Annotated in this window: 54 protein-coding genes (2 of these 54 cut by a window edge); 27 read left to right on the forward strand and 27 right to left on the reverse strand. The window is 66.6% G+C overall.

Going from position 1 to position 55,134, the window contains the following annotated elements:
• On the reverse strand, positions 1–807 hold the beginning of the coding sequence (locus ACYJP6_RS15595) for a methyl-accepting chemotaxis protein (RefSeq protein ID WP_459475943.1). It extends 1,212 nt beyond the left edge of the window; 807 of the gene's 2,019 nt are visible here — the first part of the coding sequence; it begins with the start codon at positions 805–807; the stop codon falls past the left edge of the window.
• Between the two features lie 195 nt (positions 808–1,002).
• Here ACYJP6_RS15595 and ACYJP6_RS15600 point away from each other — a divergent pair, with 195 nt between their 5' ends.
• From ACYJP6_RS15600 to ACYJP6_RS15635, 8 genes are all read left to right on the forward strand, one after another.
• Positions 1,003–2,463, forward strand: a complete 1,461-nt coding sequence (locus ACYJP6_RS15600; protein WP_459475944.1) for an N-acyl-D-amino-acid deacylase family protein — start codon at positions 1,003–1,005, stop codon at positions 2,461–2,463.
• A 212-nt stretch (positions 2,464–2,675) separates the two neighbouring features.
• Positions 2,676–3,512, forward strand: coding sequence for a transporter substrate-binding domain-containing protein (locus ACYJP6_RS15605; protein ID WP_459475945.1), 837 nt, complete (start codon positions 2,676–2,678; stop codon positions 3,510–3,512).
• A gap of 48 nt (positions 3,513–3,560) precedes the next feature.
• On the forward strand, positions 3,561–4,223 hold the full coding sequence (locus ACYJP6_RS15610) for an amino acid ABC transporter permease (protein ID WP_309756635.1): 663 nt from the start codon (positions 3,561–3,563) through the stop codon (positions 4,221–4,223).
• 10 nt (positions 4,224–4,233) lie between these two features.
• Positions 4,234–4,896 (forward strand): amino acid ABC transporter permease, encoded by a 663-nt coding sequence (locus tag ACYJP6_RS15615; RefSeq protein ID WP_309756637.1) that lies wholly within the window; start codon positions 4,234–4,236, stop codon positions 4,894–4,896.
• Positions 4,893–5,660, forward strand: a complete 768-nt coding sequence (locus tag ACYJP6_RS15620) for an amino acid ABC transporter ATP-binding protein (protein WP_459475946.1) — start codon at positions 4,893–4,895, stop codon at positions 5,658–5,660. Before ACYJP6_RS15615 ends, ACYJP6_RS15620 begins: the two co-directional genes overlap by 4 nt.
• A 28-nt stretch (positions 5,661–5,688) precedes the next feature.
• The gene (locus ACYJP6_RS15625) at positions 5,689–6,075 is read left to right on the forward strand and encodes a RidA family protein (protein ID WP_007161900.1); all 387 of its coding nucleotides are present in this window, start codon (positions 5,689–5,691) and stop codon (positions 6,073–6,075) included.
• Between the two features lie 14 nt (positions 6,076–6,089).
• On the forward strand, positions 6,090–6,863 hold the full coding sequence (locus tag ACYJP6_RS15630; RefSeq protein ID WP_459475947.1) for an IclR family transcriptional regulator: 774 nt from the start codon (positions 6,090–6,092) through the stop codon (positions 6,861–6,863).
• A complete protein-coding gene (locus tag ACYJP6_RS15635; protein WP_459475948.1) occupies positions 6,860–8,068 on the forward strand; it encodes an amino acid deaminase in 1,209 nt (402 codons plus the stop codon). Before ACYJP6_RS15630 ends, ACYJP6_RS15635 begins: the two co-directional genes overlap by 4 nt.
• A gap of 4 nt (positions 8,069–8,072) precedes the next feature.
• On the opposite strand, the gene ACYJP6_RS15640 is transcribed toward ACYJP6_RS15635, so the two are convergent.
• The 4 genes from ACYJP6_RS15640 to hrpB all read right to left on the reverse strand — a co-directional run bounded on the left by ACYJP6_RS15640 (position 8,073) and on the right by hrpB (position 13,010).
• Positions 8,073–8,501 carry a pyridoxamine 5'-phosphate oxidase family protein gene (locus ACYJP6_RS15640; RefSeq protein ID WP_459475949.1) on the reverse strand — a complete coding sequence of 143 codons (429 nt, stop codon included), beginning with the start codon at positions 8,499–8,501 and terminating at the stop codon, positions 8,073–8,075.
• Between the two features lie 111 nt (positions 8,502–8,612).
• The gene (locus tag ACYJP6_RS15645; protein WP_459475950.1) at positions 8,613–9,551 is read right to left on the reverse strand and encodes an AraC family transcriptional regulator; all 939 of its coding nucleotides are present in this window, start codon (positions 9,549–9,551) and stop codon (positions 8,613–8,615) included.
• Positions 9,552–9,563: 12 nt separating this feature from the next.
• Positions 9,564–10,394 carry an oxidoreductase gene (locus ACYJP6_RS15650; RefSeq protein WP_459475951.1) on the reverse strand — a complete coding sequence of 277 codons (831 nt, stop codon included), beginning with the start codon at positions 10,392–10,394 and terminating at the stop codon, positions 9,564–9,566.
• A gap of 111 nt (positions 10,395–10,505) precedes the next feature.
• Positions 10,506–13,010 (reverse strand): ATP-dependent helicase HrpB, encoded by a 2,505-nt coding sequence (hrpB, locus tag ACYJP6_RS15655; RefSeq protein ID WP_459475952.1) that lies wholly within the window; start codon positions 13,008–13,010, stop codon positions 10,506–10,508.
• A gap of 102 nt (positions 13,011–13,112) precedes the next feature.
• Here hrpB and ACYJP6_RS15660 point away from each other — a divergent pair, with 102 nt between their 5' ends.
• The 5 genes from ACYJP6_RS15660 to ACYJP6_RS15680 all read left to right on the forward strand — a co-directional run bounded on the left by ACYJP6_RS15660 (position 13,113) and on the right by ACYJP6_RS15680 (position 17,182).
• The gene (locus ACYJP6_RS15660) at positions 13,113–13,538 is read left to right on the forward strand and encodes a polyribonucleotide nucleotidyltransferase (RefSeq protein ID WP_459475953.1); all 426 of its coding nucleotides are present in this window, start codon (positions 13,113–13,115) and stop codon (positions 13,536–13,538) included.
• Complete coding sequence (locus ACYJP6_RS15665; protein ID WP_459475954.1) at positions 13,538–14,452, forward strand: cation diffusion facilitator family transporter; 915 nt, start codon at positions 13,538–13,540, stop codon at positions 14,450–14,452. The genes ACYJP6_RS15660 and ACYJP6_RS15665 overlap by 1 nt, the downstream gene beginning before the upstream one ends.
• A gap of 89 nt (positions 14,453–14,541) precedes the next feature.
• Positions 14,542–16,071, forward strand: a complete 1,530-nt coding sequence (locus ACYJP6_RS15670; RefSeq protein ID WP_459475955.1) for an FAD-dependent oxidoreductase — start codon at positions 14,542–14,544, stop codon at positions 16,069–16,071.
• A gap of 9 nt (positions 16,072–16,080) precedes the next feature.
• Positions 16,081–16,551: a metallophosphoesterase family protein gene (locus tag ACYJP6_RS15675; protein WP_459475956.1), complete on the forward strand. Its 471-nt coding sequence runs from the start codon at positions 16,081–16,083 to the stop codon at positions 16,549–16,551.
• A gap of 10 nt (positions 16,552–16,561) precedes the next feature.
• Positions 16,562–17,182: a flavin reductase family protein gene (locus tag ACYJP6_RS15680; protein WP_459475958.1), complete on the forward strand. Its 621-nt coding sequence runs from the start codon at positions 16,562–16,564 to the stop codon at positions 17,180–17,182.
• A 58-nt stretch (positions 17,183–17,240) separates the two neighbouring features.
• Here ACYJP6_RS15680 and ACYJP6_RS15685 read toward each other — a convergent pair whose 3' ends face one another.
• The 7 genes from ACYJP6_RS15685 to ACYJP6_RS15715 form a co-directional block, all read right to left on the reverse strand.
• Positions 17,241–18,179 carry a glutathione S-transferase family protein gene (locus ACYJP6_RS15685; protein WP_459475959.1) on the reverse strand — a complete coding sequence of 313 codons (939 nt, stop codon included), beginning with the start codon at positions 18,177–18,179 and terminating at the stop codon, positions 17,241–17,243.
• Positions 18,167–18,487 (reverse strand): GIY-YIG nuclease family protein, encoded by a 321-nt coding sequence (locus tag ACYJP6_RS15690; RefSeq protein ID WP_459475960.1) that lies wholly within the window; start codon positions 18,485–18,487, stop codon positions 18,167–18,169. The genes ACYJP6_RS15685 and ACYJP6_RS15690 overlap by 13 nt, the downstream gene beginning before the upstream one ends.
• A gap of 2 nt (positions 18,488–18,489) precedes the next feature.
• Positions 18,490–19,182 carry a phosphatidylcholine synthase gene (gene pcsA / locus ACYJP6_RS15695; RefSeq protein WP_145008042.1) on the reverse strand — a complete coding sequence of 231 codons (693 nt, stop codon included), beginning with the start codon at positions 19,180–19,182 and terminating at the stop codon, positions 18,490–18,492.
• A 265-nt stretch (positions 19,183–19,447) separates the two neighbouring features.
• Positions 19,448–20,215 (reverse strand): amino acid ABC transporter ATP-binding protein, encoded by a 768-nt coding sequence (locus tag ACYJP6_RS15700; protein ID WP_058763313.1) that lies wholly within the window; start codon positions 20,213–20,215, stop codon positions 19,448–19,450.
• A 10-nt stretch (positions 20,216–20,225) separates the two neighbouring features.
• Positions 20,226–21,326: an amino acid ABC transporter permease gene (locus ACYJP6_RS15705; protein WP_459475961.1), complete on the reverse strand. Its 1,101-nt coding sequence runs from the start codon at positions 21,324–21,326 to the stop codon at positions 20,226–20,228.
• A gap of 9 nt (positions 21,327–21,335) precedes the next feature.
• Positions 21,336–22,523: an amino acid ABC transporter permease gene (locus ACYJP6_RS15710; protein ID WP_459475962.1), complete on the reverse strand. Its 1,188-nt coding sequence runs from the start codon at positions 22,521–22,523 to the stop codon at positions 21,336–21,338.
• 96 nt (positions 22,524–22,619) lie between these two features.
• Positions 22,620–23,648 (reverse strand): amino acid ABC transporter substrate-binding protein, encoded by a 1,029-nt coding sequence (locus ACYJP6_RS15715; RefSeq protein WP_459475963.1) that lies wholly within the window; start codon positions 23,646–23,648, stop codon positions 22,620–22,622.
• Positions 23,649–24,010: 362 nt separating this feature from the next.
• Here ACYJP6_RS15715 and ACYJP6_RS15720 point away from each other — a divergent pair, with 362 nt between their 5' ends.
• From ACYJP6_RS15720 to rhlB, 3 genes are all read left to right on the forward strand, one after another.
• A complete protein-coding gene (locus tag ACYJP6_RS15720; RefSeq protein WP_459475964.1) occupies positions 24,011–24,673 on the forward strand; it encodes an alpha/beta hydrolase in 663 nt (220 codons plus the stop codon).
• Positions 24,674–24,871: 198 nt separating this feature from the next.
• Complete coding sequence (locus tag ACYJP6_RS15725; protein ID WP_459475965.1) at positions 24,872–25,822, forward strand: GGDEF domain-containing protein; 951 nt, start codon at positions 24,872–24,874, stop codon at positions 25,820–25,822.
• Between the two features lie 95 nt (positions 25,823–25,917).
• Positions 25,918–27,396 carry an ATP-dependent RNA helicase RhlB gene (gene rhlB, locus ACYJP6_RS15730; protein WP_459475966.1) on the forward strand — a complete coding sequence of 493 codons (1,479 nt, stop codon included), beginning with the start codon at positions 25,918–25,920 and terminating at the stop codon, positions 27,394–27,396.
• Positions 27,397–27,664: 268 nt separating this feature from the next.
• Here rhlB and moaE read toward each other — a convergent pair whose 3' ends face one another.
• The 4 genes from moaE to ACYJP6_RS15750 form a co-directional block, all read right to left on the reverse strand.
• The gene (moaE, locus tag ACYJP6_RS15735; RefSeq protein WP_459475967.1) at positions 27,665–28,120 is read right to left on the reverse strand and encodes a molybdopterin synthase catalytic subunit MoaE; all 456 of its coding nucleotides are present in this window, start codon (positions 28,118–28,120) and stop codon (positions 27,665–27,667) included.
• A 2-nt stretch (positions 28,121–28,122) separates the two neighbouring features.
• Entirely contained in the window at positions 28,123–28,374 is a 252-nt protein-coding gene (locus ACYJP6_RS15740) for a MoaD/ThiS family protein (RefSeq protein WP_459475968.1), read from the reverse strand.
• A complete protein-coding gene (gene moaC, locus ACYJP6_RS15745) occupies positions 28,371–28,850 on the reverse strand; it encodes a cyclic pyranopterin monophosphate synthase MoaC (protein ID WP_459475969.1) in 480 nt (159 codons plus the stop codon). Before moaC ends, ACYJP6_RS15740 begins: the two co-directional genes overlap by 4 nt.
• A gap of 86 nt (positions 28,851–28,936) precedes the next feature.
• A complete protein-coding gene (locus tag ACYJP6_RS15750; protein ID WP_459475970.1) occupies positions 28,937–30,328 on the reverse strand; it encodes a PhoH family protein in 1,392 nt (463 codons plus the stop codon).
• A 354-nt stretch (positions 30,329–30,682) separates the two neighbouring features.
• Here ACYJP6_RS15750 and yaaA point away from each other — a divergent pair, with 354 nt between their 5' ends.
• The 5 genes from yaaA to ACYJP6_RS15775 all read left to right on the forward strand — a co-directional run bounded on the left by yaaA (position 30,683) and on the right by ACYJP6_RS15775 (position 37,050).
• Entirely contained in the window at positions 30,683–31,462 is a 780-nt protein-coding gene (gene yaaA, locus ACYJP6_RS15755) for a peroxide stress protein YaaA (RefSeq protein ID WP_459475971.1), read from the forward strand.
• Positions 31,463–31,858: 396 nt separating this feature from the next.
• Entirely contained in the window at positions 31,859–33,319 is a 1,461-nt protein-coding gene (locus tag ACYJP6_RS15760) for a mannose-1-phosphate guanylyltransferase/mannose-6-phosphate isomerase (protein ID WP_459475972.1), read from the forward strand.
• Positions 33,320–33,436: 117 nt separating this feature from the next.
• Positions 33,437–34,300 (forward strand): TIGR01459 family HAD-type hydrolase, encoded by an 864-nt coding sequence (locus ACYJP6_RS15765; protein WP_459475973.1) that lies wholly within the window; start codon positions 33,437–33,439, stop codon positions 34,298–34,300.
• Positions 34,301–34,323: 23 nt separating this feature from the next.
• On the forward strand, positions 34,324–35,298 hold the full coding sequence (locus ACYJP6_RS15770; protein WP_459475974.1) for a 2-hydroxyacid dehydrogenase: 975 nt from the start codon (positions 34,324–34,326) through the stop codon (positions 35,296–35,298).
• A gap of 231 nt (positions 35,299–35,529) precedes the next feature.
• A complete protein-coding gene (locus tag ACYJP6_RS15775; protein WP_459475975.1) occupies positions 35,530–37,050 on the forward strand; it encodes a fumarate hydratase in 1,521 nt (506 codons plus the stop codon).
• Positions 37,051–37,098: 48 nt separating this feature from the next.
• Here the strand turns inward: ACYJP6_RS15775 and ACYJP6_RS15780 are convergent, their stop codons facing one another.
• Positions 37,099–37,983 (reverse strand): carbon-nitrogen hydrolase family protein, encoded by an 885-nt coding sequence (locus tag ACYJP6_RS15780; protein WP_459475976.1) that lies wholly within the window; start codon positions 37,981–37,983, stop codon positions 37,099–37,101.
• Positions 37,980–38,567 carry a GNAT family N-acetyltransferase gene (locus tag ACYJP6_RS15785; protein ID WP_459475978.1) on the reverse strand — a complete coding sequence of 196 codons (588 nt, stop codon included), beginning with the start codon at positions 38,565–38,567 and terminating at the stop codon, positions 37,980–37,982. Before ACYJP6_RS15785 ends, ACYJP6_RS15780 begins: the two co-directional genes overlap by 4 nt.
• Before the next feature lie 105 nt (positions 38,568–38,672).
• Between ACYJP6_RS15785 and ACYJP6_RS15790 the strand changes: the two genes are divergently transcribed.
• The gene (locus tag ACYJP6_RS15790; RefSeq protein ID WP_459475979.1) at positions 38,673–39,074 is read left to right on the forward strand and encodes a ketosteroid isomerase-related protein; all 402 of its coding nucleotides are present in this window, start codon (positions 38,673–38,675) and stop codon (positions 39,072–39,074) included.
• Positions 39,075–39,148: 74 nt separating this feature from the next.
• A complete protein-coding gene (locus ACYJP6_RS15795) occupies positions 39,149–39,517 on the forward strand; it encodes a putative quinol monooxygenase (protein WP_459475980.1) in 369 nt (122 codons plus the stop codon).
• On the opposite strand, the gene ACYJP6_RS15800 is transcribed toward ACYJP6_RS15795, so the two are convergent.
• The 4 genes from ACYJP6_RS15800 to ACYJP6_RS15815 form a co-directional block, all read right to left on the reverse strand.
• On the reverse strand, positions 39,492–40,796 hold the full coding sequence (locus ACYJP6_RS15800) for an acyltransferase family protein (RefSeq protein WP_459475981.1): 1,305 nt from the start codon (positions 40,794–40,796) through the stop codon (positions 39,492–39,494). The two genes, ACYJP6_RS15795 and ACYJP6_RS15800, sit on opposite strands and share 26 nt — an antisense overlap.
• 94 nt (positions 40,797–40,890) lie before the next feature.
• On the reverse strand, positions 40,891–42,045 hold the full coding sequence (locus ACYJP6_RS15805; RefSeq protein ID WP_459475982.1) for a phospholipase D-like domain-containing protein: 1,155 nt from the start codon (positions 42,043–42,045) through the stop codon (positions 40,891–40,893).
• 196 nt (positions 42,046–42,241) lie between these two features.
• On the reverse strand, positions 42,242–44,380 hold the full coding sequence (locus ACYJP6_RS15810) for a putative bifunctional diguanylate cyclase/phosphodiesterase (protein ID WP_186309212.1): 2,139 nt from the start codon (positions 44,378–44,380) through the stop codon (positions 42,242–42,244).
• A gap of 250 nt (positions 44,381–44,630) precedes the next feature.
• Positions 44,631–45,326, reverse strand: coding sequence for an OmpA family protein (locus ACYJP6_RS15815; protein WP_145007774.1), 696 nt, complete (start codon positions 45,324–45,326; stop codon positions 44,631–44,633).
• Between the two features lie 218 nt (positions 45,327–45,544).
• On the opposite strand from ACYJP6_RS15815, the gene ACYJP6_RS15820 reads away from it, so the two are divergent.
• From ACYJP6_RS15820 to ACYJP6_RS15830, 3 genes are read left to right on the forward strand one after another with little or no spacing between them, the layout of a single operon-like run.
• The gene (locus ACYJP6_RS15820; protein ID WP_459475983.1) at positions 45,545–45,835 is read left to right on the forward strand and encodes an ArsR/SmtB family transcription factor; all 291 of its coding nucleotides are present in this window, start codon (positions 45,545–45,547) and stop codon (positions 45,833–45,835) included.
• Positions 45,836–45,853: 18 nt separating this feature from the next.
• Positions 45,854–47,017 carry an MFS transporter gene (locus tag ACYJP6_RS15825; RefSeq protein WP_459475984.1) on the forward strand — a complete coding sequence of 388 codons (1,164 nt, stop codon included), beginning with the start codon at positions 45,854–45,856 and terminating at the stop codon, positions 47,015–47,017.
• 15 nt (positions 47,018–47,032) lie between these two features.
• A complete protein-coding gene (locus tag ACYJP6_RS15830) occupies positions 47,033–48,082 on the forward strand; it encodes an alkene reductase (RefSeq protein ID WP_459475985.1) in 1,050 nt (349 codons plus the stop codon).
• A gap of 377 nt (positions 48,083–48,459) precedes the next feature.
• On the opposite strand, the gene ACYJP6_RS15835 is transcribed toward ACYJP6_RS15830, so the two are convergent.
• From ACYJP6_RS15835 to secA, 4 genes are all read right to left on the reverse strand, one after another.
• Positions 48,460–49,407, reverse strand: coding sequence for a Nudix family hydrolase (locus ACYJP6_RS15835; protein ID WP_459475986.1), 948 nt, complete (start codon positions 49,405–49,407; stop codon positions 48,460–48,462).
• Positions 49,404–50,042 (reverse strand): glutathione S-transferase family protein, encoded by a 639-nt coding sequence (locus tag ACYJP6_RS15840; protein ID WP_459475987.1) that lies wholly within the window; start codon positions 50,040–50,042, stop codon positions 49,404–49,406. Before ACYJP6_RS15840 ends, ACYJP6_RS15835 begins: the two co-directional genes overlap by 4 nt.
• An 88-nt stretch (positions 50,043–50,130) precedes the next feature.
• Positions 50,131–51,348 carry a bifunctional glutamate N-acetyltransferase/amino-acid acetyltransferase ArgJ gene (gene argJ / locus ACYJP6_RS15845; protein ID WP_459475988.1) on the reverse strand — a complete coding sequence of 406 codons (1,218 nt, stop codon included), beginning with the start codon at positions 51,346–51,348 and terminating at the stop codon, positions 50,131–50,133.
• Between the two features lie 216 nt (positions 51,349–51,564).
• Positions 51,565–54,306, reverse strand: a complete 2,742-nt coding sequence (gene secA, locus ACYJP6_RS15850) for a preprotein translocase subunit SecA (protein ID WP_459475989.1) — start codon at positions 54,304–54,306, stop codon at positions 51,565–51,567.
• Between the two features lie 235 nt (positions 54,307–54,541).
• Here secA and ACYJP6_RS15855 point away from each other — a divergent pair, with 235 nt between their 5' ends.
• Positions 54,542–55,018 carry a DciA family protein gene (locus ACYJP6_RS15855; protein WP_459475990.1) on the forward strand — a complete coding sequence of 159 codons (477 nt, stop codon included), beginning with the start codon at positions 54,542–54,544 and terminating at the stop codon, positions 55,016–55,018.
• 42 nt (positions 55,019–55,060) lie between these two features.
• On the opposite strand, the gene ACYJP6_RS15860 is transcribed toward ACYJP6_RS15855, so the two are convergent.
• Positions 55,061–55,134: the 3' portion of a hypothetical protein gene (locus ACYJP6_RS15860; RefSeq protein WP_459475991.1), read on the reverse strand. Its footprint extends 106 nt past the window's final position; only the last 74 of its 180 coding nucleotides appear in the window; its start codon lies beyond the right edge, outside the window — the gene reads right to left on this strand; its stop codon occupies positions 55,061–55,063.

The raw sequence follows: 55,134 nt of genomic DNA on the forward strand, positions 1-55,134 counted from the left end.
GGCGACCATCATGCCTTGGCGGAAATTGGCATAGTCGTCCGCTGCCTGGGCGATGGACGCCTTGAGCCGCTGGGCCAGCTCCGGCGCCTGGCGGGCCAGCAGCCGGAGCGCCTGCTCCAGCTCGTCGGCGGTCTGCCGCTCCTGCCGTACCAGGCTGCGCGCGACCATCAGGCTGGCCGGGTCGAAGCGGTTGCTCGCGCTCAGGCCAAAGGCCAGGCCGCGCAGCTGGCCGATCAGGTTGATCTCGCGGGGCAGGCGCAGCGAGGTGATATCGACGAGAAAGAGGCTGGTGTAGTCGGATTCCAGCACTAGGCCCGAGGTGGCCGAGACGTAATAGAAGAAATTCAGGGTCTGCGTCAGTTGCTCGCTCCAGGCGTCGAACACCTCCAACGAGGTGCCGGGCACGCCTTGCAACAGCCGCTCGGCGTTCTGCCGCAGCTGGCTCAGGCGCGTCCCGGTTTCCAGTGGGCCACCGAGTTCGCGATCCAGCCGGCCGAGGTCATCATAGGCCTTGAGCAGGGCGTCGCGGTTGGCCTGCCAGTCCGACTGGGCGGAGCCGTCGCCATCCTGGAGACGCTTGGTCAGGGCGCGTTGCAGCATGCTCAGGCGGGCGATGGGAGTCAGCTGAGTCAGATAGCGCTGGCCAGCGATCTCCTGCACCAGCCCGACCCGCTGCTCCTGGATGTCCTGGTAAATGTAGAAGCTCAGGAACAGCAAGGGCACCAGGACGATGGCGGCCAGGCAGGCGAACTTGGCAGGAAACCTGAGGCGATTCATCAGCCGGACGGCGGGGGTCAACAGATTCATGGCAGACTCACAGGAAGGGGTAGCGTCGGTAGCCGTTTGGTCACGGTCTGGGCGGCGCATTGACCAGCCGTTTAATGATTAGTGCGTTATCCATATTTGCGATAATCAAAATTCAGGGCACTTTGCTACCGAACGGCCAAAAGCCCGGGCTCAACGGTCGGGGCTGCCAGGGCAAGCGGCCGGAAAGGCGACGTTATGCATGACCTCCTCATTCGCGGCGCCCTGATCCTGGATGGCCGCAACTACCCCGGCAGGGTGGCCGATCTGGCCGTCAGCGCCGGTCTTATCACTGCCGTGGGCGACCTCGCCGACCAACCGGCGCGGGAGGTCCGTGACGCTCGCGGCCTGGCCCTGGCGCCGGGCTTCATCGACGTCCATACCCATGACGACAGCATGGTCATCCGCCGCCCCGAGCAGTTGCCCAAGCTCAGCCAGGGCGTCACCACCGTGGTGGTGGGCAACTGCGGCATCAGCGCCGCCCCGGTGCGCCTGCACGGCGAGCCGCCGGATCCGCTGAATCTGCTCGGTCCGGCCGCGGCCTTCGTCTATCCCACCTTCGCCGCCTATCGCGCGGCGGTGGAACAGGCGCGCCCCGGGGTCAACGTGGCCGCCCTGGTGGGGCACACGGCGCTGCGCAGCAATCATCTGGACGACCTCGCGCGCGCCGCCACGCCCGCGGAGATCGCCGCCATGCGCGAGGAATTGCGCGAGAGCCTCGCGGCCGGTGCGCTGGGGCTCTCCACTGGCCTCGCCTATGCGTCCGCCGCGGCGGCGCCAACCGCGGAAGTGGCCGCGTTGGCCGCGGAGCTGGATGCGGTGGGCGGGCTCTATGCCACCCATTTGCGCAGTGAATTCGCCGCGGTACACGAGGCCCTGGACGAAGCCCTGGACATCGGCCGCCAGGCACGGGCGCCGGTGGTGGTCTCCCACCTCAAGTGCGCCGGGGTGGACAACTGGGGCCGCGCGCCGGAATTACTCGGCGCTCTGGCGCGGGCCGCCCAACGCCAGCCGGTCGGCTGCGACTGCTATCCCTACGCCGCCAGCTCCTCCACCCTGGATCTCAAGCAGGTCACCGACCGCCATCGCATCACCATCACCTGGTCCACCCCGCACCCAGAGTGTGGTGGCCGCGACCTGGATGCCATCGCCGCCGACTGGGGCCTGGATCTGCAGGCCACCGCCCGCCGCCTGCAGCCGGCTGGCGCCGTCTACTACGGCATGAGCGAGGCCGACGTGCGCCTCATCCTCGCTCATCCGCTGAGCATGATCGGCTCCGATGGCCTGCCCGAGGATCCCTTCCCCCATCCACGGCTCTGGGGCGCCTTCCCGCGGGTGCTCGGTCATTTCAGCCGCGACCTCGGCCTCTTCCCGCTGCACACCGCCGTGCACAAGATGACCGGTCTCTCCGCCGCCCGCTTCGGCCTGGTCGGGCGCGGCCTGCTCGAACCCGGCGCCCATGCCGACCTGGTGCTGTTCGATCCCGCGCGGATCCGCGACGTGGCCGACTTCAGCGCTCCGCAACGCCCTGCCGAAGGCATCGAAGCGGTCTGGGTGAATGGGCACCTGGCCTATGCACCGGAGCAGGCCATTGGCGAGCGCCATGGTCGCTTCCTGCCGCGTGCCGGCGATCTGCGCCTGACCTTCCCCGCCGCCTGAGCGCCGCTACCCGGTAACGCCTCGGCCTGGTGCAGCCTCGTTACCTTCCGCCACCTCTCGGTGCCATCCCCCTGAGCGATGGCCGCCCCTACGCCTGCGCGCCCAGGCCAAGCCCTTGATTTGCAAAGCCACACGAAGAGCTGGCACAGTCGCTGCAATCCATTCCGTTGTTACGAACATAGTTCCGCTATAACGGAAAAAGGAGCAGCGAGATGATGAGCAAGACGAAGGGGTGGAAAACACTGGTGCTGCTGATCGGCCTGGCGGCCGTGACCGGCGCCCAGGCGGCCAAGCTGGACGACGTGCTCAAGCGCGGTCACCTGGTGGTGGGCACCGGCAGCACCAATGCCCCCTGGCACTTCCAGGGCGCCGACGGCAAGTTGCAGGGCTTCGATATCGATATCTCCAAGGTCATCGCCAAGGGCCTGTTCAATGATCCGGAAAAGGTCGAATTCGTGGTCCAGGGCTCGGATGCGCGCATCCCCAACCTGCTCACCGACAAGGTCGACATCAGCTGCCAGTTCATCACCGTGACCGCCAGCCGCGCCCAGCAGGTGGCCTTTACCCTGCCCTACTACCGCGAAGGCGTGGCCCTGCTGTTGCCGGCCAACAGCCGCTACCAGCAGCTCGACGACCTCAAGGCGGCCAAGGGCGACCTGACCGTGGCGGTGCTGCAGAACGTCTATGCCGAGGAACTGGTGCACCAGGCGCTGCCCGGGGCCAAGGTCGACCAGTACGACAGCGTCGACCTGCTCTACCAGGCCCTCGGCACCGGCCGCGCCGATGCCGTGGCCACCGACCAGTCCTCGGTCAAGTACCTGATGACCCAGAATCCCGGCCGCTATCGCTCGCCCGACTACGCCTGGAGTCCCCAGACCTACGCCTGCGCGGTCAAGCGTGGCGACCAGGACTGGCTGAACTTCGTCAACACCGCCCTGCACGAGGCCATGACCGGCGTGGAATTCCCCACCTATCAGGCGTCCTTCAAGCAATGGTTCGGCGTCGAGCTGCCCTCCCCGGCGATCGGCTTCCCCGTCGAGTTCAAGTGACCCTGGCCCCGGCGCGGCCCGTCCGCGCCCTCTAGGTGGATGTCGTACATGGACTACACCCTCAACTTCGCCCCCGTATGGCAGAATCTGGACCACCTGCTGGCCGGACTCGCCCTCGGCCTGCAGCTGGCACTGATCGGCATCGCCATCGGCTGCCTGATCGGCCTGGCCACCGCCTTCGCCCTGCTCTCGCCGGTGCGGGCGCTGCGCTGGCTGGCGGCGGGCTATGTCACCCTGGTGCGCAACACCCCGATCCTGGTGCTCATCCTGCTGCTGTACTTCGCCCTGCCCAGCGTCGGCATCCGCCTGGACAAGCTCAGCTCCTTTCTCATCACCCTGGCGCTCTATGCCGGTGCCTACCTGGCCGAGGTCTTTCGCGGCGGACTCATGGCCATCCCCAAGGGCCAGCGCGAGGCGGGTCTGGCCATCGGCCTGCGCGAATGGCAGATCAAGGCCTACGTCATCATCCCGGTGATGCTGCGCAACGTGCTGCCGTCGCTCTCCAATAGCTTCATCTCGCTGTTCAAGGACACCTCCCTGGCGGCGGCCATCGCCGTGCCGGAGCTGACCTACCAGGCGCGCAAGATCAACCTGGAAAGCTACCGGGTGATCGAGACTTGGCTGGTGACCAGCGCCCTCTACATCCTCACCTGCTACGCCATCGCCCTGCTGCTGCGCCAGCTGGAGCGGCGGCTGAGCCTCGCCCGCTAGGAGCCCGATCTTGTACGAAGCCCCCTCCTGGTTCCTGGAATTGTGGAACGCCCGCCAGACCCTGGCGGCCGGTTTCGCCACCACCCTGGCCTGCTCGGTGCTGGCCGTGCTCGGCGGCACCCTGCTCGGCACCCTCGGCGGCCTGGCACTGACCTACGGCCGCTGGCCGCTGCGCCTGCCCTTCCGCGTCTATGCCGACCTGATCCGCGGCACCCCGGTGTTCGTGCTGGTGCTGGCCTGCTACTACATGGCCCCGGCGCTGGGTCTGCGGCCCACGCCCTTCCAGGCCGGTACCGTGGCGCTGCTGCTGTTCTGCGGCTCCCATGTGGCGGAGATCGTCCGCGGCGCCCTGCAGGCCATCCCGCGCGGCCAGCACGAGGCGGCCAAGGCCATCGGCCTGACCTTCACCCAGAGTCTCAAGGAGGTGCTGCTGCCCCAGGCGCTACGCCAGATCCTGCCGACCTGGGTCAACGCCTCCACCGAGATCGTCAAGGCCTCCACCCTGCTCTCGGTGATCGGCGTGGCCGAGTTGCTGCTGAGCAGCCAGCAGGTCATCGCCCGCACCTTCATGACCCTGCAGTTCTATCTGTTCGCCGGGCTGCTGTTCTTTCTCATCAACTTCGCCATCGAGCGGCTCGGCCGCTACCTGGAAAAACGGGTGACCCTGCCATGACCGATCCGCTATTGAGCATCAACGACCTGCACAAGAGCTTCGGCGCCACGGAGGTGCTCAAGGGCATCGACCTGACTCTGGACCGCGGCGACGTGGTCACCCTGATCGGCTCCAGCGGCTCGGGCAAGACCACCCTGCTGCGCTGCGTCAACCTACTGGAAGACTTCCAGGGTGGCAGCATCCAGCTGGCCGGCGAGGCCATCGGCTATCGCGAGGACGGCGGCCGCCGCCAGCGCCTGCCGGAACGGGAGATCGCCCGCCAGAGGTCCCTCACCGGCATGGCCTTCCAGCAATTCAACCTCTTTCCCCACCTCACCGCCCTGGAAAACGTCACCCTCGGCCTGCGCAAGGTGAAGAAAATGGGCAAGGACGAAGCCATCGCCCTCGGCGAGCAGTGGCTGCGCCGGGTCGGCCTGATCGAGCGGCGCGACCATCATCCCGGCCAGCTCTCCGGCGGCCAGCAGCAGCGCGTGGCCATCGCCCGCGCCATCGCCATGAATCCCAGCCTGATGCTGTTCGACGAACCCACCTCGGCGCTCGACCCGGAACTGGTCGGCGAGGTGCTGGCGGTGATCAAGGACCTGGCCCAGGACGGCATGACCATGCTGCTGGTGACCCACGAGATGAGATTCGCCTACGAGGTGTCCGATCGCATCGTCTTCATGAGCCAGGGCCGCATCGAGGAACAGGGCCCGCCACGGGAGCTGTTCGAGCAGCCGAAATCTACCCGTCTCGCCGAATTCCTCGGCCGGACCTCCTTTTGAATCCCATCCCCGTTACAGGAGCAAACCTATGAGCATCACCCGTTACGGCGCCGGCGAACGCGGCGCAGGTGGCCAACCCCTGCCCTTCGCCCGTGCGGTGGAAGCCGATGGCTGGCTGCACGTTTCCGGCCAGGTGGCCATGGAGAACGGCGAGATCATCGACGGCGGCATCGTCGCCCAGACCCACAAGACCATGCAGAATCTGATCGCTATTCTCCACGAAGCCGGCTACGGTCTGGAGCATGTGGTGCGCGCCGGCGTCTGGCTGGACGATCCGCGCGACTTCTGGAGCTTCAACAAGGTGTTCGCTGAATACTTCGCCGGCCACGCCCCGGCGCGTGCCTGTGTGCAATCCTCCATGATGGTGGACTGCAAGGTCGAGATCGACTGCATCGCCTACAAACCCAAGGCCTGAGACAACCCGCACAGATGACCGAACCTACCCGCCAGAGAGCTCGCGGCCTGGACCGCGCCTTCGATATCCTCGATCACCTCAAGCGGGTGGGTCGGCCGCTGCGCCCCAACGAGATCGCCGCCGGCCTGGGCATTCCCAAGTCCACCGTCTACGACCTGGTCGGCCTCTTGCTGGAGCGGCACATGCTCGACGCCGTGGGCCGCGACGGCCAGGTCTACCTGGGGCGCGAGCTGTACTTTCTCGGCCAGGCGCACCTGCGCCACTTCGACCTGGCCCGCGAGGCCGGGCTGCTGCTGGACGACATCGTCGCCCAGACCCGCGAGACCGCTCAGCTGTGCCAGCTCAATGGCCGCAAGTACACCGTCTCGCTGATGAAGGAAGGTGCCCGCGCCTTTCGCATCTCCTCCAACGTCGGCGAGGACGCGCCCATTCCCTGGACCGCCTCCGGCCGGCTGTTGCTGAGTCACCTGAGCGATGCCGAGATCCTCGCCCTGATCGACGCGGACGACTTCATCCTGCCCGACGGCAGTCACCTGGACCCGGATACCTTCATCGCCGAGATCCGCAGCGCTAGCGCCGTCGGCTTCTTTTCCTTCGACAGCATCGCCGACACCTACACCCACTGCTTCGCCGCCCCGGTGCTCGACGCCAGCGGCCTGTGCATCGCCACCCTGTGCATCGTGGCGCCCCGCGCCGATGCCCAGGCCCACCATGCCGAGTACCGCCAGGTGCTGGTCGACAGCGCCCGCCGCCTGTCCCAACGCCTCGGCGGCCAGGAGAATCCATGACCATCCTCACCGCCCCCGAGAAAGGCGCCGCCAATCCGGGCGATCGCCTGCTCACCGACGTCGCCCTGCCCGCCCTGGTGATTCACCAGCAGGCACTCGACCACAATATCGCCTGGATGCAGGCCTTCGCCGCCGACCGGGGCGCCGAATTGGCGCCCCATGGCAAGACCAGCATGGCGCCGGCGCTGTTCCAGCGGCAGCTCGCCGCCGGTGCCTGGGGCATGACCCTGGCCACCGCGGTGCAGACCCGCGCCGCCCAGGCCCAGGGCGTGCGCCGGGTGCTGATGGCCAACCAGCTAGTCGGCGCGCCGAACATGGCGCTGATCGCTGAGCTGCTCAAGGCCGACCCGGACTTCGACTTCCACTGCCTGGTGGACCACCCCGATCAGGTCACGGCCCTGGGCGCCTTCTTCGGTGCACGCGGCCTGGCGCTGCAGGTAATGATCGAATACGGCGTGCCGGGCGGCCGCTGTGGCTGTCGCAGCGAAGCCGAGGTGCGTGAACTGGCCAAGGCCATCGCCGCCCAGCCTGCCTTGCGGCTGACCGGTATCGAGGGCTATGAGGGGGTGATCCATGGCGCCGAAGCCGCGACGGACATCCGCGCCTTCGCCGATTCCCTGGTGCGTCTGGCCGAAGAATTGCGCGGCCAGGGCGCCTTCGCCCTGGACCGACCCATCGTCACCGCCTCGGGTTCGGCCTGGTACGACCTGATCGCCGCCGCCTTCGACCAGTTGGACGTGCGCAAGCGCTTTCTCGCCGTCATGCGGCCCGGTAGCTATGTGGTCCATGACCACGGGATCTATCGCGATGCCCAGCGTGGCGTGCTGGCCCGCACCGGTCTGAACGAGGGCCTGCAACCGGCGCTGGAAGTCTGGGCTCATGTGCAATCCATGCCCGAACCCGGTTTCGCCATCCTCGCCCTGGGCAAGCGCGACATCGCCCATGATGCCGGCCTGCCGCTGCCGCTGCGCCGTTACCGGCCCGGCCAGACCGCTGCCGAAGCCGTCGACGTCAGCGGCTGCACGGTCACGGCCATCATGGACCAGCACGCCTTCATGGTTGTCACCCCAGGGACCGAGCTGGCCATCGGCGACATCATCGCCCTGGGCACCTCGCACCCCTGCCTGACCTTCGACAAGTGGCGCCAGGGCTGCATCGTCGACGAAGGACTTGAGGTCGTGGAGACCTTCGCGACCTGCTTTTAGGACCTCAGGGTCGCAACTCGCCCTCTTCCTCCCCATCCCAGTAACGGATGCGCTCGGCCTGCACCTTGATGAGGATCATGCCGGGCGTGTCGGTGTCCTGGGGAAACCAACGGTCCAGACTCTTGGTCCAGTGCGCCTCGAATTGCGCCTTGTCACGGATCAGCTCGGCCCGGCCGTCGATGGCGACGAAGAGGCCCGGCTTGCCGAGCAGGCTCTTGCCTTCGGTGAAGGTCAGGCCCACCGCCGGATCCTGCTCGATGTCGCGGATCTTGGCCGAGTCTTCGTAGGCATAGAACCAGGAATCGCCGTCGTACTCGACGTCGCCGTTGTTGCTCATCGGCCGGCTGGTCAAGCGCCCGCTGCCGGTGGTCAGCATGCAGAAATCCAGGTCGCGCATCGCTTTGGAAAGGTCGTGCAGGGTCTTGTCGGCCATGGGGGTCGCTCCACTGGGTGGGCAGGATTGCCCAGTCTGAATTCAGACCGGGGGCTGACGCCGCTTGGTTCCGACGGGAGCCGGTTCGCCTGGTCTTTCGGACGGACTGCCTCAGTGCGAAGAGACGTAGCGGGCCGAGGCAGGGGGTGCCGGCAGCGCATAGGTGGCCTTCATCCAGTCGATCTCCGCCAGGGGCGTACGGCCGAACAGCCGCTTGAATTCGCGACTGAATTGCGAGGCGCTCTCGTAGCCCACGGCGAAGGCCGCGTTCGCCGCCGGCAAGGCATCGCGCAGCATCAGCAGCCGCGCCTGATGCAGCCGAGTCGATTTCAGGTACTGCATTGGCGAGGTACCGGTCACCTGGCGGAAGTGGCGGTGAAAGCTCGGCAGGCTCATCAGCGCCTCGCGCGCCAGGGCATCCACGTCGAGTCGTTCGGCATAGCGGGCGTGCAGGGTGCGCAAGGCGCGGGCGATGCGGCCGAAGTGTCCCTGGCGATCCAGGGCGGCGCGCAGCGAGCCACCCTGGGCACCCGTCAGCACGCGATAGTACACCTCGCGCAGCAGCGCCGGCCCGAGCAAGCGGGCGTCCCTGGGAACGCTCAGGACTTCCAGGAAGCGCAGCGTTGAAAGGCGCAGCGTCTCGTCCAGGGGCGAGGCGTACAGCCCCCGGGGCGGCTCGCTGGGCGGGCCCAGCTCGGTATCCAGTTGCAGGACTAGCTCGCTGACCAGCTGGAAATCCAGCCGCAGGTAGATGGCCAGCAAGGGCTCCTCCGGGCTGGCATCGGTCTCCATGGTGAAGGGCACGGGCACCGAGACCACCAGGTAGTGCTGGGCATCGTAGCGATAGACGCGCTCGCCGAAATAGCCGCGCTTGCCGCCCTGGCAGACGATGACGATGCCGGGGTCATAGAGCACCGGAACCCCGCTGAGCGGGCGATCCGAGCGCAGGAAGCGCACGTCCTCCAGGGCGCTGAGATTGTAGCCCTCCTGCGGCGCCAACGCCCGCAACAACTCCGCAAGACGCCGGGTCAGGGGATCGCTCGGGCTCATGGGGTCTCCTCTTCAGCCATCGGTGGAACAGGTCAGGGTCTCCCAGCGCTCAATCTCCCGCGTGGCCCCGGCCAGACGTTCGCGCACCAGTTGCAAGGCATCGCTACCCAGCAACAGCTGCCTGGGCGGCGCCGGCATGGCGATGAGTTGCAACATCGCCTGGGCGGCCTTGCGTGGATCGCCCAGTTGCTTGCCGCTCTTGGCCTCACGCGCCGCGCGGATCGGCGCGAAGCTCTCATCGTAGTCGGGAATGCTGCGCGGGGTGCGGCGCATCGAACGGCCCGCCCAGTCGGTGCGGAAGGAACCCGGCGCCACGGCGGTGACCTGCACCCCGAAGGGTGCCAGCTCCTGGCCCAAGGCGGCAGAGATGCCTTCGAGGGCGAACTTGCTGCCGCAATAGTAGGAGATGCCCGGCAGGGTGATGGTGCCGCCCATGGAGGTGATATTGATGATATGGCCACGGCGGCGCTGGCGGAACGCCGGCAAAAAGGCCTTGATCATGGCCACCGCGGCGAAGACGTTGACCTCGAATTGCTGGCGCAGATCCTCCAGCGGTGACTCTTCGAGAATGCCCTCATGGCCGTAGCCGGCATTGTTCACCAGCACATCCACCGGGCCAAGCTCCGCCTGGACCTCGGTCACTACCGCCTCCAGGCGAGCGAAATCGGTGACATCCAGCAGGATGCCATGGGCATTGGCGGACAGACTGGCGAACGCCTGCCGGTCGGCTTCCCGGCGCAGCGTGCCGATGACGCGATGACCGGCCGCCAGGGCCTCGTGCGCCAGGGCCTGGCCGAAGCCGCTGCTCACGCCGGTGATGAAAAGGGTCTTGTGGTCGTGCATGACCTGCTCCTGTCATTGAAGGAGCGGCCAGGCTAGCGCGGCTCGAACCGGTCGCTGCTGCCGAATCCTCTGCCGGTCTTGCCCAATCCTCTCACTGCCGACGCTCGGCCCCTAGGTCCCCCGTGGCTTGGCCCGCGCCGTGGGTTCGGCGATCAAGGGATCGTCCGGCCAGTAGTGCTTGGGATAGCGGCCCTTGAGATCCTTCTTCACCTCCGCGTAGGTGTTGGCCCAGAAGCTGGCCAGGTCCTGGGTGACCTGCACCGGGCGGCGCGCCGGCGAGAGCAGGTGCAGCTTGACCGCCAGGCGGCCATTGGCGAGGCGCGGGGTGTCGGCCAGGCCGAACAGCTCCTGCAGCCGCACCGCCAGCACCGGTGGCTGCTCGCTGTAGTCCAGGCGGATCATGGAGCCCGAGGGCACCGCCAGGCTGCGCGGCGCCAGTTCGTCGAGCTGGCGTGGTAGCGGCCAGGGCAGCAGCCCCTGGAGCATGGCCGCTAGGTCCAGATTGGCGAAATGGGCCAGACGGGTGACGCGATCCAGGTAGGGCAGCAGCCAGTCTTCCAGGCTATCGAGCAGGGCAGCATCGCTGACGTCCGGCCAGTCGCTCGACCCGTTCTGCTGCAGATCCAGCTGACGCAGCAGCGCCACCCGCGCCTGCCACTGGCGCAACTCGGGCGTCCAGGGCAATAGCTCTAGACCCTTGCGGCGCACCAGGCCGAGCAAGGCGCGGCTGCGGGCAGCGGCGTCCAGGTTCTTCAGCGGCTCGCGACTCACGACCAGTTGGCCTACCCGCCGCTGGCGTTCGGCGCGCAAAACGCCCTCGCGTTCATCCCAGTCCAGTTCGTCATGACTGGCGACCTGCTCGGCCAGTGGTCCGTCGAACAGCCCTGGCTCCAACTCGGCGGCCAGGTAGATGCGCTCTTCGCGTTGCCCCTGGCGACTGCCCAGGTCGGCCACCACCAGCCAGGGCGACTTCATCAGCGCATCCGGCTCGCCGAAGCTGGCGGCCCGGCCATTGGCCAGGCGATAGTCCTGGCCGCCGGCCTTGCGCTGCTGGGCGATGCGATCCGGATAGGCGCAGGCCAGCAGGGCGCCGGTCCAGCGCGGATGCTGGGGATCGGCCACCGACTCTGTAGCCTTGCCCTTCAGCAGACCGCGATACTGGCGGACCAGCTGGCGAATGCGCGCCACGCCACCCCGCGGGCCGCGGCCTTCCCCGGCCAGGAGCAGCAAGCGGGTATGCAGATCGGCGCCCTGCCCCGGCGCCAGGTCGCGCTCGCCCAGCAGCGCGGCGATCTCGCAGGCACGTTCGGCCAGCCCCCAGCTCTGCCCACGCAGGAGCAGGTGCGCCAGCCGTGGATGGGCCGGCAGGCCGCTCATGGCCTGGCCGTGGGCGGTGAGGCTGCCCTGTTCGTCCAGGGCGCCCAGGCGGACCAGCAGGTCGCGCGCCTGGGCCAGGGCGGCGGCGGGGGGCGGATCGAGCCAGGCCAGTTCCGCGGCACTCATGCCCCAGCGCGCCAGTTGCAGTGCCAGTCCGGCCAGGTCGGCCTGGAGGATCTCGGCACTGTCGTAGGCCGGTAATTGCTGGTGCAGCTCTTCCGACCAGAGCCGGTAGCAGACGCCCGGTTCCAGGCGCCCGGCGCGGCCCTGGCGCTGGGTGGCTGAGGCGCGGGAGATGCGTCGGGTGGTCAGCCGGGTCATGCCGCTGCCGGGATCGAAAGCCGGCACCCGGGCCAATCCCGCATCCACCACCACCCGTACCCCCTCGATGGTCAGGCTGGTCTCGGCGATATTGGTGGCCAGGACTACCTTGCGCAGGCCGGCCGGCGCCGGCTCGATGGCGGCGCGCTGGGCCGCCAGCTCCAGCTCGCCATGCAGCGGGCAGAGCAGCACCCCGGCCGGCAGCTGCTCGGCCAGGCGCTCGGCGGTAAGGCGGATCTCGGCCTGGCCGGGCAGGAACACCAGCAGGCTACCCGTCTCGTCGTCAAGCGCCTGGAGCACCGTGGCGGCCACCCGCGCTTCGAGGCGTTCATCCTGGCCAAGCGGCCGGCCCCAGCGGGTCGTGACCGGAAACATCCGCCCCTCACTGCGCACCACGGGTGCATCATCGAGCAAGGCCGCCAGGCGTTCGCCCTCCAGGGTAGCGGACATCACCAGCACCTTGAGCGGCGTATCCCGCAGCAGCTCGCGGCCGCTCAGGGTCAGCGCCAGGGCTAGGTCGGCGTCCAGGCTGCGTTCGTGGAACTCGTCGAAGATCACCAGGCCGACGCCCTCCAGCGCCGGGTCATCCTGCAGCCGGCGGGTGAGGATGCCCTCGGTGACCACCTCGATGCGGGTACGCGGCCCGACCCGGCTTTCCAGGCGGATGCGATAGCCCACGGTCTCGCCGACACCTTCGTCCAGCTCCGCGGCCAGCCGCTCGGCAGCCGCCCGGGCCGCCAGCCGCCGCGGCTCGAGCAGCAGGATGCGCTGGCCAGCCAGCCAGGGTTCGTCGAGCAGCGCCAGGGGCACCCGGGTGGTCTTGCCGGCGCCGGGCGGCGCCTCCAGCACGCAGTCGTCACGGGTGGCGAGGGCCTGGCGCAGGTCGGGCAGGACAACATCGATGGGCAGGGGCGTCATTTGGCACGGCCAGAGGTCTCAACGGGGCGGGCAGTATAAAGCGTCTCGCCCGCCTCGATTCCGGCCGCTATAGTGGCGGCCTCATCCAACAGGAGGTTGTCTATGTCGATGCGTACCCGCGCGGTGTGTGGCGTCCTCGCCGCTGCCCTGCTCACCCAATTGACCGCCTGCGGCTCGCTGTTCTATCCCGAGCGCCGCGGCCAGATCACCGGCAGTGGCCGTATCGATCCGGGCATCGTCGCCCTCGATGCCATCGGCCTGCTCTTCTACATCATCCCGGGCCTGATCGCCTTCGGCGTGGACTTCGCCACCGGCGCCATCTACCTACCCGACAACAAGCGCGCCGAAGTGGATCCGGCCGAGCTGAACAAGGCCGTCAATCCCGATGGCAGCGTCGACCGCATGCGCCTGAAGGCCATCATCCAGCACGCCACCGGCAACACCCTGCCGCTCGACGATCCGCGCCTGCTGCAGCGCAGCGGTAGCAACGAGCAGCTCGCCAGCCTGGGCCTCGCGCCGCGCGGCTGATGAGCGACCCGCACCACACCGAGCGGCTGCTGCGCCGGGCCACGGCCGCCTCGGTGGCGGTGGCGACGACGCTGATCCTGGCCAAGGCCGTGGCCTGGTGGTTCAGCGGCTCGGTCAGCCTGCTCGCCGGCCTGACCGATTCGCTGCTCGACGGCCTGGCCTCGATCTTCAATCTGCTGGCGGTGCACTATGCGCTCAAGCCGCCGGACCAGGATCACCGCTATGGCCATGGCAAGGCCGAGTCCCTGGCCGGGATCGCCCAGGCGGTGTTCATCGGCGTGAGCGCCGTGCTCATCGCCTGGCAGGCGATCGGTCGCCTGCAACAGCCGGAGCCCCTGGGCGCCCATGGCCTGGGTATCGCCGTCACCCTCTTCTCGCTGGCCCTGACCGGCGTGCTGGTGGCCTACCAGCAACGGGTGATCCGCCTCACCGACTCCACGGTGGTGCGCGCCGACGCCCTGCACTATCGCTCCGACCTGCTGCTCAACCTGGCCATCCTGATCGCCCTGGCGCTGACCGGCTTCGGCTGGTACTGGCTGGACCCGCTGTTCGGCCTGGCCATCGCCCTGTACATCCTCTGGAGCGCCTACGGCATCGCCCGCGACTCCTTCGGCGTGCTGATGGACCAGGAACTGCCCAGCGACATCAGCGAACACATGTTGCAACTGGCCTGCCAGGTACCCGGTGTCGAAGGCGCGCACGACCTGCGCACGCGCATCTCCGGCAATCACTGGTTCGTCCAGCTGCACCTGGAGCTGCCCGGCGAGATCAGCCTGTCGCGCGCCCATGTGCTGTGCGACGAGGTGGAGGCGGCGATCCGCGCCGAATATCCCCAGGCGGAGGTGCTGGTCCATGCTGATCCGCTGGACGCCCCCGACGTGCCGCACCGCCATCCCCTGCCGCCCGCCACCTGAGCGGAACCCGGCGCCGCTGCGCTCTCTCGAAGCCTCTAAGCCTCTAAGCCTGATGCAGAGAGCACCCCAGAGGGTGCCGGGAGACCACCATGAACACCCTGCACCCGGTCGCGCGCTTAGCCGACCTGCGTGAAGACCGCGGCACCGCGGTCAAGATCGAAGACCAGGAAATCCTGCTGCTGCGTGTCGGTGGCGAGGTACGGGCCTTCCAGGCCAAGTGCCCCCACGCCGGCGCGCCTCTGGCGGACGGCGCCGTCTGCCAAGGCCGCCTGGTCTGTCCCTGGCACAAGGCGAGCTTCGCCGTCGACGATGGTCGTCTCTGCGAGCCGCCGGCACTGGATGCCCTGCAGCGCTACCCGGTGGAGGTGCGCGACGGCGAGGTGCTGGTCGGCCGCGAGCCGCTGCCCGCACCAGCGGCGGAATCCCGGCCCGATGACCGCCTGTTCGTCATCGTCGGCGCTGGCGCTGCGGGGACCGCTGCCGCCGCCGCCCTGCGCGAATTCGGCTATGGCGGACGCCTGCTGCTGATCGGTCGCGAACCAGGCGAGCCCTACGATCGCACTGCCCTGTCCAAATTCGTGCTCCAGGGCGACAAGGCCCCCGACGAAGCCCCGCCGCTGCGCGAGGCCGAGTTCTTCCGCCAGCAGCGCATCGAACGCCTGCATGCCGAGGTGAGCCGCCTGGATCCCCGAGCCCGTCAGCTGGAACTGGCCAACGGCCACACCCTGACCTACGACGGCTGTGTGCTCGCCACGGGTGGCGAACCCAAGCCGCTCAGCGTGCCGGGTGCCGAACTCGAGGGCATCCACCTGCTGCGGACCCGCGCGGACGCCGCCGCGATCCTTGCCGACCTGCCTGACGCAGGCCGGGCGGTGATCGTCGGAGCCAGCTTCATCGGTCTGGAAGCCGCTTCCGCCTTGCGCAAGCAGGGACTGGCGGTGGACGTGGTCGCGCCGGCCTCGCTGCCCTTCGTCAAGCAGATGGGCGAGACCCTGGGGCAACACTTCAAGACCCTGCACGAGGCCAATGGCGTGACCTTCCATGCCCCCACCGAGGTGGTGGGCTTCGAAGGCAACGGGCCTGTCCAACAGGTCAGGCTGAAGGACGGCACGCTACTACCCGCCGATCTGGTCCTGGTCGGCACCGGTATCGCCCCGGCGACCGGCTTCCTGGCCAACCTGCCCCTGACCGAGGACGGCAGCGTCCCGGTGGATGCCCAGCTCAGGGCCGCCGAGGGGCTCTATGCCGTGGGGGATCTCGCCACCTTCCCCTTCGCCGGCCAGCCGACCCGTATCGAGCACTGGCGCCTGGCCCAGCAACACGGCCGCCTGGCGGCCCGCAACCTGCTCGGTCACGCCGAGGCCTATGCCGACGTACCCTTCTTCTGGACCCTGCATCACGGCAAGAGATACGAATACCTGGGGCATCCGCGCCACTGGGACGACATGCACCTCGACGGCAGCCTCGGCGACCAGACCTTCCTCGCCCTGTTGCTGGCCGAGGAGCTGGTGGTAGGCGTCGTGGCCTGCCAGCGGGAGCGCGCCACCGCCATCCTGGCCCAGCGCCTGCGTCAGCCGCTGGGACGTGCCGAGGCCCTGGACATCGTCCAGGCCAACTGAGGAACCGCCATGACCCAGCCCTATCGCGTCGGCCTGATCGCCGACACCCACGGCCTGCTCCGACCCGAGGCCCTGGAGGCCCTCGTCGGCAGCGACTTCATCCTGCACGCCGGTGACATCGGCAAGCCCGAGATCCTCGATGCCCTGCGGGAACTAGCCCCCCTGGCGGTGGTGCGGGGCAACAACGACGACGTGCCCTGGGCCGAGGACATCCCCGAGCGCATCACCCTGACCCTGGCCGACGTCGGCATCCATATGCTGCATATCCTGCCAGAGCTGGACCTGGCAGCCGTGCCGGCGCCGGTGCGCGTGGTGATCAGCGGACACTCGCACAAGCCGCTGATCGAGGAGCGCGATGGCGTACTCTACGTCAACCCCGGCAGCGCCGGTCCGCGGCGCTTTCGCCTGCCGATCAGCGTCGGCCGCCTGACCCTGGACGCCGGCCAGGTCCAGGCCGAGATCCTGGAACTCACTCCCTGAAGGAACCCCGATGAGCATCGACTACCACTACTACGAACCCAGCCAGGGCCACGGCCTGCCCCATGATCCCTTCAACGCCATCGTCGCGCCGCGCCCCATCGGCTGGATCTCCTCCCACAGCGAAGCCGGCATCCTCAACCTCGCGCCCTACAGCTTCTTCAATGCCTTCAACTACAAGCCGCCGCTGATCGGCTTTTCCAGCCAGGGCTACAAGGACAGCGTGGCCAACATCGAGCGCACCGGCGAATTCGTCTGGAACCTGGCCACCCGCGAACTGGCCGAGGAGATGAACGCCAGCAGTGCCATGGTCGCGCCGGAGGTGGACGAATTCGCCCTCGCCGGCCTGGAGCCTGCCGCCTCGACGGTGGTCAAGGTGCCGCGGGTGGCGCGTGCCCAGGTCGCCTTCGAATGCAAGCTGAGCCAGGTCGTCCGCCTCAAGACCGCCGCGGGCGAGGAGCTGGACCAGTGGCTGGTGCTGGGCGAGGTAGTGGCCGCCCATATCGACAAGCGGCTGCTCAAGGACGGCATCTACCAGACCGCCGCCGCTCGACCCATCGTTCGCGGCGGCGGGCCGGCGGACTATTTCGAGATCACTGAGGCCGCGCTGTTCAAGATGCGCCGCCCGGACTGACCGCTCCGCTCTGGAAGGCAAAACGGCGCCCTCAGGCGCCGTTTGTGTTAGTACAGCCCTAGTCCGCTCTGCTGACGCGAAAATTCAGCCGGGGAAAATGTACCTGGACGGCGCCCAGGTGCTCGTCGTGACGGCGGATCACCAGGGCTTCGCTATCGGCATGCACCAGTTCGCCGAGCACCGGATCGACCCCATAGTCGGTCGCGGCCACTGTCACCCGGTCGCCCCAGGCGAAGCCTTCCACGGCGAGGGCCTGGTCGCGCGGCAAGGCCACCGGCTCGGCATCCCGGGCGATCTCAAGCGTCTGGGCGGCGTCGAGGTCCTCGTGGGTCCCGTGACCGAAACCCAGCACCCGGGCATACCAGGCGGCGATCTCGGGGCGCTCGTCGATCAGGGGCGCCAGCTGCGGCGTGCTCTTGAGGAACCAGAAGTTGTGCGCCAGGGCGATGTCGGCCACCGAGGGCACACCGAACAGGTAGTCGCCCTGGCTACGCTGCAGCTGGATCTCCAGGCGCGCCAGCAACGTCGGCAACTGCTGACGGGCCTGCTCGGGCGTCACGCGGGTCAGGCTGCCACCGCTGAACAGTGCCTTGCGGTCATCGAGGAAGGCCTGGGCCTGCTCGGCTGGCAGACTGGCCAGCCGCGGCCCCATGATCTCCGGCTGGAAGATCAGCGCCACGGCATGCTGGAACACCACCGCGTCCGCCCAGGCGGCGAAGGCGGCCACGACCGCCTCCTGGCCTTCCGGAAACAACGCCGGGACCGCCTTCTCTGCGTCCAGGCGACGGGCGATCAGGGCAGTATCGCAATAGATATCGGCACCTACCTGCAGCACCGGCGTCTTGCGATAGCCGCCGGTCAGGGCCACCAGCTCCGGCTTGGGCAGCATCCGCGGGATGATTACCGAACGCCAGGCGAGTCCTTTGAAGCCCAGCAGCAGGCGCGCCTTCTCGGCGAAGGGCGATTGCCAGTAGTGATGCAGAATCAGCTCGGACATGACGGCACTCCTGGATCAGCGGCGGAAAGCACGGTCGGCACGGCCAGCACCAGGGCTTCCTTGGCGCGTTTGGGTAGTTTCTTGATCTGGATTTCCCGGCGCAGGGCGGCCGATTTATCGTCGCAGGCCTCCACGTAGACCAGCGCCTGGGCCGGGCTGGAGGCGAAGAAGCGGGCACCGCGGCCGCTGCGGTGCTGGGCGAAACGGCGCGCGGGATCAGCGCTGATCCCGCAGTAGAGCGCCTGGTTCTCGGCGCGCACCAAGTAGACGTACCAGGGACGCGCAGGCGGCGGGGGCAGGTCGCTCACCGTCAGGCGAACCACTCCCGGGCGGTACGCCAGACGCACACGCCGACGAAATAGATGCCGCTAGCGAACCAGAGCACCATCAGCCACAGCGGCTTGTCGGGGTGCAGGAACACCATCATGGCACTGCTCAGCAGCCAGATGCTGGTGATGGTGATGTTCACCGCCATCAGCTGGCGCACGCGGAAGGGATGCAGGAACTTGACCCGGGTCAGGGTCAGGGCGGCCAGCACCAGCACCACCGCCATGCTGAACCAGGGCGCCAGGTCCAGCACATAGAAGTACAGGGCCACCACGTTCCAGGCGGCGGGAAAGCCGACGAAGTAGTTATCGGCGCTCTTCATGTTCACATTGCAGAAACAGAACAGCGACGACAATAGGATGATGCCCACGGCCACCAGCTCGAAATGCGGCGGCAGGGGGACGAAGCGATAGATGAAGATGGCCGGAATGAACACGTAGGTCAGGTAGTCGACCACCAGGTCCAGCGCCGAGCCATCGAAATGGGGCAGTACCCGCTTGACTTCGAACTTGCGCGCGAGGGTGCCGTCGAGGCCGTCGACGAGCAGCGCGATGCCCAGCCACATCAGGCAACCCTTGGGTTGACCGTCGACGAGGGCGAGCAGCGCCAGAAGCGCGAGGATCACACCACTGGAGGTCACCGCATGGGCGCCCCAGGCCTTGGCTTTTGTCAGCATGAGCGGATGGGAAATGGAGTTCACGGGCGTCTCTCTATGATGACGGCTTCGACTGCCCGGTGCACCGCACGTTTCGACGTGGCGGTACGAAATCGACAATCGAGCCGGTTAACGGCAAGGCGGACCTTGACCGCCGACCCCGGAAACCGGGCGCCAAACATCGAGGATACCGCGCCTTGCGGTCCTTTGCCCGCCTTCCCGCCGAACGCCCGTGATTGGGTTCGCAGGACGACCGGGGCGGCAGCAGGTCCGCCCCGGCAGTTTCTCAGTGCAGGATCTGACCCAGGAACAGCCGCGTCCGCTCGTTCTGCGGATTGTCGAAGAACTGGTCCGGTGCGGCCTGTTCGACGATCTCGCCCTTGTCCATGAAGATCACCCGGTTGGCCACGGTACGGGCGAAGCCCATCTCGTGGGTCACGCAGAGCATGGTCATGCCGTCCTGGGCCAGGCCGATCATGGTATCCAGCACCTCCTTCACCATCTCCGGGTCGAGCGCCGAGGTCGGCTCATCGAACAGCATGATGCGCGGTTGCATGCACAGCGCGCGGGCGATGGCCACGCGCTGCTGCTGGCCACCGGACAACTGGCCCGGAAACTTGTTGGCCTGCTCGGGAATGCGCACCCGCTGCAGGTAGTGCATGGCGATCTCTTCGGCCTGCTTCTTCGGCATCTTGCGCACCCACATGGGCGCCAGGGTGCAGTTCTGCAGCACGGTGAGGTGCGGGAAGAGGTTGAAGTGCTGGAACACCATGCCGACTTCGCTGCGAATGGTCTCGATCTGCTTGAGATCGTTGGTCAGCTCGGTGCCATCGACGATGATCTGGCCCTTCTGGTGTTCTTCCAGGCGGTTGATGCAGCGGATGGTGGTGGACTTGCCCGAGCCGGACGGGCCGCACAGCACGATGCGCTCGCCCTGGGTCACGGTCAGGTTGATGTCCTTGAGCACGTGGAACTGGCCGTACCACTTGTTCACGTCCTTGAGCTGGATCATGACCTTGCTGCTGTCGACCGGCTGCTTGTTGCTTACGTTCATCTGATGACTCCTAACGCTTGTGGCCGGTGTTCAGCTTGCGCTCCAGACGGGCGGAGTAGCTGGACATGGCGAAACAGAAAATCCAGTAGACCAGCGCGGCGAACACGTAGCCTTCCGTGGACATACCCAGCCAGGCCGGGTCGGACGTGGCGCGCTTGATGCTGTTGAGCAGGTCGAACAGGCCGATGATGATCACCAGGCTCGAATCCTTGAACAGCGCGATGAAGGTGTTGACGATGCCGGGGATCACCAGCTTCAGCGCCTGGGGCAGGATCACCAGGCCCATGGTGCGCCAGTAGCCCAGGCCCATGGCCGCCGCGGCCTCGTACTGGCCCTTGGGAATGGCCTGCATGCCACCCCGGACCACTTCGGCGATGTAGGCCGCCTCGAAGACGATGACCATGACGATGGCGCGCAGCAGCTTGTCGAGGTTCATGCCATCGGGCAGGAACAGCGGCAGCATCACCGACGACAGGAACAGCACCGTGATCAGCGGGATGCCGCGCCAGAACTCGATCATGGTCACGCAGATGACCTTGATCGCCGGCAGCTTGGAACGCCGCCCGAGGGCCAGCAGGATACCCAGCGGCAGGGCACCGACGATGCCCACCGCGGCGATTACCACGGTCAGCATCAGGCCGCCCCACTCGCTGCTGGGCACCACGCGCAGGCCGAAACCGCCGTACAGCAGCCAGAAGGCCACCAGCGGATAGATCACCAGCAGCGCCAGGCCGTAGCGGGCCTTGTGCTTGAAGCGGTCGAGGAACAGCGGGATGGCACCGACCACGGCCAGCACGACGGTCAGGTCGACCCGCCAGCGCTGGTCACCGGGGTAGAAGCCATACATGAACTGGCCGAAACGCTCCTTGATGAACACCCAGCAGGCGCCGCCCGGCGCGCAGTCGGCCCGGGTGGTGCCGCTCCAGGTGGCATTGAGGAAGGCCCAGTTGACCACCGGCGGGATGACCAGCCAGACGATATAGAGGCCGAGCAGCGTCAGGATGGTATTGCCGACGCTGGAGAACAGGTTGCCGCGGATCCAGGCCCAGGCACCGACGCTGGAAGGCGGCGGCGGCAGGTCTGGTTTGAAGGTATGGGTCTGGTTACTCATACGCGCTCCTTAACGCTCGATCAGCGCGATGCGCTTGTTGTATCCGTTCATCAGGATGCTGATGCTGATACTGATGGCCAGGTAGACGCTCATGGTGATGGCCATGGTCTCGATGGCCTGGCCGGTCTGGTTGAGGGTGGTACCGGCGAACAGCGCCACCATCTCCGGATAACCCACCGCCGCGCCGAGCGAGGAGTTCTTCATCAGGTTCAGGTACTGGTTGGTCAACGGCGGAATGATCACCCGCAGGGCCTGGGGAATGATCACCAGCCGCAGGGTCAGGCCCGGGCGCAGGCCCAGGGAGCTGGCCGCTTCGGTCTGGCCGTGGCTGACCGCCTGGATGCCGCCGCGCACCGTCTCGCCGATGAAGGCGGCGGTGTAGACCGACAGGGCGACCGCCAGGGAGACCAGCTCGGGAATGATCACCCAGCCGCCCCGCAGGTTGAAGCCCTGCAGTTCCGGCAGCTCCCAGTGCAGCGGCTTGCCGAAGGCCAGGGCCGCCAGCAGCGGCAGCGCGATCAGCAGGGCCAGCACCGTCCACAGCACTGGGAAACGTGCCCCGGTGGCGTGCCGCCGCTGGCGCGCCCAGCGCACCACGACCACGCTGGCGACGATGGCGACCAGCAGCGCGATCAGGCCGGGCACGAAGCCGACGTCGGCGATGGGCGCCGGCATGTACAGGCCGCGGTTGTTGATGAAGAAGGCTTCGGCCAGGCTCAGGCTCTGCCGCGGGCCCGGCAGGGGCGCCAGCACGGCGAAATAGACGAAGAAGATCAGCAGCAACGGCGGGATGTTGCGGAACGTCTCGATGTAGACCGTCGCGACCTTGCGCAGCAGCCAGTTGCTCGACAGGCGCGCCACGCCCACGGCGAAGCCGATGATGGTGGCCAGGACGATGCCGATCACCGAGACCAGCAGCGTATTGAGCAGGCCGACCAGGAACACCCGACCATAGGTGTCGCCCTCGGTATAGGGGATCAGGTGCTGGGGAATGCCGAAGCCGGCGGAGTTGTTCAGGAAGCCGAAACCGGAGGTGATCCCCCGATGGGCCAGGTTGGTCTGGGTGTTGTTGAACAGGAACCAGCCGAAGGCCACCACGGCGACCACGGCGACGATCTGGAACAGCCAGGAGCGCGCCTGGGGATCGGTGAGCAGGGACCCACGAACCGGCGGCGAGGTTTTGCTAACGTTTTGCATCTATAGGCCTCATTAAACCCTCGCCCCGCAGCGCGGCGAGCGCTGCAGGGCGAGAATCTACACATCCGAAAGGTGTCGGCGACGAGAGCGCCGAAATCAACGGACCGGCGGGGAGTACTGCAGACCGCCTGCGTTCCACAGGGCGTTCAGGCCGCGCTTGATCTTCAGGTCGGAACCCATGCCGACGTTGCGCTCGAACACTTCGCCGTAGTTGCCGACCTGCTTGACGATGTTCAGCGCCCATTCCTTAGGCAGCTTCAGGTCCTTGCCGAACTCGCCATCGGTGCCCAGCAGGCGACGGACGTCGGGGTTCTTGGAGTCCTTGGCCTGGGCTTCCACGTTGGCGGAGGTCAGACCCAGCTCTTCGGCGCTGACCATGGCGAACAGCGACCACTTGACCACGGTCAGCCAGTCTTCGTCGCCACGGCGTACGGCCGGGGCCAGGGGTTCTTTGGAGATGACTTCGGGCAGCACCACGTAGTCGTCGGGCTTGGCCAGCTTGATGCGCTGGGCGTACAGCTGCGACTGGTCGGAGGTCAGGACGTCGCAACGACCGGCTTCCATGGACTTGGCGCTTTCGTCCGAGGTGCTGTAGGTGATGGGGGTGAACTTCAGGCCGTTGGAACGGAAGTAGTCGGCCAGGTTCAGCTCGGTGGTGGTGCCGGCCTGGATGCACACGGTGGCGCCGTCCAGTTCCTTGGCACTCTTCACGCCCAGCTTCTTGTTCACCAGGAAGCCCTGGCCGTCGTAGTAGGTGACGCCGGCGAAGATCAGGCCCATGCCGCCATCGCGGGAGCTGGTCCAAGTGGTGTTGCGCGACAGCACGTCGATCTCGCCGGACTGCAGCGCGGTGAAGCGCTCCTTAGCGGTCAGGGGGGTGAAGCGCACCTTGGAGGCATCGCCGAAGACCGCTGCGGCGACCGCACGGCAGACGTCCACGTCGATACCCTTGTAGTCACCCTTGGAGTCGGTATAGGAGAAGCCCGGCAGGCCATCGCTGACGCCGCATTGCACGAAACCTTTGTTCTTCACCGCGTCCAGGGTAGCGCCCGCATGAGCCATGCCGGACAGGCCCAGAGCAGCGGCGGTGGTCAGAATTGCCAGGGTAGACTTCACCATCTTCATCGATAAGCTCCACTTTGTTTATGAATGACGTTCCAGTCGCACGGCAGCACGATGTCTCTCGCCTGATTGCCGTGTAACCCGCCCGCCCGACTCCTGCGTCCGTCGTCGAGGAAGAGACGTCCGCACTGGAAGGCGTGACGAAGCAGTGAGTCAGTGTTACCTGTTAGTGCACTACCTGGCCGCAGGCTAGTTGAGGCAATTTGCGGACCACTGAATGCGACAGACCGCCTCTTCGCTTAAACCCTGCAATCCCGTGACTTCGAGCAAAAACCCGGACAGTAAACTTACGAAATTGCGACACGCCCTCTGTGCACCATCTGTTACCACCCCCTTTTTTAGCAGCACCAAATTGGAGCAACCCCATGGAAACCTCGCCTCTTGTGCTGGAATCGCCCCAGCCGACCGCCGATAGCTGCGTCATCTGGCTGCATGGCCTGGGCGCGACCCAGCATGACTTCGAACCTGTTGCCGAATTGCTACAGCGCACCCTGACCCGCACCCGCTTCGTGTTGCCGCAGGCCCCTACCCGCCCGGTCACCATCAATGGCGGCTGGGCCATGCCGTCCTGGTACGACATCCTGGCGATGAACCCGGCCCGCGCCATCGATCGCGCCCAGCTCGATGAATCCGCAGAAACGGTGCAGGCGCTCATCGCCGACCAGCAGGCCCAGGGCATCACGGCCGAACGCATCGTACTGGCCGGCTTTTCCCAGGGTGGCGCGGTGGTGCTGCACACCGCCTACAACAGGCCCTGCGCGACGCTCGGCGGGGTCATGGCCCTGTCGACCTACGCCCCCAGCTTCACCGACGACCACGCCAATCAGGGCGGCGCCACCCCGGCCCTGTGCCTGCACGGCAGCCAGGACGACGTGGTACCCCTGGCACTGGGGCGCGCGGCCTACGACGCCCTGCTCGCCACCGGCGTGGAAGCGCTCTGGCACGAGTACCCCATGCGCCACGAGGTCATCCCGGGGCAAATCCAGGATATCCAGGCCTGGCTGCTGGCCCGTCTCGGCCAAGGCTAGCGGGCGCCATCCGCCACCGGGCATTTTTTGGAAACCGGTCGACACTTCCCGTCATCCGGGGGCGAAAGGAAGCCGAAGCGAAGGGAAACCAACGAACTTTGCCCGGCCCGGCCGGTCCGTTAGGAAGCCTGAAGGTCGTGATGTGCATGGAGCAGCTATGGCCCGAGTTTTCCTTTCAGCCCCTGGGGTGATCCGTTGATGGCTGCCCCCTTGTCGGTATGGCTGGCCGAAGTGCCGGCCGCTTCCCTGCAGGACCTGCGCCTGTTCAAGGGCGTGGAGAGCTATCTGCTGGAAGCCCTGATCGCCCGCTCGGCCACTCGTAGCCTGGTCGCGGGTGAAAGTCTGCTCTCGCCCGCACAGCCCAACCACTACATGTACCTCATCCTGGAAGGGCGCCTGCGGGTCCACCTGGCCTCCCCGGACAATCCGCCTATCTACCTGCTGGGTCCGGGCGAATGCTCCGGCGAGATCAGCTTCCTGGACAGCGAAAGACCCAGCGCCCACGTCATCGCCGAGGCCGACACCCAGGTGCTCTGCCTGCATCGCGAACTGGTACTCGAACTCATCGAGCGCTCCGCCAAGGCCATGCACAACCTGCTCGGCATCCTCTGCGAGCGGATGCGCCGCGGCAATCAGCTGATCGTCGACACCGAACGCAACGCCAACGTCGATACCCTGACCGGCCTGTTCAATCGCCGCCGCCTCGAGCAGTTGTTCGAACGGGAGAGCACCCGCTGCGCCTTCAATCGGCAGCCGCTGAGTCTGCTGATGCTCGACGTCGATCACTTCAAGCGCTACAACGATACCCACGGCCACTTGGCCGGCGATTACGCCCTGTGCCTGGTGGCCAACACCCTGAGGGATCAGCTGCGCCCCAAGGACAGCATGGCCCGCTACGGCGGTGAGGAGTTCGTCATCCTGTTGCCGGAAATCGATCGCGACGAGGCCATCTCCATCGCCGAGCGCCTCCGGCAGAGCCTGGCCGACGTCAAGGACTTCTATTCGCCCTGCGGCAAGCTGCCGGGCGTCACCGTGTCCATCGGCCTGGCGCAGATGCGCAAGGCCGACTCCCTGGATGAACTCGTGGGGCGTGCCGACAAATCGCTCTATCAGGCCAAGGATGCCGGACGAAATCGGATCAGCGGCTGATCCGATGTCATCTGCGTTCGGCAGGTAGTTGTTGCCGGGCACGTAGGTTGCTTTACACTGCGGTCTCATTCCGCTTTCGATGATCGAGACCCTCCGTGCTCAAGGCACTCAAAAAATTTCTGGGCAAGGACCAGGAGGTCGCGCAGCCGACTCCCTCCCCTGCGCCCCAAGCGACTCCCAGCGTCGCACCTGAAGTCCCCTCCTCCCCCACCCCGGTCGCCGCCGAGCCTCAGGCCGAGCGGGCACCCCGCAAACCGCGGAATCCCGACGAACCTCGTGCCCAGGACAACCGCGTCCCCGCCGAGAAGCCGGCCAAGCCGCGCCGCGAGCGCAGCCCGCGCAAACCCAAGCCGGTCGATACCTGGAAGCTGGAAGATTTCGCGGTCGAGCCCCAGGAAGGCAAGACGCGCTTCCACGACTTCAAGCTGGATCCGCGCCTGATGCACGGCATCCACGACCTCGGCTTCCCCTACTGCACGCCGATCCAGGCGCAGGTGCTGGGCTTCACCCTCAAGGGCAAGGACGCCATCGGCCGCGCCCAGACCGGCACCGGCAAGACCGCGGCCTTCCTGATCTCCACCATCACCCAGCTGCTCACCACCCCGCCGCCCAAGGAAAGGTACATGGGCGAGCCGCGCGCGCTGATCATCGCCCCGACCCGCGAACTGGTGGTGCAGATCGCCAACGACGCCCTGGACCTGGCCAAGTACACCGGGCTGAACGTCATGAGCTTCGTCGGCGGCATGGACTTCGACAAGCAGCTCAAGCAGCTCGAAGCCCGCTACTGCGACATCCTGGTGGCGACGCCCGGCCGCCTGCTGGACTTCAACCAGCGCGGCGAAGTGCACCTGGACATGGTCGAGGTGATGGTGCTGGACGAGGCCGACCGCATGCTGGACATGGGCTTCATCCCCCAGGTCCGCCAGATCATTCGCCAGACCCCGCCCAAGAGCGAGCGCCAGACGCTGCTGTTCTCCGCCACCTTCACCGATGACGTGATGAACCTGGCGCGGCAGTGGACCACCGATCCGGCCATCGTCGAGATCGAGCCGGAGAACGTCGCCAGCGATACCGTCGAGCAGCACGTCTACGCCGTCTCGTCCAGCGACAAGTACCGGCTGCTCTACAACCTCGTGGCCCAGAACAACTGGGAACGGGTGATGGTCTTCGCCAACCGGCGTGACGAGGTGCGCCGTATCGAGGAACGCCTGACCAAGGACGGCATCAGCGCCGCCCAGATGTCCGGCGACGTACCCCAGCACAAGCGCATCAAGACCCTGGAAGGCTTCCGCGCCGGCAAGATCCGCGTGCTGGTGGCCACCGACGTGGCCGGTCGCGGCATCCATGTCGACGGCATCAGCCACGTGATCAACTTCACCCTGCCGGAAGACCCGGACGACTACGTGCACCGCATCGGCCGTACCGGCCGCGCGGGCGCCAGCGGCACCTCCATCAGCTTCGCTGGCGAAGATGACGCCTTCGCCCTGCCGCCCATCGAGACCCTGCTGGGCCGCAAGATCTCCTGCGAGATGCCCCCGGCCGAGTTGCTCAAGCCGGTACCGCGGCAGCGCTAAGGCAGATTCGCTCGGCCTCTACCCTGGAGGTCTATCGAAGCTACTACTCCGTCGGCTGAACCTTTCGCGGCCATGGGCCGCTCCTACAGTTGCACCAGGCGCTGTAGGAGCGGCCCATGGCCGCGATGAGCCTTCGCGCGGCGCACCCGCGGTAATTGCCAGCCGCCGGAAATGACCAGCCGTAGGGTGGATGACGGCGTAGCCTCATCCACCGCCAGCCTTGAGGTAGCAGGTGGAAAACGCTAACGCGGTTTTCCACCCTACCCCATCACTCTTTCGCCCAACGCCCCGCGGCAGCCTGGTCGCTGGCCCGCCCCTCCACCCAGCGCGGGCCTTCAGGCGTATCTTCCTTCTTCCAGAAGGGTGCGCGGGTCTTCAGATAGTCCATCACGAAGTTGCAGGCGTCGAAGGCGGCCTGGCGATGGGCGCTGGCGGTACCGACGAAGACGATGGGCTCGCCCGGCTCCAGGCGGCCGATGCGATGCAGAATGTCGACGTTGAGCAGCGGCCAGCGCTGGCCGGCTTCCTCGGCGATGCGTGCCAGGGCCTTCTCGGTCATGCCGGGGAAGTGCTCGAGAAACAACCCACCGACGTCTCGCCCGTCGTTGAAATCCCGTACGTAGCCCACGAAGCCCACCACGGCGCCCACGCCGGTGTTTGCGGCCTGCAGGGCATTGAGCTCCTGGCCGGGATCGAAGGCTGCCGCCTGGACACGGATGGCCATGCTCAACCTCCGGTCACGGTGGGAAAGAAGGCGACCTCGTCGCCGTCGCGCAACGGCTCGGCGAGGCCGCAGAGCTCTTCGTTGCGGGCGCACATCAGGCCGCGCTCGCCCAGGGTCTCGGCCCACTGGTCGCCGCGCTGCACCAGGTGCTCGCGCAGGTCGCCGACGGTGGCCAGGTCCGGCTCCCAAGCCAGAGCCTCTTCGGCCAGGCCGAGCATCTCGCGATAACGAGCGAAGAACTGCACGCGGATCATGCCGGCTGCTCCTCGGCGCGGAAGTGACCGCTCTTGCCGCCACTCTTTTCCAGCAGTCGTACTGCCTCGATGGTCATGCCGCGATCGACCGCCTTGCACATGTCATAGAGGGTCAGGGCCGCGACACTGGCCGCGGTCAGCGCCTCCATCTCCACGCCAGTCTGGCCGGACAGCTTGCAGGTAGCGGTGATCCGCACTGCATCCGGGGCTTCGGCGACCAGGTTGACCTTGACGCCGGTCAGCATCAGCGGATGGCAGAGCGGGATGAGATCGGCGGTCTTCTTGGCCGCCTGGATACCGGCGATGCGCGCCACGGCGAAGACGTCACCCTTGGGATGGCCGCCGCTCTGGATGAGGTCGAGGGTTTCCGGACGCAGGCGCACCCGGGCTTCGGCCGTGGCTTCGCGGAAGGTCACCTGCTTGTCAGTGACGTCGACCATGTTGGCACGGCCTTGGGAATCGAGATGGGTCAGCACGGCATGACTCCTGGGAAAGACCTGCCATTGTAGACCCGCCGCGGGGGATTTGATCCCCGCCCAAGGCCGGGCGGGGATGGTGGGCGTTACAGATGGGCCTCGGCGTATTCGGCGAGGATGGACCGGGGCACGCCCTGCAGGGTGATGTGTACCCCGTGGTTGAAGCCCTTGAAGCGCTCGGAAAGGTAGGTGAGGCCCGAGCTGGTGGCCGATAGGTAGGGAGTATCGATCTGCGCCAGGTTGCCCAGGCAGATCACCTTGGAGCCGCTGCCAGCGCGGGTGATGATGGTCTTCATCTGGTGCGGGGTAAGATTCTGGCATTCGTCGATGAGGATCAGACTCTGCTGGAAGCTGCGCCCACGGATGTAGTTGAGGGATTTGAACTGCAGCGGCACCTTGCTGAGGATGTAGTCCACGCTGCCGTGGGGATTGTGGTCATCCATGTGCAGGGCTTCGAGGTTGTCGGTGATGGCGCCCAGCCAGGGCTCCATCTTCTCGGCCTCGGTGCCGGGCAGGAAGCCGATGTCCTCGTCGAGCCCCTGGACACTGCGGGTGGCGATGATCCGCCGGTATCTCTTGGTGACCATGGTCTGCTCGATGGCCGCGGCCAGCGCCAGGATGGTCTTGCCCGAGCCGGCGGCACCAGTCAGGTTGACCAGGTGGATATCCGGCTCCAGCAGGGCGAACAGCGCCAGCGCCTGGTAGATGTCGCGCGGCTTGAGACCCCAGGCTTCCTGGTGCATCAGGGGTTCCTGGTGCATGTCGAGCAGGATCACCTCGCCATCGCGCACCGCCTTGACCCAGCCGACGAAGCCCTGCTCGTCGAGCACGAAGTCATTGACGTTGAACGGTGGCAACTCGGCCGACAGCTGCACCCGGTGCCAGACCCGGCCCAGCTCCTGCCGGCTTTCCACCTTGCTGACGTTGTCCCAGAAGGAGCCCGGCAGGTTGTGATAACCCTGGGACAGCAGGGAGACGTCGTCGAGCAACTGGTCGGTCTGGTAGTCCTCCGCGGCGATGCCGCAGCCACGCGCCTTGAGGCGCATGTTGATGTCCTTGGTGACCAGCACCACCCGCTCCTGCGGATGCTGGGTACGCAATTCGACGAGCTGGTTGATGATGCGGTTGTCGTTGATGTCGTCGGGCAGGCAGGCCATGGGCCCGGCCCGGCGTCCCATGAGGATCGACAGCCGCCCCTTGGCTTCACCCTTGCCACGGGGAATGGGCACCCCGCGCTCGACGTCCTCGGGCGAGGATTCGGCCAGCACGTTGTCGATCAGGCGGATCGCCTGCCGGCACTCGGCGGCGACGTTGTGCTTGCCGGTCTTGAGCTTGTCGAGTTCCTCCAGGACCGTCATGGGAATGGCGACGTGATGCTCCTCGAAATTGAGCAGCGCGTTGGGGTCGTGGATCAGTACGTTGGTGTCGAGCACATAGAGGGTGGGCTGCGTGGGGCGGGAACGTCCGTGATCATCCATACTCGGTCACCTCGTCAGAAACGCTTGACTCGCAAGCCTGTCGACGGAGCGCCAGGGCGACGCTCCGCAGCGAAAGGTGCCGTCGCTCCAGCAACGGGTTCACGGACCGGCCTACATGAGGGCACGGGACCCGAGAGATGCGACGGACACTTCGGTAATAACGCAAAAGGCCTTGGGCACAAAAGCTTTTTTTGGCCGCGCCCGGTTTTTTCGCCGAGCCGCCATTTTCCTCGGCCCGGCGGGCAACGCCGCCGCGGGGACGTGGTCAATATCTATCGATCCCATCGGCAAGGCCCACTGGAGCCCAGCGGCGGACGCTTCTAGAATGGCGCCCCGCCAAGAGGAACCCTGCCGATGCTGATGGTCATTTCGCCGGCCAAGACGCTGGATTACGACACGCCCCCCACGACGCCGCGCCATACCCTGCCGCAGTACCTGGAGCACTCCCGCGAGTTGATCGACGGGCTCAGGACGCTGACGCCGGCGCAGGTCGCCCAGCTGATGGGGGTGTCGGACAAGATCGCCGCCCTCAACGTCGCCCGCTTCGGCAGCTGGACGCTGGATGTCACGCCGGAGAACGCCAAGCAGGCACTGCTGGCCTTCAAGGGTGACGTCTATACCGGCCTTGCGGCCGACGACTTCCAGGAAGAAGACTTCGACTTCGCCCAGCGCCACCTGCGCATGTTGTCGGGGCTCTACGGCCTGTTGCGGCCGCTGGACCTGATGCAGCCCTATCGCCTGGAAATGGGTACCAAATTCGCCACTGCACGGGGCAAGGACCTCTACGCCTTCTGGGGCGAGCGCCTCAGTGACTGGCTCAATGCGGACCTGGCGGCCCAGGGCGACGACGTCCTGCTCAACCTGGCCTCCAACGAGTACTTCGGTGCCGTGCAGCGCAAGCGCCTGCGGGCGCGGATCGTCGACGTGGAATTCCGCGATCTGAAGAACGGCGAGTACAAGATCATCAGCTTCTACGCCAAGAAGGCCCGTGGCCTGATGGCGCGCCACGTGATCAAGCAGCGCCTCACCGCGGTGGATGACCTGCGCGCCTTCGACGACCAGGGCTACCGCTATGCTGAAGATCGATCAACAGCTGACAAGCTGGTGTTCCTGCGGGATCATGCCGCCGAATAGCCTCCTAATTCGACGGATGGCAGCCACTCAGGTCGCAAGGTCCATCGAACTGGCTAAGGGGTCACATTCGGTGACCCCTGTCCGTGAAAGACTGTCATCTCCCTCCAATAAAAAGGTTTCAGCAGCGCGGTGGTGGCCTTCCAGGCGAGAAAACTTGCCGGACATCTCAAAACCGCCGTATTTCCGGAAAAAGGAAACTTCGCTGAGAACCACTTTCGTTTGATTCTGTCTTTGTCTGGTCCTTACCCATGGCCATGATGGCCAATGGCGATCAGTCGCATCGTTCAATTAGTACCGGTCGAGTTGTCGCCCGGTTGATCTTTCGAAGCACGGACGCTTCGTCCCGACCCTAGGGACAGCGGCCATAAATCAGCAGACGCTGAAGGAGTAACGCCCATGATTCCCGTCATCCTGTCCGGTGGTAGCGGCTCGCGACTCTGGCCCCTCTCGCGCAAGCTCTATCCCAAGCAGTTCCTGGCCCTGACCAGCGAACAGACCATGTTCCAGGAGACCATCAACCGCCTGGGCTGCGAGGGCAGCATCGATTGCCCCATCATCGTCTGCAACGCCGAGCACCGTTACCTGGTGGAAGAGCAGCTCAAGGCCGTCGAGTGCAAGCCCCAGGCGCTGATCATGGAGCCTTTCGGCCGTAACACCGCGCCGGCCGTGGCCATCGCTGCCATGCAACTGGTCGCCGACGGCAAGGACGACCTGATGCTGGTGCTGCCTGCCGATCACGTGATCGAGGACGAAGCCGAATTCAAGGCCGCCCTGCAGCAGGCCGCCGCCGCCGCCGAGCGGGGCGAGATGGTACTGTTCGGTATCCCGGCCACCGCGCCCGAGACCGGCTACGGCTACATCAAGACCGGCGCCACCGACGGCCTGCCCCAGGGCGTGTCCCGCGTCGAGCGCTTCGTCGAGAAGCCCGATGCCGTCACCGCCACCGAATACGTGGCTTCCGGCGACTACTGCTGGAACAGCGGCATCTTCCTGTTCCGCGCCAGCCGTTTCCTGGAAGAGCTGAAGAAGCACGACACCGACATCTACGACACCTGCCTGCTGGCCCTGGAGCGCAGCAGCATCGACGGTATCAACATCAGCATCGATGCCGCCACCTTCGCCGTGTGCCCGGACAACTCCATCGACTACGCGGTCATGGAAAAGACCACCCGCGCCTGCGTGGTGCCCATGAGCGCTGGCTGGAACGATGTCGGTTCCTGGTCCGCCCTGTGGGACGTGCATGCCAAGGACAGCAACGGCAACGTCATCAAGGGCGACGTCGTCCTGCATGACAGCCGCAACTGCCTGGTACACGGCAATGGCAAGCTGGTGACCCTGGTCGGTCTGGACGATGTGGTCGTGGTGGAAACCAAGGACGCCGTCATGATCGCCCACAAGGACAAGGTCCAGGACGTCAAGAAGCTGGTCAACACCCTCGAGAAGCAGAACCGCAACGAGGTCAAGGCCCACCAGGAAGTCTTCCGTCCCTGGGGTTCCTACGACTCCATCGACATGGGTCAGCGCTTCCAGGTCAAGCGCATCACCGTCAAGCCGGGCGCCCAGCTGTCGCTGCAGATGCATCACCACCGTGCCGAGCATTGGATCGTGGTCTCCGGTACCGCCGAGGTCACCTGTGACGACAAGGTCTTCCTGCTGACCGAGAACCAGTCCACCTACCTGCCGATGACCTCCGTGCACCGCCTGGCCAACCCCGGCAAGGTACCGCTGGAGCTGATCGAGGTGCAGTCCGGTGGTTACCTGGGCGAGGACGACATCGTCCGCTTCGAGGACATCTACGGCCGCGTCGACACCCAGGCCCTGGAAGTCGCCAAGGCAGGCAAGGCGTCGACCCGCTAAGCCTGGCTACACGGCAATGAACAGACACCGGCTCAGGCCGGTGTCTGCGTTTTCGGCAGCCGCCCGGCAAACCGGTTAGGCTTGTCGTTTCCTCTCTCGACCTCTGGATTCCGCTGCATGACCTCTCCCACCCTGCTCCGCCTCGATCAACTGGACGAGGCCCTGGCCGCCTATGACGGCTTCATCCTCGACCTCTGGGGCGTGCTGATCGACGGCTACGAGACCTTCCCCGGCGCCCGCGCCTGGCTGGAGCGGCGGGCGGCCGAGGGCAAGCCGGTGTGGTTCCTCAGCAACGCCTCGCGCGATGCCGAGGGCATGGCCGAGGAATTGGTCAAGCTGGGCGTGCCGCGTGAACTCTTCGCCGGCGTAACGACTTCCGGCCAGTTGGCCATCGATGCCTTCCTCGAGGATCCCACCTTCACCCAGGGAGGTATCTACCTGTCCGGCCCCGGGACCGGGCAAGTGGGCTGGCCGGCGGTGATCCGCGAACGCTTCGTCGACGACATCGACCAGGCGGCCATCATCCTCGGCGTCGGCAGCTTCCCGGAAGACGAGCTGGAAGCCCGCTTCGCGCCGCTGGCCGGGGCACTGGACAAGCCTTTTCTGTGCGCCAATCCGGATCGCAACGTGGTCTCCGGGGGTCTACCCTTCTATGCGGCCGGCAAGCTGGCGGATCGCTTCGCCGAACTGGGCGGCGCGGTCACCTGGTACGGCAAGCCCGATCCCTATGCCTATCGCTGCGCGGCGCGGGAGCTGGCCGAACGGGGCGCCAGCCGACTGCTGTTCGTCGGCGACTCCCTGGTGACCGATGTACCTGGCGCGGTAGCCGCGGAGATCGACTGTCTCTGGCTCGCCGCCACCGGGATCCACCGCGAGGCCCTGGGGTTGGCCTTCAACCAAGAACCCACCCGCGAGGGACTCGAGGCGCTGCTGACCCAGCATGGCGAGCGCCCGCGCTTCGCGGCCGCGGGCCTGGCTTAATCTTTTCGTAATCCGAGGTGTCGATGAGCAAGAAGCACGTAGTGGTCTTCAACCGCCTGCCCGAACAACTGGTGGAGCGCCTGCGCGAACACTTCACCGTCGAGGTGCTGCCCTTCAGTGCCAACATCGATCTCTTCGCCGCTACCGCAGCCAAGGCGCAGGGCCTGATCGGCGCCAGTCGCAAGCTGGGCGCCAAGGAGTTGGAGATGGCCACCACCCTGGAAGCCATCGCCAGCGTTTCGGTGGGCTACGACAGCTATGACGTGGACTACCTGACCGGGCGCGGCATCCTGCTCACCAACACCCCGGACGTACTCACCGAGACCACCGCCGACCTCGGTTTCACCCTGCTGATGAGTGCTGCCCGACGGGCTCCCGAGCTGGACGCCTTCGTCAAGGCCGGCCTCTGGCGCAAGGGCATCGGCGAAGAACACTTCGGCACCGACATCCATGGGCGTACCCTGGGTATCGTCGGTGCCGGACGGATCGGCGCCGCCATCGCCAAGCGCGGCCACTTCGGTTTCAACATGCCGATCCTCTACGCCGCCAATAGCCCCAAGCCCGACTTGGAAGAGCAGATGGGCGCCCAGCGCCGCGAGCTGGACGAGTTGCTCCAGGAGGCCGACTTCGTCTGCCTGGTGGTGCCGCTCTCGGCCGCCACCGAAGGCCTCATCGGGGAGCGCGAACTGGGACTGATGAAGTCCAACGCCATCCTGATCAACCTGGCGCGCGGCGCGGTGGTCGACGAGCCGGCACTGATCGAGGCGCTGCGCAGCGGCCAGATCCGCGGTGCGGGCCTCGATGTCTATACCCGGGAGCCGCTGGAAGCCTCGCCGTTGTTCGAGCTGCCCAATGTGGTCACCCTGCCGCACATCGGCTCGGCCACCCAGGAGACGCGCTATGCCATGGCGGAACGGGCGGTGAATAACCTGATCGCGGCGCTCACCGGCGAGCGCCCGACCGATCTGGTCAACCACGAGGCCCTGGAACGCCGCTAGGCGCTGATCGCCCACAGCCGTCCCGCGCGGCGTGCCGTCTGGCCCCTGAAAGGCTATACTGCCGCGCCGCTCTCGGGTCGGCCGCCCCGGCCGGGTGGGCCTTTCTCAGTGTGTCCAGGCCACCCCTCCGATCGGGCGCTTCCATTGCCCGGTCCGTGCGACCCGAATTGCGCGCCCGTCTCCCCACCGCCCGTGGGCGAGGCGCAAGAAACCGCCAAGAGGAGCGCGTACATGACCGTGATCAAGCAGGATGACCTGATCCAGAGCGTCGCCGACGCCCTGCAGTTCATCTCCTATTACCACCCCGTCGACTTCATCCAGGCCATGCACGAGGCCTATCTGCGCGAGGAATCCGCCGCCGCGCGCGACTCCATCGCCCAGATCCTGATCAACTCGCGGATGTGCGCCACCGGCCACCGGCCGATCTGCCAGGACACCGGCATCGTCACCGTCTTCGCCAAGGTCGGCATGGACGTGCGCTGGGACGGCGCCACCCTGAGCCTGGACGAGATGATCAACGAAGGCGTGCGCCGCGCCTACAACCTGCCGGAAAACGTCCTGCGCGCCTCGATCCTGGCCGACCCGGCCGGGGCTCGCAAGAACACCAAGGACAACACTCCGGCGGTGATCCACTACCAGATCGTCCCCGGCAACACCGTGGAGATCGATGTCGCGGCCAAGGGCGGCGGCTCCGAGAACAAGTCGAAGATGGCCATGCTCAACCCGTCCGACTCCATCGTCGACTGGGTACTCAAGACCGTGCCGACCATGGGCGCCGGCTGGTGCCCGCCGGGCATGCTGGGCATCGGCATCGGCGGCACCGCCGAGAAGGCCGCGGTGCTGGCCAAGGAATCGCTGATGGACGAGATCGACATCCATGAGCTGAAGGCCCGCGGTCCGCAGAATCGCCTGGAAGAGCTGCGCCTGGAGATCTTCGACAAGGTCAACCAGCTGGGCATCGGTGCCCAGGGCCTGGGTGGCCTGACCACGGTGCTGGACATCAAGATCAAGGACTACCCGACCCACGCCGCCTCCCTGCCGGTGTGCATGATCCCCAACTGCGCCGCTACCCGCCACGCCCACTTCGTGCTGGACGGCTCCGGCCCCGCCGCGCTGGCGGCCCCGCCGCTGGACGCCTATCCGGAAATCGTCTGGGAAGCCGGCCCGAGCGCTCGCCGCGTCGACCTCGACACCCTGACCCCGGAAGAGGTGCAGAGCTGGCAGCCGGGCGAGACCGTGCTGCTCAACGGCAAGATGCTCACCGGTCGCGACGCCGCCCACAAGCGCATGGTCGACATGCTCAACAAGGGCGAGCCGCTGCCGGTGGACCTCAAGGGCCGCTTCATCTACTACGTCGGCCCGGTCGATCCGGTGGGCGACGAGGTGGTCGGCCCGGCTGGCCCGACCACGGCGACCCGCATGGACAAGTTCACCCGCCAGATCCTCGACCAGACCGGTCTGTTGGGCATGATCGGCAAGTCCGAGCGCGGTCCCATCGCCATCGAGGCGATCAAGGACCACAAGGCGGTCTACCTGATGGCCGTCGGCGGCGCCGCCTACCTGGTGGCCCAGGCCATCAAGGGCGCCAAGGTCCTGGCCTTCCCGGAACTGGGGATGGAAGCCATCTACGAGTTCGAGGTGAAGGACATGCCGGTGACCGTGGCGGTGGACACCCGTGGCGAGTCGGTGCACATCACCGGCCCGCAGGTGTGGCAGAAGAAGATCGCCGACAGCCTGGCCGTCGAGATCTAACCGGCCAATGCCAGAAAAAGCCCAGCCTCAGTGCTGGGCTTTTTTCATTCAGTGGCCGGCCTCTAGTACCTGCCACTGCGCCGGCCAGTCACGGCGGATGAACACCTGGCCGTTGCTCCGCACTCGCCGCACCTCGTCCAAATCGACCTCGGCCTGCAGCCACTGGCTGAATTCGGGACAGAGTTCGTCGCTCTGGGCGATCACCCCGTCGGCCGGCATGCCCCGATCCGGTGGAACGAAGAGCCCGGCCCGCCCGACGTTCTCGTCCAGCGCGGGCGACCAGGGCGCCAGCCCCACGGTCGGCGCCTGCAGCACCGCGAGCTGGTTTTCCAGCGCCCGCGCCTGGGCCCCCACCCGCACCCGGTGGAAGCCGGCCACGGTATCGGTACAGCTCGGCACCAGGATCAGATCCACCCCGGCTTCGGCCAGGTGCCGAGCCAGGAGCGGGAATTCACTGTCATAGCAGATCAGGATGCCAAGGCGCCCCAGAGAGGTGTCGAAGACGCGCAGGCCCTCGCGGCCGCCGGCGATGTTCCATTCTTCCCGCTCGAAACGGGTCATCATCAGCTTGTCCTGATGGCCCAGGCAGCCTTCGGGACCGAACAGCCAGGCCCGGTTGCGGTACCGGCCATCGTCATCGAGCACCGGCAGCGAGCCCGGCTGCAGGTAGAGCTGCAGCCGGCGCGCCAGGCCCTCGCAGAGCGCGTGCCAGGCCGGCAGCAAGGGCTGGATACCGGCGATGGAGCCGTGCAAATCGCTGCGCGCGGCGGGCGGCAACTGGCCGCTGAGCACCAGCCCGGCGTATTCGGGCAGAAGCAGGAGCTGGCTGCCCTTGGCGGCGGCCTCCTCGCAACGTTCGGTCAAATGCGCGGCATAGGCGTCCCAGGTCTCCAGCAATTCGATGGCGTATTGGCAAGCGGCCAGGCGGATCATGGCAATTCCTTGAGCCAGAAAGTCAGGGGTTTGGGCGATTCGACGACCTCGTCGAGATCCTGCCACAGGTATTGGGTGGTCAACTCCGGATGCTCGGCGAAGCCCTCGCTGTGCCAGAGGCCATGCAGGGGACGATAGTCGGCCGGGCGGCGCGGATGATCATCCGGGCGCTGCACGGCGCAGAAGGCGCACCAGGAAAAACGCCGCAGCTGTCGCGCCCGCGCCTCGCGTTCGGCGAAGAAGCGCCGACCGAGCCCCCGCCCCCGGTAGGCCGGCAGCAGCAGGGATTCCCCGAAATAATAGATCCGCTCCACTGGCCAGCCGCCTGCCAGAAAGGGCTGCTGGAATTCCCCGGTCTCGTCCGCCAGTGGCAGGGCGGTGGCCGCCCCCACCACCCGTCCGCCGTCGCAGACCAGCACGCAGAGGCTGTCCGGGGAATCCGCATAGGTTTGCAGGTAGCGCGCCTCGTAGTCCAGGGTGCCATCGTAGAGATAGGGGAATTCGCGAAAGACGGCGATACGCAACGCGGCCAGCTCGGGAATCAGCGGCGCGAGCGCGGCGCCCTGGAGAAGTTGGATGTCCATGGACTCTTCTGGTTAAGCGAGAGACGTGAATGGCTATGTCGGAGCCGTCCAGGCACCCTACCATGCCTCGGCAACACCGCTTTTTCACCAACGACAGGAGCCGCCATGACCACGACCGACCTCATCGACGCCTACTATGCCGCCTTCAATGCCGGCGACATGGAGATCTTCCTGGAGCTGCTCACCGAGGATGTCGTCCACGACATCAACCAGGTCGAACGCCAGGTGGGCAAGGCGGCCTTCGCCGCCTTCATGGCGCACATGAATCGCTGCTACCGCGAGCGCCTGACCGATCTGGTGGTGCTGGCCGAACCCAGTGGCCAGCGCGCCGCCGCCGAATTCGTCATCCACGGTGAATACCTGGTCACCGATGCCGGGCTGCCCGAGGCCAATGGCCAGACCTACGAGCTGCCGGTGGGGGCCTTCTTCGAGATCCGCGACGGCAAGGTGGCGCGGGTGACCAACTACTACAACCTGAACGACTGGATCGCCCAGGTCGGCGCCTGACGTCCGTCAGCGCCAGGGAGCGCTGGGCAGTGCCTGGGGTCGCATGCAGACCATCCCTGACTTCCGGAGATCCCATGCCTACCCATCCCAGCGATTCCGTCTGCAGCCTGGCCCCCGTGTTCGCCGTCCAGCCCGATCAGCTCGAGGCCTTCAAGCGCCTGGGCGACGCCATGCTGCAACGCACCCGCAACGAACCCGGCTGCCTCTACTACGGCTTCTGCTACGACGGCACCACGGCACGCTGCCGAGAAGGCTACCGTGATGCCCAGGCGCTACTGGCACACCTGGACAACGTCGGCGATCTGCTGGAGCAAGCCCAGGCCATCGCCACCCTGGAGCGCTTCGAGGTGTTCGGCGCGGCCGATCAGCTGGAGCAGCTGCGCGAGCCGCTGGCGGCGCTGAATGCCCGCTTCTTCGTCATGGCCGCAGGCTTCCGCCGCTAGCCTGGGGTGGTTTCTGCTGCGGCGCCAGGCGCGGCAGCAGTAGCGCCAGGATGCGCTTGCGGGTCGGCACCACCAGCCGCTCCTGGAACAGTACGCAGAGCACCACCACCGCCAGCAGGAACAGCCAGTACCACTCGATGGAGTTGGTATAGGCCCCAGCTGCGGCGATGCAGACCTCGCGATTGCCGCTCAGGCAGGCCTTGAGATCGCCCCCGACCAGCTGTTCCAGCGTCATGTAGATGCCCGAGAGGGGCACATGCAGGGCGAACATCGACAGCGACGCACCGCCGAGGCGCGGCGACCAGTGGCGGATGCGCTCACTGGCCGGCTCCTGCGCCAGGGCAGCCAGGTACACCAGGATCAGTTGGGAAGGCAGGAACAGGCCGTTGTGGAAGAGGAAATACCAGAACTTCGGTCCATGGGTGAACAGCGCCGTACCCACGGCGAAGCTGAGGATCAGGTAGCTCGCCAGTAGCACCCGCCCCCGCTCGGACGGCATCCGCCCCTGCTCGTGCTGGCGGCGGAAGATCGCATAGAGCAGGATGCCGGCAAGAAACTCCGGCAGGCGCAACAGCGGCACCCGTTGCAACAGGCCGGTGAAGGGCATGCCGTAGTTCTGGTGGACGATCACCAGCAGCGGCGGGATCAGGTAGAGCGCCCAGACCAGCAGCAACAGATGCCAGGGGCGTTCGCTGGTCATCAGTCGGGGCGCCAGCTTGGGAAAGGTCAGATAGAAGAAGAACAGCGCCGAAATCGACCACAGGGGCGCATTGAAAGTCAGGTAGTAGGGATTCCAGGCCTGCAGCATGAACAGTTGCAGCACGGCATTGAACGCCAGTTCGCCGTTGGTCATGAAGTGCTGGAACAACTCGGGATTGGTTCGCGCCAGGGGTTCGTTGGTGTCGAAGACCACGAAGCGAATGCTCGCCGTGGCGGCGCCCGGCGGTATGCCCAGGCTGCCGATCCAGGTCACCACGGCCATCGCCAGCAGCAGCGCGAAGATGTGGATCGGATAGAGGTTGGCGAAACGCTTGACCCAGAAGCTGCGCGCCGGCTCGCGCAGGCTGCCGCGCCCGCAATAGACATGGGCCAGCAGGAAGCCGGAGAGCACGAAGAAGGTGCTGGTGGCGAAGAAGCCCATGCTGGTGATCTCGTCCAGCAGGGGAATGGTCTTGCGCTCGGGATAGAAATGGATGGTGTGGTAGATCACCACATAGAAACCCATCAGGAACCTGAGCCACTCCAGACCGATGAAGCGGTGTTTATCTAAAGTCTGCACTAAGGCGTTACTCGTCTGGCCTCGTCCGCGGGACGACGGGTCCGGCCTACCGCACCGGATCGGTCATGTTACCCCTACCTGGCATCCGGGGCTGCTAACCGCGCCCCAGTACGCCGATCACCAACCGATCCAGCGAGCCCCACAGCCACTCGCGCGCCCGCAGCCACCAGGGCCGGCTGCGCCAGAAGTCGAGGGTGATTTCCCGACTCTGGGCGAAATCCTTGACGAAACTGGCCGCTACCGCCTGGCTCAGGCCGCGGTCCACCGCCTCGACGTTGGCCTCCAGGTTGAACCTCAGGTTCCAGTGGTCGAAGTTGCAGGAACCGACGCTCACCCAGTTGTCCACCAGCACCATCTTGGCGTGGATGAAGCGCGGCTGGTATTCGAAGATGCGTACCCCGGCGCGCAGCAGGCTGCGGTAGTAGCGTTGCCCGGCGAAGCGCACCGGCGGGTTGTCGGTGTGCCGCCCGGTGAGCAGCAGGCGTACGTCGGCGCCACGGCGTGCCGCGCGCCTCAGGGCCCAGCGCACCCGCCAGGTCGGCAGGAAATAGGGGGTGGCGAACCAGATGCGCTCGCGACCACCGACCAGGGCGCGGATCAGCGCCTGCAGGATGTCGCGGTGCTGGCGGGCATCGGCATAGGCGACCCGGCCCTGCCCTTCCTGGGCGGCGGGTGGCGGTGGCGGTCGTTCGCGGCCGCGCCGAGCGCGGGGTTTCCAGGCCCGCCGGCGGCGCACCGCCTCCCATTGCCGCTCGAACAGCGCCAGCCAGTCCTCCACCAGCGGACCCTGGATGCGCACCATGACCTCATGCCAATTGCAGTCACTGGCGGCCGGATTCCAGAAGTCATCGGTCGCGCCGCTGCCGCCGACGAAGGCCTCGTGGCCGTCGATGATGAAAATCTTGCGATGATCGCGGTGCAGGTTGTGCAGCCCATGGCCGAAGCGTACGGGATTGAAGATGCGGATCTCCGCCCCTGCTTCCTCCAGCTGGCGCCGCAGATCGGCATCCATCCGCAGGGTACCGAAGCCATCGAACAGGCAACGCACGACGACGCCGCGGCGCGCCGCCTCGGTCAGGGCCACGAGCAGCCGCTCGGAGCAACTGCCGGCTTCCACCAGATAGAGTTCGACATCGATCTGGCGCTCGGCGCCAGCGATGGAGTCGAGCATGGCCGGAAAGAACCGACCGCCGTCCACCAACAATTCGAACCTGTTGTTTTCCCGCCATGGAAAGACGGCGCCCCGCATGCTTCCTACTCCGTGCCGATGGCCACTGCATAAGAAGGTCTGCGCGAGGGTTCGTTCAGTGAGTTTCGGGGTTTGCCAAGCCTATCGCTCACCCGGGCCGCCTTGGCCGGTCTGGAATGGGAGCTGCTCGGCCACCCCGACCGATCGATGGTGCGCCCGGTACCCCGCGCCCGTGCCACGGAGCCCTTGGGCGGGCTCAGAGCGTGGGCTCGGGGCGTCGCGCGGTCCAGTCCACCTGTTGCGGGAAGCGCCCGGTCACTTCGGCGCTCAGCGGCCGCGAGACCAGGAAGCCCTGCATGATTTCGCAGCCGTGCTCGATCAGCCAGTCGCGCTGCTCCAGCGTCTCCACCCCTTCGGCGATCACTTCCAGATCCAGGTTGCGACCCAGTTCCAGGATGGTGCTGACGATGGCCGCATCCCGGGAGGAATCCAGCATGTTGGCGATGAACAGCTGATCGATCTTGAGGGTATCCAGCTCGAAGTGGCGCAGGTAGGCCAGTGAGGAATAGCCGGTGCCGAAATCGTCCACGGCGATGCGCACCCCCAGGGCACGCAGTTGCGACAGCTGCGCCCGGGTGTAGTCGATGTCGTGCATCAGCGCCGTCTCGGTCACCTCGATTTCCATCTGCTCCGGGCGCAGGCCATAGGTCTCGATGATCTGCCGCAGGCTCTCCGCCAGTTGCGGCATGCCGAACTGCACCGGGCTGAGGTTGATGCTCAGGAGCAGCTCGTCGCCGTAGATTTCCTGCAGGGTCTGCAGCTTCATCGCGCCTTCGCGGAAGATCCAGTCGCCGATGCGATTGATCAGCCGGGTCTCTTCCAGCAGGGGGATGAACACGCTGGGCGAGACCTTGCCGGCCACCGTGTGCTCCCAGCGCAGCAGTGCCTCGAAGCCGCGCAGGCGACCGTCGCGCAGATAGACCTGCGGCTGGTAGGCGAGCACGAAGTCCTTGTTGTCGATGGCGTTGCGCACGCTCTCCTCGAGCATCAGCCGCGAGCGGGCGCGGCCGTTCATCTCCGGCGAGAAGAAGCGGTATTGCTGACGGCCACCGCGCTTGGCCTCGTACATGGCGATGTCGGCGGATCGCAGCAGGCCATCCACGGTGTGGCCGCAATCGGGATAGCTGGCGATGCCGATGCTGGCGCCCAGGCTGACTTCCATGCCATCGATGCGATGCACCGTGGCCAGCAGCTCCAGCAGTTTCTCGGCGACCCGGGCGGCATCCTCGGGATGCTCCAGGGAGTCGAGCAGCGCGGTGAATTCGTCGCCACCCATGCGCGCCAGGATGTCATAGGGCCGCATGCAGCTCTTTAGCTGCTCGGCGACGATGCACAGCACCCGGTCCCCCGCCTCGTGGCCGAGGGAGTCGTTGATGCGCTTGAAGCCGTCCAGGTCGATGTAGAGCACCGCCATGCGCTTGCCGTTGCGCCCGGTGCGCGCCAGCGCCGCTTCCAGGGTCTGGTTGAAGCCACGGCGATTGAGCAGACCGGTCAGGGCGTCGGTGACCGCCTGGGATTCGAGCTGGTCCTGCAGTTCGCGCATGCGCGACATGTCCAGGGCGATGATGACCATGGCGCGCTGCATGCGCGGCAAGGGCGCGCAGGACAGCGCCACCGGCAGGAAGTCGCCACGACTGGTGCGCAGCCGGGCATCGTGCAGGCGATAGGTTTCGCGGCGGTCGTAGTGCTCCATGAAGGGAGAGGTCTGCCAATCGTCGAGGCCCGTGCCGCCTTCCAGGAAATCGAGGAAGTTGGCATGGACCAGATCGCTGACGCTGCACCTGAGCATGCGCGCGATGGCGGCGTTGGCGAAGGTCACCCGGCCCTGTTCGTTGACGGTGAGGATGCCTTCGGAGGCATTGTCGAGCAGCGAGTCGCTGAAGGACTTGGCCAGTTCCAGTTGCTGGGTGGCCTGCAGCAGTTCGCGTCGATTGCGCTCGTGGTCGAGCAGCGAGCGCACCTTGTGCCTGAGGATATTGGGATCGACCGGCTTGAGCAGGTAGTCGACCGCGCCGGTGGCATAGCCCCGCAGCACCGATTCGTAGGAATGGGCTTCGGCGGAAACGAAGATGATCGGAGTGAACCGGGTGCGCAGATTGCTGCGCATGATGCGCGCCACCTCGAAGCCGTCCATGATCGGCATCTGGACGTCGAGCAGCACCAGGTCCACGGTTTCGTCCAGCAGGTACTGCAGGGCACGCTCACCCGACGCCGCGGTGATCACCCGCCAGTTCCCTACCTCCAGCACGGCCTGCATGGCGAGCAGGTTCTCCATGCGGTCGTCCACCACCAGCAACACCGGGCCTTGCTCTGTCTGCGGCAACGGGCACTCCATCAAGCCTCTTCTCCCCGCGGCCTAGGCCGCCCAGCAGCAGCCATGAGCGGCTGGCTAACCCTTCCCGTTGTGATCCTGATAAACAGTGATGCCCTAACCCTACTAGCGTAGCAGCCAGGCAGGCGTCTGCCGCCTGCCAATCGGCAGGTGGGACCCCTTGCGACGTCTATCAGAGCGCAAAATGGAAAAGCAGTTTCCGCGCTGCTTCACGAAGGCGCGGAAACTGCGGCTCGCGGGCGACGAGCGGTCGTTACTGGGCGGGGGTGGCCGTCGCGCCTGGCAGGGGTCGCAGATTGACCTCGACCCGGCGATTCTGCGCCCGGCCGTCGGCGGTGGCGTTGCTGGCGATGGGCGCGTCGGGGCCGGCGCCACGGGTGCTCAGGCGCGCCGTGGGCACGCCCTGGGCGGTCAGGTAGCCGGCGACGTTCTGCGCCCGGCGCTGGGACAACTCGACGTTGTGGGCGCGGCTGCCGGTGCTGTCGGTGTAGCCGACGATCTCGATGCTGTTCTGGTCGAACTGCTTGAAGGAATTGGCCAGGTCGTTCAGCGGCTTGTAGAAGCTGTTGGCGATGTCGGCCGAGTCGGTGGCGAAGGTGATGTTGCCGGGCATGATCAGCTTGATGTCGTCACCCTGCCGCTGCACCTCGACGCCGGTGTTCTCCATCTGCTTGCGCAGCTCGGCTTCCTGGCGGTCGGCGTAGTAACCGTACCCGGCGGCAGCGGCGCCCACGGCGGCGGCGCCGATCAGTGCCCCCTTGCCCCGGTGGTTGTGATCGATGGCCGCGCCGGCCACGGCACCGGCCAGCGCCCCCAGGCCACCGTACTTCGCGGTCTTGGACGTGCCACCGCTGGCCTGGCCCTGGTTTTCGTAGGGATTGGGGGATGCGCATCCGGCCAGGGCGGTCACGACCAGGCTGGCGAGAAGGATACGGGTTGGCAGCGCCATGTCTTGACTCCTTGAAGAACGATCGCGGCGGACTCTGCCGCACCTTGGGATTCTAGCCGCGTGATCTGAATCGCAACTGAACGAAGCGACGCCACTGGACACTTATCGCGATAGTGGGCCTCTAAGCCGGCGATAGGCAGAATCGAAGATGGATAGCTTGCACATCGATTTTTTACGATCTAAGGTTCGTTACAACCCGATATGACGATACGACCGCGATGGACGACATCCTCAAAGCCCTGGCCAATCCCTTGCGCCGCCAGATCCTGAGCTGGTTGCGCGATCCCCGGCAGTACTTCCCGCACCAGGAGCACGACCCGGGCGTAGGGGTGTGCGCCGGACAGATCGAGGCGCGTGCCGGGCTGTCGCAATCCACGGTATCCGCCCACCTGGCGGTGCTGGCGCGGGCCGGGCTGGTCACCACGCGGCGGATCGGCCAATGGGTGTTCTACCAGCGCGACGAGGCCGCCATCCAGGCGTTCCTGCAGCGCCTCGCTCGCGAACTCTAGTCTGTGCAAGGAATCTTCATGCCCGCTTCTCTCATCGTGCTGGCGCTGAGCGCTTTCGCCATCGGCACCACCGAATTCGTCATCATGGGCCTGTTGCCCAACGTCGCCGCCGACCTCGGCGTGTCCATTCCCAGCGCCGGCTGGCTGGTCACCGGCTATGCCCTCGGCGTGGCCATCGGCGCACCCTTCATGGCACTGGCCACCGCCCACTGGCCGCGCAAGCGCGCCCTGCTCGCGTTGATGGGCATCTTTATCGTCGGCAACCTGCTCTGTGCGGTGGCGACCGGCTACAACATGCTGATGCTGGCCCGGGTGGTCACCGCGCTGTGCCACGGGGCCTTCTTCGGCATCGGCGCCGTGGTGGCCGCGAGCCTGGTCCCGGAGAATCGCCGCGCCTCGGCGGTGGCCCTGATGTTCACCGGCCTGACCCTGGCCAACGTGCTGGGCGTGCCCCTGGGCACCGCCCTGGGCCAGGCCGCCGGCTGGCGCTCGACCTTCTGGGCGGTGGCGGTGATCGGCGTGGTCGCCCTGATCGGCCTCTGGCGCGTGCTGCCGGCCGATCGCGACCAGCCGCGTGCCGACCTGCGCCGGGAGTTGCTGGCGCTGCGTGGCCTGGGCTTCTGGCTGGCGCTGTCGATGACGGTGTTCTTCGCCGCCTCCATGTTCGCCCTCTTCACCTACGTCGCCCCGCTGCTGCAGGAAGTCACCGGGGTCTCGCCACGGGGCGTGACCGGTACCCTGCTGCTGATCGGCCTGGGCCTGACCCTAGGCAACTTCATCGGTGGTCGCCTGGCCGACTGGCGCCTGGCCACCAGCCTGGTGGGCATCTTCGTCGCCCTGGCGCTGACCTCCGCCGCGCTGCGCTGGACCGGCCACGCCTTCCTGCCCGCCGAGATCACCCTCTTCCTCTGGGCCGCCGCCGCCTTCGCCGCGGTACCGGCCCTGCAGATCAACGTGGTCACCTTCGGCAAGGACGCGCCGAACCTGGTCTCGACCCTCAACATCGGCGCCTTCAACGTGGGCAATGCCCTCGGCGCCTGGGTCGGCGGCCTGGTGATCGACCACGGCCTGGGTCTCACCGCGGTACCCCTCGCCGCCAGCGGGCTCGCCCTGCTGGCCCTCATCGCCACCCTGCTGACCGCCAGCCAGGCCCGCAAGAGCGGCCTGGCGACCGCCAGCTAACCAAGAGAGCTAGCCATGACTCAGCTGTTCGAGCCGATCAAGATCGGCGCCCTGGAACTGCCCAACCGCGTCATCATGGCGCCCCTCACCCGCTGTCGTGCCGAACCGGGCCGCGTCCCGGGCGACCTGATGGTCGAGTACTACGTGCAGCGCGCGTCCGCCGGCCTGATCATCACCGAGGCCACCTCGGTGGATCCGATGGGCGTGGGTTATCCCGACACCCCCGGCATCTGGTCCGATGCCCAGGTGGCCGGCTGGCAGCGCGTGACCACTGCGGTGCACAAGGCCGGCGGCCGCATCGTGCTGCAGCTCTGGCACGTGGGCCGCATCTCCGATCCCCGCTACCTCGACGGCGAGCTGCCGGTGGCGCCCAGCGCCATCGCCGCCCAGGGCCATGTCAGCCTGCTGCGGCCCAAGCGTGACTACGTCACCCCACGGGCGCTGGAAACCGACGAGATCCCGGGGATCGTCGCCGCCTACCGCCGTGGCGCCGAGAACGCCAAGCGCGCCGGCTTCGATGGCGTCGAGGTACATGGCGCCAACGGCTACCTGCTCGACCAGTTCCTGCAGAGCGACACCAACCAGCGCACCGACGGCTACGGCGGCTCCATCGAGAACCGTGCCCGGCTGCTGCTGGAAGTGACCGATGCCTGCATCGACGTCTGGGGCGCCGATCGCGTCGGCGTGCACCTGTCCACCCGTGGCGACATGCACACCATGGGCGACAGCGACCCCGCCGCCACCTTCGGCCATGTCGCCCGCGAACTGGGTCAGCGCCAGGTGGCCTTCATCTGCATCCGCGAAGCGGCCGGTAGCGACAGCCTCGGTCCGGACCTCAAGGCGGCCTTCGGCGGCGTCTACATCGCCAACGAGAAGTTCGACAAGGCCAAGGCTAATGCCTGGCTGGAGGAAGGCAAGGCCGATGCTGTGGCCTTCGGCGTACCCTTCATCGCCAACCCGGACCTGCCGCAACGCCTGGAACAGGACGCCGCGCTGAACGAGCCGCACCCGGACACCTTCTACAGCAAGGGCCCGGTGGGCTACATCGACTATCCGCGGCTGTAATTTTCCCGCCGATGAAAAAGCCCGCCGATCGGCGGGCTTTTTTTGGACTTCGCTACGCTCGACCCAACCTACGGCCGAAATCGTAGGTTGGGTTGAAACAGCTCCATCGTCCAAGCCCAACAATCACGGGCACGATGCTTCCCTGTTGGGCTTCGCTGCGCTCAACCCAACCTACGGCCAAAATCGTAGGTTGGGTTGAGACGGCGCCATCGGCGAAGCCCAACGGGCTCGGGCACGGTGCATCCCTGTTGGGCTTCGCTGCGCTCAAGCCAACCTACGGCCGAAATCGTAGGTTGGGTTGAGACGGCTCCATCGTCGAAGCCCAACAGTCTCGGGCACGATGCATCCCTGTTGGGCTTCGCTGCGCTCAACCCAACCTACGCGGGGCCTGGCCAGAACGCCCGGATCGCCGCCACGCCCTGGGCGCCGGCCTGCCAGGCGCCACCCAGGTCCTCGTCGCCCAGGCCGCCCAGCAGGTAAGCCGGCAGGTTGCAGTCGGCCAGTAGCTGCTGGGCCTTGACCCAGCCCAGGGTTGGGGCGCCGGGATGGCTAGCAGTGGGCATCACCGGCGACAGGGTGACGAAATCCACCCCCATCCGCTGGGCCAGGGCCAGTTCCTCGGCGTCATGGCAGGAAGCCGCCAGCAGGCGATGCTCCGGGAACGGCCGGCCATTGGGCGCATAACGACGCAACTGCTCCGCGGTCAGGTGCCAGCCGGCGGCCGGGAAATCACCCAGCCATTCCAGCGGCCCCTTGAGCATCAGCTGGGCGCGACCGGTGCAGAGGCCCTGGACATCGCCGGCCAGGTCGCGGTACTGGGGATCGAAGTTGTCCGGCGTGCGCAGCTGGACCAGGCGGATGCCCTTGTCCAGCGCCCGGTGCAGGCCGTTGAGCAATTCCGCGGTGGTCAGCTCGCCGGGGGTGATGAGGTAGCGCTCCGGCAGGCGCGCGGCCTGGACGATGGGCCGGTTGGCCGCCGGGAAGTCGTAGTGGGCCAGGTCGCGCGGAGCGACCCAGGCCAGCGGCTGGCCTTCGGCGCCATGGGCGTCACCGCTGAAGGCCTCCACCTGCCAGACGTCCAGCAGCACCGCCTGGTCGGGATAGTCGTGGCGCACCTGCAGCAGCGGTCGCGCCGCCGTCACCTGGATGCCCAGCTCCTCGGCCAGTTCGCGGGCCAGCGCCGTGGCCGGTGCCTCGCCGGGCTCGACCTTGCCACCGGGAAACTCCCAGAGGCCGCCCTGGTGCTTGTGGGCGGGACGCTGGGCGATGAGGATCTGCCCAGCAGGATCGCGGATCACTGCGGCGACGACGTGCAAACGACTCATGCGCTCTGCTCCTCGGTTTCAGCCTCCGCCAGCCAGCGCTGGAAGGCCGGCCAGGCGTAGATGGTCTCGACATAGGCGGCCGCCTCGGCCGACAGCTCCACCCCATAGCTGCGGAAGCGACTCGCCACCGGCGCATAGAAGGCATCGGCGATGGTCGGGGTGCCGAACAGATAGGCGCCCTGCTCACCGTAGCGCTCGCGACATTCGCGCCACAGCCGTTGGATGCGCTGGATGTCTTCCACGGCCTCGGCGGTGGTCGACTTCAACCGCTGGCGCCGGCGCAGGTCCATGGGCAGCTCGCGGCGCAGGGCGAGGAAGCCGCTGTGCATCTCGGCGCATAGCGCCCGGGCATGGGCGCGAGCCAGGGTATCGGCGGGCCACAGGCCGGCGTCGGGATAGGCTTCGGCGAGGTATTCGACGATGGCCAGGGAATCCCAGATGGTGCCCTCGGCCAGCTTGAGCACCGGCACCTTGCCGGTGGGCGAGTGGGCCTTGAGCAGGGCGCGGCTGTTGGGGGTGTAGAGCGGGATCGACACCTCTTCATAGGCAGCCCCGCTCAGCTCCATGGCCAGCCAGGCCCGCAACGACCAGGAGGAGAAGTTCTTGTTGCCGATCACGAGTTGCAGCTGGGACATGCGGGATTCCTCGAAAGGGTGCAGCCCTCAGGGCCGCAGCAGGCGTGCGGGCTGGCCGCACGCCACAGCGCCGGTCAGGGACGGCCGGTCAGGTACGGTACTCGGCGTTGATCTTCACATAGTCGTGGGACAGGTCGGTGGTCCAGATGGTCTCCTGGTGGCTGCCGCGACCCAGCTCGATGCGGATCTCGATCTCCGCCTGGGCCATCACACGCGCGCCCTGCTCCTCGGTGTAGCTCGCTGCACGACCGCCCTGCTGGCAGATCTGTACCCCGCCGAGGAAGACGTCGATCAGGCTGACGTCCAGGTTGGGCACCCCGGCGCGGCCGACGGCGGCGAGGATACGACCCCAGTTGGGATCGGAGGCGAACAGGGCAGTCTTGATCAGCGGCGAATGGGCCACGGCGTAGCCGACGTCCAGGCACTCCTGGGCATTGCCGCCGCCGTTGACCTGCACGGTGACGAACTTGGTGGCACCCTCGCCGTCACGCACGATGGCCTGGGCCAGCTCGGCGAACACCGCGAACACCGCCTCGCGCAGCTGCGCGAAGGCTTCGCCGCTGGCCTGGGTGATCTCGGCCATGGCCGCCTGGCCGGTGGCCACCAGCATGCAGCAGTCGTTGGTGGAGGTGTCGCCGTCGATGGTGATGCGATTGAAGGAACGGTTGGCGGCGTCGGCCAGCAGATCCTGCAGCAGGCCCCGGGCGACCTTGGCGTCGGTGGCGACGTAACCGAGCATGGTGGCCATGTTCGGCTTGATCATACCGGCGCCCTTGCTGATGCCGGTCACGGTGACGGTCACCCCGTCCACCTGGAACTGGCGGCTGGCGCCCTTGGGCAGGGTATCGGTGGTCATGATGCCGCTGGCGGCAGCGGCCCAGTTGTCCTCGGCCAGGTCGGCCAGGGCGGCCGGCAGCGCAGCCTCGATCTTCTCCACCGGCAACGGCTCGCCGATCACGCCAGTGGAGAACGGCAGCACCGCCTCCTCGCCGACGCTGGCCAGGGTGGCGAGGGTCTTGGTGGTGCGCTCGGCGGCGGCCAGGCCGGGCTGGCCGGTACCGGCGTTGGCGTTACCGGTATTGGTCAGCAGGTAGCGCACCGGGCCGGCGAAACGCTGGCGGGCGATGATCACCGGCGCCGCGCAGAAGGCATTGAGGGTAAAGACCCCGGCCACGCTGGAGCCTTCGGCACAGCGCATCACCACCACGTCCTTGCGCCCGGGGCGCTTGATGCCGGCAGAGGCGATACCGAGTTCGAAACCGGGAACCGGGTGCAGCGTGGAGAGCGGACCGAGACCGACAGCCATGGGAAAACTCCAGTGAAAGAAAAGGAAACGCCGCGAGCGGAAGGACCGGTCGCGGCGTGAAAACCGAGATTCCCGCGCTCCTGAGGCAACGCGAAGAACCTGAAGCAGACAGCCTAGCGGGCGGAGTTTACAGCCTGACGTCGACGCTGCCGACGGGCTGCCGCCTGCTGCGGACTACCGCCGGCGCCTACGGCGACGGCTGGCAGCCCTGAACTGTTAGTCGAGCTTGCCGTGACACTGCTTGTACTTCTTGCCGGAGCCGCAGGGGCACGGCTCGTTGCGGCCGATCTTCTGGTCGTTGCGCTGGGGCTGCAGGGGCACCACGGTGTCCTCGCCCGCCTCTTCTCCGATCACCTCGGGGTCGACCAGCGACGGCGCTTCGGCGTGCTGGAACTGCATGCGCTCGGCCAGGGCCTCGGCCTCGCGACGCATGCGCTCCTCCTCCTCGGCCGGGTCCTCGCGGCGTACCTGGACATGGGACAGCACGCGGATGGTATCGCGCTTGATGCTGTCCAGCAGTTCCTGGAACAGGGTGAAGGACTCGCGCTTGTATTCCTGCTTGGGGTTCTTCTGCGCGTAGCCGCGCAGATGGATACCGTGGCGCAGGTGATCCATGGTGGTGAGGTGGTCCTTCCAGAGGTCGTCGACCACGCGCAGCAGCATCTGCTTCTCGAAGTTGCGCAGGGCCTCGCGACCGGCCATGTCTTCCTTTTCCATGTAGGCCGCTTCGAGCTGCTCGAGGATCTTCACCCGCAGGGTATCCTCGTACAGCTTGTCGTCCTCGTCCAGCCACTGGCCGATCGGCAGCTGCAGGCCGAAGACGCTGTAGATCTCGGCTTCCAGGCCGGGGATGTCCCACTGCTCGGGCAGCGATTGCGGCGGGATGTGCTCGTTGATCACCTGGGTCAGGGTTTCCTCGCGGAAGCCCTTGATGGTGTCGCCGACGTCTTCGTTGGCCAGCAGGGTGTCGCGCATGTGGTAGATCACCTTGCGCTGCTCGTTGGCCACGTCATCGTATTCCAGCAGCTGCTTGCGGATGTCGAAGTTGCGGCCTTCGACCTTGCGCTGCGCCTTTTCGATGGCGTTGGTGACCATGCGGTGCTCGATGGCCTCGCCGCCCTGCATGCCCAGGGCCTTCATGAAGTTCTTCACCCGGTCGGAGGCGAAGATACGCATCAGGCTGTCTTCCAGCGACAGGTAGAAGCGGCTGGAACCCGGGTCGCCCTGGCGACCGGCGCGACCGCGCAGCTGGTTGTCGATCCGGCGGGATTCGTGACGCTCGGAGGCGATCACGTGCAGGCCGCCGGCGTCGATGACCTGCTTGTGGCGCTCCTGCCAGGCGGCCTTGATCGCGGCGATCTGCTCCTCGGTGGGATTCTCCAGGGCCGCGACTTCCACTTCCCAGTTGCCGCCGAGCAGGATGTCGGTGCCGCGACCGGCCATGTTGGTGGCGATGGTCACGGCGCCCGGACGCCCGGCCTGGGCGATGATCTCGGCTTCGCGCTCGTGGTACTTGGCGTTGAGCACCTTGTGCTCGATGCCGGCCTGGGTCAGCAGCTGGTCGACGTACTCGGAGCTCTCGATGGAGGCGGTACCCACCAGCACCGGACGGCCTTCGGCTTGGCACTGCTTCACGTCCTCGATGATGGCCTGGTACTTCTCGGCCTGGGTCAGGTAGACCAGGTCGTTGAAGTCCTTCCGGGCGATGGCGCGATGGGTCGGGATGACCAGCACGTCGAGGTTGTAGATCTGGCGGAATTCGAAGGCCTCGGTGTCGGCGGTGCCGGTCATGCCACCGAGCTTGTTGTAGAGGCGGAAGTAGTTCTGGAAGGTGGTCGAGGCCAGGGTCTGGCTCTCGGGCTGGATCGGCAGTCCTTCCTTGGCCTCGATGGCCTGGTGCAGACCTTCGGACAGGCGCCGGCCCGGCATGGTGCGGCCGGTGTGCTCGTCGATCAGCAGCACCTGGTCCTGCTGGACGATGTACTCGACGTTGCGATGGAACAGGGTGTGAGCACGCAGACCGGCGAACACGTGGGTCAGGAGGCCCAGGTTGTGCGCCGAGTAGAGGCTCTCGCCCTCGGCCAGCAGGCCGGTGTCGGTGAGCATCTCCTCGATGAACTGGTGACCCAGCTCGGTGATCTCCACCTGGCGGGTCTTTTCATCGATGGTGTAGTGGCCGACCTGGGTGGGATTGCCTTCCTCTTCCTCGATGTGCCGTTGCAGGCGCGGGATCAGCAGGTTGATCTTCTGGTACAGCTCGGAGCTGTCCTCGGCCTGGCCGGAGATGATCAGCGGGGTCCGGGCTTCGTCGATGAGGATGGAGTCAACCTCGTCGACCACCGCGAAGTTCAGCTCGCGCTGGTACTTCTCGGCCATGCTGAAGGCCATGTTGTCGCGCAGGTAGTCGAAGCCGAATTCGTTGTTGGTGCCGTAGGTGATATCCGAGGCATAGGCGGCGCGTTTCTCTTCCGGCGGCTGGAACGGCAGGATGATGCCCACCGACAGGCCGAGGAATTCGTACAGCGGCCGCATCCAGTTGGCGTCGCGGCGGGCCAGGTAGTCGTTCACCGTGACCACGTGCACGCCCTTGCCGGACAGCGCATTGAGGTAGACCGGCAGGGTGCCCACCAGGGTCTTGCCCTCGCCGGTACGCATCTCGGCGATCTTGCCTTCGTGCAGCGCGGCGCCGCCGATCAGCTGGACATCGAAGTGGCGCATGCCCATGACGCGCTTGCCGGCCTCGCGGACCACCGCGAAGGCTTCGGACATCAGCACGTCGAGGGACTCGCCCTTGGCCACGCGCTGCTTGAATTCCTCGGTCTTGGCGCGCAGTTGCTCGTCGCTCAAGGAGGCAATCTGGGACTCCAACGCATTGGTGGCCGTGACGACCTTGCCTAAGCGTTTGACATCTCGTTCGTTCTTGCTTCCAAAGAATTTCTTCAACAAAGGCGCAAACATATCGACTGGAATTCTTCCGCTGGAATGAGGGGCGCGAAACGGGCGGCAAGGCCTCTGCAGAGCCTGACCAGACGCCTGGGCGCGGGGGTTGAAACCCGCGGTGTCCCGCAATGGTAATCGGGCATTCTACTCGGAAATGCCGATGAGGAAAGAACGACGGGGGTACCGGCCGCCAGGACGCCAGAGCGATCTGTTACCATCGGCGCCTCCCCTCCGCCCATCGCGAGTCCTGCGCATGGCCTTTCGCCCGCTCCCCGCCGTCGCTCCCGCTGCCCTGCTGCGCCAGGCCAAGCCGCTCAAGGGGCTGTTTCGCGAGGCCGAACGCCTGGGTCGGCTGCAGCAGTTGCTGGAAGAGCAGCTGCAGCCGGCCGCCCGCCCGCACTGCCGGGTCGCCAGCTGGCGGGACGGCACTCTGCTACTGGTGGTCAACGATGCCCATTGGGCGACGCGGCTGCGCTACCAGCAACGCCGCCTGCTGCGGCTGTTGCAACAGGCGCCGGAATTCGCCGGCCTCCTGCGTCTGCAATTCAAGATGCAGCCCAGCCCAGGCGTCGCCACCCGACCCAGACCGCCGCGCCAGGTCAGCCAGGTGGGCGCCGAGAGTCTCAGGGAAGTGGCTGCCGGTATCCGCGACCCAGGGCTCAAGGCGGCCCTGGAACGCCTGGCCAGCCGCACAGCGCCCAAGGCGCCTGCCGCGGACAGCGACGCCTAGGGCAAAAAACGCGGTTGGGGCGCGAGTTTTTCCTTCAACGGCCTAGGACCAGCCCACTAACAGCCGCCCGGCGATGCCGGCCAGACCGCCCAGACAGGAATAGGCAACCCGTCGCC

It is taken from the genome of Pseudomonas sp. No.117 (genome assembly GCF_054558395.1).

Coding starts and splice junctions, on each gene's coding strand:
- ACYJP6_RS15775 (WP_459475975.1), top strand. CDS start 35,530: ATGACCGTGATCAAGCAGGATGACCTGATCCAGAGCGTCGCCGACGCC.
- ACYJP6_RS15660 (WP_459475953.1), top strand. CDS start 13,113: ATGTCGATGCGTACCCGCGCGGTGTGTGGCGTCCTCGCCGCTGCCCTG.
- ACYJP6_RS15770 (WP_459475974.1), top strand. CDS start 34,324: ATGAGCAAGAAGCACGTAGTGGTCTTCAACCGCCTGCCCGAACAACTG.
- ACYJP6_RS15835 (WP_459475986.1), bottom strand. CDS start 49,407: ATGAGTCGTTTGCACGTCGTCGCCGCAGTGATCCGCGATCCTGCTGGG.
- ACYJP6_RS15705 (WP_459475961.1), bottom strand. CDS start 21,326: ATGAGTAACCAGACCCATACCTTCAAACCAGACCTGCCGCCGCCGCCT.
- ACYJP6_RS15650 (WP_459475951.1), bottom strand. CDS start 10,394: ATGCACGACCACAAGACCCTTTTCATCACCGGCGTGAGCAGCGGCTTC.
- ACYJP6_RS15765 (WP_459475973.1), top strand. CDS start 33,437: ATGACCTCTCCCACCCTGCTCCGCCTCGATCAACTGGACGAGGCCCTG.
- ACYJP6_RS15680 (WP_459475958.1), top strand. CDS start 16,562: ATGAGCATCGACTACCACTACTACGAACCCAGCCAGGGCCACGGCCTG.
- ACYJP6_RS15780 (WP_459475976.1), bottom strand. CDS start 37,983: ATGATCCGCCTGGCCGCTTGCCAATACGCCATCGAATTGCTGGAGACC.
- ACYJP6_RS15600 (WP_459475944.1), top strand. CDS start 1,003: ATGCATGACCTCCTCATTCGCGGCGCCCTGATCCTGGATGGCCGCAAC.
- pcsA (WP_145008042.1), bottom strand. CDS start 19,182: ATGCTGACAAAAGCCAAGGCCTGGGGCGCCCATGCGGTGACCTCCAGT.
- ACYJP6_RS15710 (WP_459475962.1), bottom strand. CDS start 22,523: ATGCAAAACGTTAGCAAAACCTCGCCGCCGGTTCGTGGGTCCCTGCTC.
- ACYJP6_RS15700 (WP_058763313.1), bottom strand. CDS start 20,215: ATGAACGTAAGCAACAAGCAGCCGGTCGACAGCAGCAAGGTCATGATC.
- ACYJP6_RS15675 (WP_459475956.1), top strand. CDS start 16,081: ATGACCCAGCCCTATCGCGTCGGCCTGATCGCCGACACCCACGGCCTG.
- hrpB (WP_459475952.1), bottom strand. CDS start 13,010: ATGACGCCCCTGCCCATCGATGTTGTCCTGCCCGACCTGCGCCAGGCC.
- ACYJP6_RS15685 (WP_459475959.1), bottom strand. CDS start 18,179: ATGTCCGAGCTGATTCTGCATCACTACTGGCAATCGCCCTTCGCCGAG.
- ACYJP6_RS15645 (WP_459475950.1), bottom strand. CDS start 9,551: ATGAGCCCGAGCGATCCCCTGACCCGGCGTCTTGCGGAGTTGTTGCGG.
- ACYJP6_RS15715 (WP_459475963.1), bottom strand. CDS start 23,648: ATGAAGATGGTGAAGTCTACCCTGGCAATTCTGACCACCGCCGCTGCT.
- ACYJP6_RS15820 (WP_459475983.1), top strand. CDS start 45,545: ATGGACGACATCCTCAAAGCCCTGGCCAATCCCTTGCGCCGCCAGATC.
- ACYJP6_RS15620 (WP_459475946.1), top strand. CDS start 4,893: ATGACCGATCCGCTATTGAGCATCAACGACCTGCACAAGAGCTTCGGC.
- ACYJP6_RS15625 (WP_007161900.1), top strand. CDS start 5,689: ATGAGCATCACCCGTTACGGCGCCGGCGAACGCGGCGCAGGTGGCCAA.
- ACYJP6_RS15790 (WP_459475979.1), top strand. CDS start 38,673: ATGACCACGACCGACCTCATCGACGCCTACTATGCCGCCTTCAATGCC.
- ACYJP6_RS15830 (WP_459475985.1), top strand. CDS start 47,033: ATGACTCAGCTGTTCGAGCCGATCAAGATCGGCGCCCTGGAACTGCCC.
- ACYJP6_RS15630 (WP_459475947.1), top strand. CDS start 6,090: ATGACCGAACCTACCCGCCAGAGAGCTCGCGGCCTGGACCGCGCCTTC.
- ACYJP6_RS15670 (WP_459475955.1), top strand. CDS start 14,542: ATGAACACCCTGCACCCGGTCGCGCGCTTAGCCGACCTGCGTGAAGAC.
- argJ (WP_459475988.1), bottom strand. CDS start 51,348: ATGGCTGTCGGTCTCGGTCCGCTCTCCACGCTGCACCCGGTTCCCGGT.
- ACYJP6_RS15605 (WP_459475945.1), top strand. CDS start 2,676: ATGATGAGCAAGACGAAGGGGTGGAAAACACTGGTGCTGCTGATCGGC.
- ACYJP6_RS15825 (WP_459475984.1), top strand. CDS start 45,854: ATGCCCGCTTCTCTCATCGTGCTGGCGCTGAGCGCTTTCGCCATCGGC.
- secA (WP_459475989.1), bottom strand. CDS start 54,306: ATGTTTGCGCCTTTGTTGAAGAAATTCTTTGGAAGCAAGAACGAACGA.
- ACYJP6_RS15665 (WP_459475954.1), top strand. CDS start 13,538: ATGAGCGACCCGCACCACACCGAGCGGCTGCTGCGCCGGGCCACGGCC.
- ACYJP6_RS15785 (WP_459475978.1), bottom strand. CDS start 38,567: ATGGACATCCAACTTCTCCAGGGCGCCGCGCTCGCGCCGCTGATTCCC.
- ACYJP6_RS15725 (WP_459475965.1), top strand. CDS start 24,872: ATGGCTGCCCCCTTGTCGGTATGGCTGGCCGAAGTGCCGGCCGCTTCC.
- ACYJP6_RS15795 (WP_459475980.1), top strand. CDS start 39,149: ATGCCTACCCATCCCAGCGATTCCGTCTGCAGCCTGGCCCCCGTGTTC.
- ACYJP6_RS15855 (WP_459475990.1), top strand. CDS start 54,542: ATGGCCTTTCGCCCGCTCCCCGCCGTCGCTCCCGCTGCCCTGCTGCGC.
- ACYJP6_RS15635 (WP_459475948.1), top strand. CDS start 6,860: ATGACCATCCTCACCGCCCCCGAGAAAGGCGCCGCCAATCCGGGCGAT.
- ACYJP6_RS15810 (WP_186309212.1), bottom strand. CDS start 44,380: ATGGAGTGCCCGTTGCCGCAGACAGAGCAAGGCCCGGTGTTGCTGGTG.
- moaE (WP_459475967.1), bottom strand. CDS start 28,120: ATGGCCATCCGTGTCCAGGCGGCAGCCTTCGATCCCGGCCAGGAGCTC.
- ACYJP6_RS15805 (WP_459475982.1), bottom strand. CDS start 42,045: ATGCGGGGCGCCGTCTTTCCATGGCGGGAAAACAACAGGTTCGAATTG.
- ACYJP6_RS15840 (WP_459475987.1), bottom strand. CDS start 50,042: ATGTCCCAGCTGCAACTCGTGATCGGCAACAAGAACTTCTCCTCCTGG.
- ACYJP6_RS15610 (WP_309756635.1), top strand. CDS start 3,561: ATGGACTACACCCTCAACTTCGCCCCCGTATGGCAGAATCTGGACCAC.
- ACYJP6_RS15640 (WP_459475949.1), bottom strand. CDS start 8,501: ATGGCCGACAAGACCCTGCACGACCTTTCCAAAGCGATGCGCGACCTG.
- ACYJP6_RS15740 (WP_459475968.1), bottom strand. CDS start 28,374: ATGATCCGCGTGCAGTTCTTCGCTCGTTATCGCGAGATGCTCGGCCTG.
- yaaA (WP_459475971.1), top strand. CDS start 30,683: ATGCTGATGGTCATTTCGCCGGCCAAGACGCTGGATTACGACACGCCC.
- ACYJP6_RS15815 (WP_145007774.1), bottom strand. CDS start 45,326: ATGGCGCTGCCAACCCGTATCCTTCTCGCCAGCCTGGTCGTGACCGCC.
- ACYJP6_RS15750 (WP_459475970.1), bottom strand. CDS start 30,328: ATGGATGATCACGGACGTTCCCGCCCCACGCAGCCCACCCTCTATGTG.
- ACYJP6_RS15760 (WP_459475972.1), top strand. CDS start 31,859: ATGATTCCCGTCATCCTGTCCGGTGGTAGCGGCTCGCGACTCTGGCCC.
- ACYJP6_RS15720 (WP_459475964.1), top strand. CDS start 24,011: ATGGAAACCTCGCCTCTTGTGCTGGAATCGCCCCAGCCGACCGCCGAT.